This is a genomic window from Mesorhizobium sp. WSM4810, from assembly GCF_055811235.1.
On the sequence record NZ_JBVVQV010000001.1, the window covers coordinates 200259 to 257929 of the forward strand.

Annotated in this window: 43 protein-coding genes and 3 pseudogenes (1 of these 46 only partly in view); 20 read left to right on the forward strand and 26 right to left on the reverse strand. The window is 61.1% G+C overall.

What is annotated here, in order from left to right; all coding sequences use genetic code 11:
• Positions 1 to 155: 155 nt before the first annotated feature.
• The gene (locus tag AC0L3O_RS01010; RefSeq protein WP_287258600.1) at positions 156 to 1361 is read left to right on the forward strand and encodes an FAD-binding protein; all 1206 of its coding nucleotides are present in this window, start codon (positions 156 to 158) and stop codon (positions 1359 to 1361) included.
• A gap of 10 nt (positions 1362 to 1371) precedes the next feature.
• The gene (glcF, locus tag AC0L3O_RS01015; protein WP_287238001.1) at positions 1372 to 2703 is read left to right on the forward strand and encodes a glycolate oxidase subunit GlcF; all 1332 of its coding nucleotides are present in this window, start codon (positions 1372 to 1374) and stop codon (positions 2701 to 2703) included.
• Between the two features lie 18 nt (positions 2704 to 2721).
• On the opposite strand, the gene AC0L3O_RS01020 is transcribed toward glcF, so the two are convergent.
• A complete protein-coding gene (locus AC0L3O_RS01020) occupies positions 2722 to 3642 on the reverse strand; it encodes a bifunctional 5,10-methylenetetrahydrofolate dehydrogenase/5,10-methenyltetrahydrofolate cyclohydrolase (RefSeq protein ID WP_473614497.1) in 921 nt (306 codons plus the stop codon).
• Between the two features lie 265 nt (positions 3643 to 3907).
• Complete coding sequence (locus AC0L3O_RS01025) at positions 3908 to 4654, reverse strand: L,D-transpeptidase (protein WP_473614498.1); 747 nt, start codon at positions 4652 to 4654, stop codon at positions 3908 to 3910.
• A 213-nt stretch (positions 4655 to 4867) separates the two neighbouring features.
• Here AC0L3O_RS01025 and AC0L3O_RS01030 point away from each other — a divergent pair, with 213 nt between their 5' ends.
• Complete coding sequence (locus tag AC0L3O_RS01030) at positions 4868 to 5503, forward strand: DNA-3-methyladenine glycosylase I (RefSeq protein ID WP_128175214.1); 636 nt, start codon at positions 4868 to 4870, stop codon at positions 5501 to 5503.
• A 53-nt stretch (positions 5504 to 5556) separates the two neighbouring features.
• On the opposite strand, the gene AC0L3O_RS01035 is transcribed toward AC0L3O_RS01030, so the two are convergent.
• The gene (locus AC0L3O_RS01035; RefSeq protein ID WP_419694258.1) at positions 5557 to 5808 is read right to left on the reverse strand and encodes a hypothetical protein; all 252 of its coding nucleotides are present in this window, start codon (positions 5806 to 5808) and stop codon (positions 5557 to 5559) included.
• A gap of 203 nt (positions 5809 to 6011) precedes the next feature.
• Here AC0L3O_RS01035 and hisS point away from each other — a divergent pair, with 203 nt between their 5' ends.
• The 4 genes from hisS (at position 6012) to AC0L3O_RS01055 (ending at position 11512) form a co-directional block, all read left to right on the forward strand.
• Entirely contained in the window at positions 6012 to 7544 is a 1533-nt protein-coding gene (gene hisS / locus AC0L3O_RS01040) for a histidine--tRNA ligase (RefSeq protein WP_419694257.1), read from the forward strand.
• Between the two features lie 178 nt (positions 7545 to 7722).
• Positions 7723 to 8844, forward strand: a complete 1122-nt coding sequence (locus AC0L3O_RS01045) for an ATP phosphoribosyltransferase regulatory subunit (protein ID WP_473614501.1) — start codon at positions 7723 to 7725, stop codon at positions 8842 to 8844.
• A complete protein-coding gene (hisG, locus tag AC0L3O_RS01050; protein ID WP_473614502.1) occupies positions 8841 to 9542 on the forward strand; it encodes an ATP phosphoribosyltransferase in 702 nt (233 codons plus the stop codon). The genes AC0L3O_RS01045 and hisG overlap by 4 nt, the downstream gene beginning before the upstream one ends.
• 197 nt (positions 9543 to 9739) lie before the next feature.
• Positions 9740 to 11512 carry an AMP-binding protein gene (locus tag AC0L3O_RS01055; RefSeq protein WP_473614504.1) on the forward strand — a complete coding sequence of 591 codons (1773 nt, stop codon included), beginning with the start codon at positions 9740 to 9742 and terminating at the stop codon, positions 11510 to 11512.
• A 158-nt stretch (positions 11513 to 11670) separates the two neighbouring features.
• Here the strand turns inward: AC0L3O_RS01055 and AC0L3O_RS01060 are convergent, their stop codons facing one another.
• Positions 11671 to 14820 (reverse strand): efflux RND transporter permease subunit, encoded by a 3150-nt coding sequence (locus AC0L3O_RS01060; protein ID WP_473614505.1) that lies wholly within the window; start codon positions 14818 to 14820, stop codon positions 11671 to 11673.
• On the reverse strand, positions 14817 to 15983 hold the full coding sequence (locus tag AC0L3O_RS01065) for an efflux RND transporter periplasmic adaptor subunit (protein WP_473614506.1): 1167 nt from the start codon (positions 15981 to 15983) through the stop codon (positions 14817 to 14819). The genes AC0L3O_RS01060 and AC0L3O_RS01065 overlap by 4 nt, the downstream gene beginning before the upstream one ends.
• A gap of 79 nt (positions 15984 to 16062) precedes the next feature.
• Between AC0L3O_RS01065 and AC0L3O_RS01070 the strand changes: the two genes are divergently transcribed.
• The 3 genes from AC0L3O_RS01070 (at position 16063) to AC0L3O_RS01080 (ending at position 18314) form a co-directional block, all read left to right on the forward strand.
• Complete coding sequence (locus AC0L3O_RS01070; RefSeq protein ID WP_023800361.1) at positions 16063 to 16284, forward strand: hypothetical protein; 222 nt, start codon at positions 16063 to 16065, stop codon at positions 16282 to 16284.
• Between the two features lie 344 nt (positions 16285 to 16628).
• Positions 16629 to 17102 carry a VOC family protein gene (locus AC0L3O_RS01075; protein WP_473614725.1) on the forward strand — a complete coding sequence of 158 codons (474 nt, stop codon included), beginning with the start codon at positions 16629 to 16631 and terminating at the stop codon, positions 17100 to 17102.
• 639 nt (positions 17103 to 17741) lie between these two features.
• Positions 17742 to 18314, forward strand: a complete 573-nt coding sequence (locus AC0L3O_RS01080; RefSeq protein ID WP_245277712.1) for an NAD(P)H-dependent flavin oxidoreductase — start codon at positions 17742 to 17744, stop codon at positions 18312 to 18314.
• Positions 18315 to 18692: 378 nt separating this feature from the next.
• Here the strand turns inward: AC0L3O_RS01080 and AC0L3O_RS01085 are convergent, their stop codons facing one another.
• From AC0L3O_RS01085 to AC0L3O_RS01105, 5 genes are all read right to left on the reverse strand, one after another.
• Positions 18693 to 19217 carry a hypothetical protein gene (locus AC0L3O_RS01085; RefSeq protein WP_027152426.1) on the reverse strand — a complete coding sequence of 175 codons (525 nt, stop codon included), beginning with the start codon at positions 19215 to 19217 and terminating at the stop codon, positions 18693 to 18695.
• 399 nt (positions 19218 to 19616) lie between these two features.
• Positions 19617 to 21038: a TRAP transporter large permease gene (locus tag AC0L3O_RS01090; protein WP_287120509.1), complete on the reverse strand. Its 1422-nt coding sequence runs from the start codon at positions 21036 to 21038 to the stop codon at positions 19617 to 19619.
• Entirely contained in the window at positions 21035 to 21682 is a 648-nt protein-coding gene (locus AC0L3O_RS01095) for a TRAP transporter small permease subunit (RefSeq protein ID WP_023800366.1), read from the reverse strand. The genes AC0L3O_RS01090 and AC0L3O_RS01095 overlap by 4 nt, the downstream gene beginning before the upstream one ends.
• A 70-nt stretch (positions 21683 to 21752) precedes the next feature.
• Complete coding sequence (locus AC0L3O_RS01100; RefSeq protein WP_023800367.1) at positions 21753 to 22883, reverse strand: TRAP transporter substrate-binding protein; 1131 nt, start codon at positions 22881 to 22883, stop codon at positions 21753 to 21755.
• A 246-nt stretch (positions 22884 to 23129) separates the two neighbouring features.
• Positions 23130 to 24038, reverse strand: a complete 909-nt coding sequence (locus tag AC0L3O_RS01105) for a hydrogen peroxide-inducible genes activator (RefSeq protein ID WP_473614508.1) — start codon at positions 24036 to 24038, stop codon at positions 23130 to 23132.
• Between the two features lie 180 nt (positions 24039 to 24218).
• Here AC0L3O_RS01105 and katG point away from each other — a divergent pair, with 180 nt between their 5' ends.
• Positions 24219 to 26414 (forward strand): catalase/peroxidase HPI, encoded by a 2196-nt coding sequence (gene katG, locus AC0L3O_RS01110; RefSeq protein WP_473614509.1) that lies wholly within the window; start codon positions 24219 to 24221, stop codon positions 26412 to 26414.
• Positions 26415 to 26520: 106 nt separating this feature from the next.
• Here katG and AC0L3O_RS01115 read toward each other — a convergent pair whose 3' ends face one another.
• A complete protein-coding gene (locus AC0L3O_RS01115; RefSeq protein WP_473614511.1) occupies positions 26521 to 27198 on the reverse strand; it encodes an aquaporin in 678 nt (225 codons plus the stop codon).
• A 289-nt stretch (positions 27199 to 27487) separates the two neighbouring features.
• Between AC0L3O_RS01115 and AC0L3O_RS01120 the strand changes: the two genes are divergently transcribed.
• The 5 genes from AC0L3O_RS01120 to AC0L3O_RS01140 all read left to right on the forward strand — a co-directional run bounded on the left by AC0L3O_RS01120 (position 27488) and on the right by AC0L3O_RS01140 (position 33215).
• Complete coding sequence (locus AC0L3O_RS01120; protein ID WP_473614512.1) at positions 27488 to 28774, forward strand: RsmB/NOP family class I SAM-dependent RNA methyltransferase; 1287 nt, start codon at positions 27488 to 27490, stop codon at positions 28772 to 28774.
• Positions 28775 to 28870: 96 nt separating this feature from the next.
• Positions 28871 to 29329 carry a PaaI family thioesterase gene (locus tag AC0L3O_RS01125; RefSeq protein ID WP_023800372.1) on the forward strand — a complete coding sequence of 153 codons (459 nt, stop codon included), beginning with the start codon at positions 28871 to 28873 and terminating at the stop codon, positions 29327 to 29329.
• 4 nt (positions 29330 to 29333) lie between these two features.
• Positions 29334 to 29996: a 5'-methylthioadenosine/S-adenosylhomocysteine nucleosidase gene (locus AC0L3O_RS01130; protein WP_128166197.1), complete on the forward strand. Its 663-nt coding sequence runs from the start codon at positions 29334 to 29336 to the stop codon at positions 29994 to 29996.
• Between the two features lie 56 nt (positions 29997 to 30052).
• Positions 30053 to 31645, forward strand: coding sequence for a glutamine-hydrolyzing GMP synthase (gene guaA, locus AC0L3O_RS01135; RefSeq protein WP_023800374.1), 1593 nt, complete (start codon positions 30053 to 30055; stop codon positions 31643 to 31645).
• 316 nt (positions 31646 to 31961) lie between these two features.
• The gene (locus AC0L3O_RS01140) at positions 31962 to 33215 is read left to right on the forward strand and encodes a tyrosine-type recombinase/integrase (RefSeq protein ID WP_473614514.1); all 1254 of its coding nucleotides are present in this window, start codon (positions 31962 to 31964) and stop codon (positions 33213 to 33215) included.
• Here the strand turns inward: AC0L3O_RS01140 and AC0L3O_RS01145 are convergent.
• The 8 genes from AC0L3O_RS01145 to AC0L3O_RS01180 form a co-directional block, all read right to left on the reverse strand.
• Positions 33196 to 33627, reverse strand: coding sequence for a helix-turn-helix transcriptional regulator (locus tag AC0L3O_RS01145; RefSeq protein WP_473614515.1), 432 nt, complete (start codon positions 33625 to 33627; stop codon positions 33196 to 33198). The two genes, AC0L3O_RS01140 and AC0L3O_RS01145, sit on opposite strands and share 20 nt — an antisense overlap.
• Positions 33628 to 34484: 857 nt before the next feature.
• The gene (locus AC0L3O_RS01150) at positions 34485 to 35090 is read right to left on the reverse strand and encodes a BRCT domain-containing protein (RefSeq protein ID WP_473614516.1); all 606 of its coding nucleotides are present in this window, start codon (positions 35088 to 35090) and stop codon (positions 34485 to 34487) included.
• Between the two features lie 37 nt (positions 35091 to 35127).
• Positions 35128 to 35616: a hypothetical protein gene (locus AC0L3O_RS01155; protein WP_473614518.1), complete on the reverse strand. Its 489-nt coding sequence runs from the start codon at positions 35614 to 35616 to the stop codon at positions 35128 to 35130.
• A 57-nt stretch (positions 35617 to 35673) separates the two neighbouring features.
• Positions 35674 to 36504: a thermonuclease family protein gene (locus tag AC0L3O_RS01160; RefSeq protein WP_473614519.1), complete on the reverse strand. Its 831-nt coding sequence runs from the start codon at positions 36502 to 36504 to the stop codon at positions 35674 to 35676.
• A 12-nt stretch (positions 36505 to 36516) separates the two neighbouring features.
• The gene (locus tag AC0L3O_RS01165) at positions 36517 to 36897 is read right to left on the reverse strand and encodes an excalibur calcium-binding domain-containing protein (protein ID WP_473614520.1); all 381 of its coding nucleotides are present in this window, start codon (positions 36895 to 36897) and stop codon (positions 36517 to 36519) included.
• Positions 36898 to 37028: 131 nt separating this feature from the next.
• Entirely contained in the window at positions 37029 to 38252 is a 1224-nt protein-coding gene (locus AC0L3O_RS01170; RefSeq protein WP_473614522.1) for a PAN domain-containing protein, read from the reverse strand.
• 71 nt (positions 38253 to 38323) lie between these two features.
• Positions 38324 to 39889 carry a hypothetical protein gene (locus tag AC0L3O_RS01175; protein WP_473614523.1) on the reverse strand — a complete coding sequence of 522 codons (1566 nt, stop codon included), beginning with the start codon at positions 39887 to 39889 and terminating at the stop codon, positions 38324 to 38326.
• A 1410-nt stretch (positions 39890 to 41299) separates the two neighbouring features.
• A complete protein-coding gene (locus AC0L3O_RS01180) occupies positions 41300 to 41767 on the reverse strand; it encodes a hypothetical protein (protein WP_473614525.1) in 468 nt (155 codons plus the stop codon).
• Between the two features lie 416 nt (positions 41768 to 42183).
• Here AC0L3O_RS01180 and AC0L3O_RS01185 point away from each other — a divergent pair, with 416 nt between their 5' ends.
• From AC0L3O_RS01185 to AC0L3O_RS01195, 3 genes and pseudogenes are all read left to right on the forward strand, one after another.
• Complete coding sequence (locus AC0L3O_RS01185; RefSeq protein WP_473614526.1) at positions 42184 to 47685, forward strand: DUF3320 domain-containing protein; 5502 nt, start codon at positions 42184 to 42186, stop codon at positions 47683 to 47685.
• An 80-nt stretch (positions 47686 to 47765) separates the two neighbouring features.
• Positions 47766 to 48268, forward strand: a pseudogene (locus AC0L3O_RS01190) (metallophosphoesterase family protein); the annotation flags it as partial.
• 583 nt (positions 48269 to 48851) lie between these two features.
• On the forward strand, positions 48852 to 51092 hold the full coding sequence (locus AC0L3O_RS01195; protein WP_473614528.1) for an AAA family ATPase: 2241 nt from the start codon (positions 48852 to 48854) through the stop codon (positions 51090 to 51092).
• 711 nt (positions 51093 to 51803) lie between these two features.
• Here AC0L3O_RS01195 and AC0L3O_RS01200 read toward each other — a convergent pair.
• Positions 51804 to 52973, reverse strand: a complete 1170-nt coding sequence (locus AC0L3O_RS01200) for a recombinase family protein (RefSeq protein ID WP_473614529.1) — start codon at positions 52971 to 52973, stop codon at positions 51804 to 51806.
• Between the two features lie 63 nt (positions 52974 to 53036).
• Here AC0L3O_RS01200 and AC0L3O_RS01205 point away from each other — a divergent pair, with 63 nt between their 5' ends.
• Positions 53037 to 53234, forward strand: a complete 198-nt coding sequence (locus AC0L3O_RS01205) for an nSTAND1 domain-containing NTPase (protein ID WP_473534494.1) — start codon at positions 53037 to 53039, stop codon at positions 53232 to 53234.
• Here AC0L3O_RS01205 and AC0L3O_RS01210 read toward each other — a convergent pair.
• From AC0L3O_RS01210 to rfbC, 6 genes and pseudogenes are all read right to left on the reverse strand, one after another.
• Positions 53153 to 53377 (reverse strand): annotated as a pseudogene (locus AC0L3O_RS01210) (NAD-dependent epimerase/dehydratase family protein); the annotation flags it as partial. The gene AC0L3O_RS01205 and the pseudogene AC0L3O_RS01210 sit on opposite strands and share 82 nt — an antisense overlap.
• A 15-nt stretch (positions 53378 to 53392) precedes the next feature.
• Complete coding sequence (gene gmd, locus AC0L3O_RS01215) at positions 53393 to 54463, reverse strand: GDP-mannose 4,6-dehydratase (protein ID WP_473534396.1); 1071 nt, start codon at positions 54461 to 54463, stop codon at positions 53393 to 53395.
• A gap of 247 nt (positions 54464 to 54710) precedes the next feature.
• Positions 54711 to 54892 (reverse strand): annotated as a pseudogene (locus AC0L3O_RS01220) (ISNCY family transposase); the annotation flags it as partial.
• A gap of 182 nt (positions 54893 to 55074) precedes the next feature.
• Complete coding sequence (locus AC0L3O_RS01225; protein ID WP_473534397.1) at positions 55075 to 55863, reverse strand: hypothetical protein; 789 nt, start codon at positions 55861 to 55863, stop codon at positions 55075 to 55077.
• A gap of 41 nt (positions 55864 to 55904) precedes the next feature.
• Positions 55905 to 57242 (reverse strand): NAD(P)H-dependent oxidoreductase, encoded by a 1338-nt coding sequence (locus AC0L3O_RS01230; RefSeq protein WP_473614530.1) that lies wholly within the window; start codon positions 57240 to 57242, stop codon positions 55905 to 55907.
• Positions 57243 to 57288: 46 nt separating this feature from the next.
• Positions 57289 to 57671 carry the 3' portion of a dTDP-4-dehydrorhamnose 3,5-epimerase gene (gene rfbC / locus AC0L3O_RS01235; RefSeq protein ID WP_473614532.1) on the reverse strand. 151 nt of this gene lie beyond the right edge of the window, so the window shows 383 of its 534 coding nt (coding positions 152–534); the start codon falls outside the window, past its right edge; it ends in the stop codon at positions 57289 to 57291.

Below are 57671 nucleotides of genomic sequence, written 5' to 3' on the forward strand. Positions count from 1 at the left end.
TCTCGGCGGCCCTCGGTTTTTTCGTTTTTTGCGTTGTTTTTTTTGTGCGGGGGGGTTTTGGGGGGGCCCCCCCCCCCCCACGGGGGGGCTGGGGGGGCCCGCCCACCCCCCCCCACGGAGAGGGGGTCTGCGGCCGATGTGCGCCCAGGACAGCCATGACCACCTTCACCGCCGCCACCACCGCCGAAACTCTCGCCACTGTCGCCTGGGCGGCGGCGGAAGAAACGCCGCTCGAAATCCTCGGCCATGGCTCCAAGCGCGGCATCGGCCGTCCGCTGCAGACCGAGCACACGCTCGACCTGTCGAAACTGTCAGGCGTGACGCTCTACGAGCCGGCTGAACTGGTGCTGTCAGCAAAGGCCGGCACGCCGCTCGCCGAGATCGAAAAATTACTTGCCGAAAACGGCCAGCAACTCGCTTTCGAACCACTGGATTATGGCCCGCTGCTCGGCGGCGAAAAGGGAAAAGGCACGATCGGCGGCGTACTGGCCGCGAACCTTTGCGGTCCGCGCCGGCTGAAGGCGGGGGCGGCGCGCGACCATATTCTTGGCATTGCAGCGGTTTCGGGGCGTGGCGAGGCGTTCAAATCGGGCGGCCGCGTGGTCAAGAACGTCACCGGCTATGACCTGTCCAAGCTCATGGCCAACAGCTGGGGCACGCTTGCCGTTCTTACCGACGTCACCTTCAAGGTGCTGCCCGCTGCCGAGACCGAAGTCACGCTGGCTGTGCGCGGCCTGCTCGACGATCATGCCGCGGCCGCTATGGCGCTGGCGCTCGGTTCCAGCGCCGAAGTGTCGAGTGCTGCCCATCTTCCCGAACGCGTTGCCGCACGGGTCGCCGGCGGCGGTCTCGGCAGCACCGCCGCGACATTGCTGCGCGTCGAGGGGTTCGGCCCGTCGGTCGCCTACCGCATCGCAGCGCTGAAAGATCTGCTCGGAAATGCCGGCCCGCTCGAGGAAATCTCGGGCGAGACTTCGCATTCGGTCTGGCGCGATATCCGCGATTGTGCGCCGTTTGCCGACGGCCTAGAAAAGCCGGTGTGGCGCGTGTCGATGGCGCCGGCGCAAGGCCACCAGATGGTGCTGGCGCTGCGCATGCAGGCGGCCGTCGATGCCTTTTATGACTGGCAGGGCGGACTGATCTGGCTGCGCATGGAGCATGGCGATCCCGAAGCCGATCTTCTGCGAGCAGTGGTGAGACAGTATGGCGGCGGCCATGCGACGCTGGTGCGCGCCGCCCCTTCGCATCGCGCCGCTGTGCCGGTGTTCGAGCCGCAGGCGCCGCACCTGGCAGCATTGTCGGCGCGGCTCAAAGCCGAATTCGATCCGAAGGCGATCCTCAACCCCGGCCGCATGGCTTAGGAGGTACGAGATGCAGACCAATTTCTCAGCTGCCCAGCTTGCCGATCCGCATGTCGCGGAATCGGAAAAGATCCTGCGCAAATGCGTGCATTGCGGCTTCTGCACGGCCACCTGCCCGACCTATGTGACGCTTGGCAACGAACTGGATTCGCCGCGCGGGCGGATCTACCTGATCAAAGACATGCTGGAGAACGGCCGACCGGCCGACAAGCAGATCGTCACCCATATCGACCGTTGCCTGTCCTGCCTCGCCTGCATGACAACCTGCCCGTCGGGCGTCAACTACATGCATCTGGTCGACCACGCCCGCGTCCATATCGAGGAAACCTACAAGCGGCCGCTGCCCGATCGGCTGACGCGCGCCATGCTGGCCTTGGTCCTGCCTTATCCCTCGCGGTTTCGCGCTGCGCTCAAGCTGGCAAAGCTCGGCCAGCCATTCGCCGGATTGCTGGAAAAGCTCCCGGCGCTGAAGCCGCTGGGTGCGATGCTCAAGCTCGCCCCGGCGTCGATTCCTGCGGCCTCGCCAATGGCTTCGCCGGGCATTCATGCCGGGCAGGGCACGAGCAAAAATGGCCGCGTCGCCATCCTTACCGGCTGCGCGCAGTCCGTGCTCGATCCCGCCATCAACGACACGACGATCGCGCTGCTGACGCGGCTCGGCGTCGAGGTCGTGGTTCCCGAGGGCGAGGGCTGCTGCGGCGCGCTGGTGCATCACATGGGCCGCGAGGCGGCAGCCCTTGCCTCGGCCAGGCGCAATGTCGACGCCTGGACGCGCGCCATCGACCAAGGCGGGCTGGATGCCATCGTCATCACTGCGTCGGGCTGCGGCACCACCATCAAGGATTATGGTTTCATGCTGCGCCTCGATCCCGCCTATGCCGACAAGGCAGCGCGGGTGTCGGCGCTGGCCAGGGACGTCACCGAATATCTGGCAAGCATCGATCTGCCCGAGCCGGTGCGCAAGCCCGGCACCATCGTTGCCTATCACTCCGCCTGCTCGATGCAGCACGGCCAGAAAATCACCCGCCAGCCGAAGGAGCTTCTGGCCAAAGCCGGCTTCGTCGTGCGCGAGCCGCGCGAGGGGCATTTGTGCTGTGGCTCGGCCGGCACTTACAACATTTTGCAATCGGAGATTTCGGCTCAACTGCGTGACCGCAAGGTGAGAAATATCGAGGCGACCGGTGCTGAAATCGTCGCCACCGGCAACATCGGCTGCATCACCCAGATTGCGTCCGCCGCGAAACTGCCGGTGGTGCACACGATAAAGCTGCTCGACTGGGCCTATGGCGGGCCGCAGCCGGAGGGCGTTCCGGACAGCAGGGCAGCCGTTGCGGCGGAGTGATCCACCGGCGCTGCCGGCTTATTCCGCTGCGAGCTTGTCCACCACGCCATAGGTCGCATGGTAGCGCGCGCGCTGCCGGCTGAGCGCCACCATCGTGTTGCGCAAAAGAATCGCCACGGTGATCGGGCCGACGCCGCCCGGCACCGGCGTGATCCAGGACGCCACATGCTTGACGCTCTCGGCGTCGACGTCACCGACGATGCGGCTCTCCCCGTCCGGTCCGATCTCGGAATTGATGCCGATGTCGATGACGGCCGCACCGGGCTTGACCATGTCGGCCTTGATCAGCCGCGGCTTGCCGACGGCGACGAACAGAGCATCGGCACGCCGCGCATGCGCGGCCACCGAGCGCGTCATGTGGTGGCACACCGTCACCGTCGCGCCCTCGCTCATCAGCAGGAAGGCGATCGGCTTGCCGACGATCTCGGAGTGACCGACGATGACGACCTCGAGGCCCTTGAGATCGAGACCGGTTTCCCTGAGCAGTTCGACCGAAGCGGCGGCCGTGCAGGGTGCGAGGTCGAGCTGGTTATAGACGATGTTGCCGATCGAGGCCGGATGCATGCCCTCGACGTCCTTGAGCGGATGCACCGCCGCTTGCAGCGTCTTGATCGGGATATGCACCGGCACCGGCCGCTGGATGATGATGCCGGTGACGCGCGGATCGGCGTTCAGGCCATGGATCGCCGCTTCGAGTTCGCCGGCGGTGATGTCGGCGGCAAACCGCCTTTCCTCGAAGCCGATACCGGCCAGTGCCGCCTTGGCGCGCTGGTTGCGCACATAGACATCGACTGCAGCCGTGTCGCCGACGGTGATCGATATCAGTTTGGCCGGAAAGCCTTCGGCGGTGGCGATCACTGCATCCTCGCGCACCGAGGCGATGATGCGTTGGGCGACCGGACCGCCCCGGAGATAGCGGCTGTCATCGGACAGGGACATTGTGCTAGGCCTTTGTCTGGAAGCGTTGCAGCCGACATAGCAAAATACCGAGGAGAATGGCAGCGAGAATGCGAACCGCCATGCCGCGGGCGCGACGTACCACCCGACCCTGCCAAACTATCCTATGGCGTCCCGGAAACAGAAAGGGCAGCGCGGATTGCCGCACTGCCCTTTCGTGACCGACCGTATCCCCACACGGCCCGTCCCCCGTATTCTGATGATCCCGAGACTTCTTGACAGACTCGGCAACAAAATCAACCGCAGATTACATCACCACAACCGTCGTGCCAACATCGACCCGCTCATAGAGATCGACGACGTCCTCGTTGCGCATGCGAATGCAGCCCGACGACACCGCGCCGCCGATCGTCCATGGCTGGTTGGTGCCATGGATGCGGTAGAGCGTCGAGCCGAGATAAAGCGCGCGCGCGCCGAGCGGGTTCTCGACGCCGCCGGCGACATAGGTCGGCAGATAACGGCCGTTGGCGGCCTCGCGCGAGATCATCTGCGCCGGCGGTCGCCATTCGGGCCAGACCTTCTTCTGCGAGATCTTGTGCCTGCCGGCCCATTCGAAGCCCGGCTTGCCGGTGCCGACGCCATAGCGCCGCGCCTTGCCGTTGTTCTCGACCAGATAGAGGAAATTCTCCCGCGTATCGATGACGATCGTGCCCGGCTTCTCCGGGCCGTCATAGGCGACTTCCTGCGGCAGATAGATCGGGTTGATCTGCGGGCGCGCGATAATGCGCTTCTTTGACGGCGCCTGCACCGCCGCCGTGTGCAGCTGAGCCGGTTGCGCCTGCCGCTGAGAACGGCGCTGCGGCTTTTGCATCTCTTGCCGGTTCTGGCGGACGATGCCTGGCGCGCGGCCAAGCTGCAGCACCCAGGGCGCCGAAAGGTCGGGGCTCACCATCACCGGCGGCCTGTCGGCATAGCGGTCGTTGGCGCTGGAGGATGTAGCGGCAGTGGCCAGCACAGCTGCGGCGCCGAGCAGCGGGAACAAAAATGTCTTCATCGGAACGCACCCTGATCGTCGAACATGCTGGGGCGCTCAAGCGTCCCCGATGTCGCGAACATTGGGCGCGGAGCAGCAACCGAAATGTGAATCGGAATGCGTAAAATGCTGCATTGTCAGTAAAGCTTTCGGTGTGGTTACCGGCCGGTTCAGGAATCTGGTAAAGCCGCGGTAAAGGCAGCGCTGAGGCGCATTAACCAATGGAATTCCGCCATGGATGAGAAGACAGGCCTGCTCGCTGGACCCGATGGTATCGCGCGCTGCTTCTGGCACGGCAATCTGCCGGACTATTTGCACTACCACGATCACGAATGGGGCCGGCCGGTCGACGACGACCGCAGGCTGTTCGAAAAGATCTGCCTCGAAGGCTTTCAGTCGGGCCTGTCCTGGCTGACCATATTGCGCAAGCGCGAGAATTTTCGCGAGGCGTTCGCCGGCTTCGATATCGACAGGATCGCCGCCTTCACCGAACAGGATGTCGAGCGCCTGCTCGGCAATGCCGGCATCATTCGCCACCGCGGCAAGATCGTCTCGACCATCAACAACGCCAGGCGCGCGCGTGAATTGGCCGACGAGGCCGGCTCGCTGGCGGCCTGGTTCTGGAAGTTCGAACCCGGCCCGGACGAACGGCCCGAAATCGTCGATCTCGCCCATCTGCGCGCCAATCCGACCACGGTAGTCTCGGTGCGGATTTCGAAGGAGCTGAAGAAACGCGGCTGGAGCTTTGTCGGCCCGACCACCGTCTACGCCTTCATGCAGGCCATGGGGCTGGTCAACGACCATCTCGAAGGCTGTGTCTGCCGCGAGCAGGTCGAGGTGGAGCGCAAGGCGTTCAAAAGGCCGAAGTAGCGTCGTTCTTGCCTTCTCCCACAAGGGGAGAAGGCAAGGGGGCGCTCAACAACTCAAGCGCCGGCGCCGGCCAGAAAGAGCCCGGCAACGATAGCCGCTATCGTGGCAAACGCCGGATAGATCACGAGCAGGCTGGTCAGCAGCGCATCGCGCATGGTCGGCCCCGTACGCTTGTCTGCGGCAACCTCGAACGGTCCCGCCATTTGGGCTGCAGGTCCCGGTGCATGATGATCGGCCGGCCTCAGCTGGGCGGGCAGCTCGCGGGTGCGGCTGTCGATGATGTCGAATTTCCGCGCCAAGGTCATGGCCCGAACCCCTTGTTTCGGCGCGCTTTATCGGCTGCGATTGTGTCGGCACGATGCCGCGCTTATGGCGGAATTGTTTCAGCTTCTTGGCTTCTCCCGCACGGGGAGAAGGCAGGGAGCAAACCCTTGCCGCGCCAAGCCCCATCGGTTAGGACACGCCCACTCGAAACAAGTCAGCTTTACCTAGCGAAAAGACCCATGCCATGGCCGACAAATCGGAAAAGATGAAAGCGCGGCTGCCGCGCGGGCTTGTCGATCGCGGCGCTGAGGATATCCGTGCCGTCGAGAAGATGATGGCGACGATCCGCTCGGTCTATGAGCTGTACGGCTTCGAGCCGGTCGACCAGCCGCTGATCGAATACACCGATGCGCTGGGCAAATTCCTGCCCGATCAGGATCGGCCGAACGAGGGTGTGTTCTCCTTCCAGGACGACGACGACCAGTGGCTGTCGCTGCGCTACGATTTGACCGCGCCGATGGCCCGTTTTGTCGCTGAAAACTTTGAGCGCCTGCCGAAACCCTATCGCAGCTACCGCTCCGGCTGGGTGTTCCGCAACGAAAAGCCCGGCCCTGGCCGCTTCCGCCAGTTCATGCAGTTCGACGCCGACACGGTCGGCACGCCAGGTGTCGCGGCCGACGCCGAAATGGCGATGATGATGGCCGACGTGATGGAAGCGCTCGGCATCAAGCGCGGCGACTACGTCATTAGGGTCAACAATCGCAAGGTGCTCGACGGCGTGCTGGAGGCGATCGGCCTTGGCGGCGACGAGAATGCTGGGCGCCGGTTGCAGGTGCTGCGCGCGATCGACAAGCTGGACAAGTTTGGACCGGAAGGCGTCAAGCTTTTGCTGGGCAAAGGTCGCTGGGACGGCGGTAAAGAGGGCGAGGGGGATTTTACAAAGGGGGCTGGGCTAGACGAAGTTCAAGCAGCGTTCATTGTCGCCGTCGTTCTTCACAACCAACACGTCGAGGCTGGGCTCAAAAACGATGTAGGAAAATGGAACAGGGTACTTGAGGCCAACCCCACCGCCGAAGCGGGATTTGCTGAACTCAAAGAGATTGAAGCGCTTGTCCTGGCTGCCGGCTATGGTCCGGACCGCATTCGCATAGACCCCTCCGTCGTCCGCGGCCTCGAATATTACACCGGCCCGGTCTATGAAGCCGAACTGCTGGCCGAAATTCCCAACGAAGAGGGAAAAATCGTCCGCTTCGGCTCGGTCGGCGGTGGCGGGCGCTATGATGGCCTCGTCTCGCGCTTTCGCGGCGAGCCGGTGCCGGCGACCGGCTTTTCCATCGGCGTCTCCAGGCTGATGACGGCGCTGAAGAACCTCGGCAAGCTCGATACATCGGACGTGATCGCGCCGGTCGTCGTGCTCACCATGGACAAGGACACGGACAGTCTCGGCCGCTACCAGAAAATGGTGGCCGAGCTGCGCGCCGCCGGCATCCGCTCGGAAATGTATCTCGGCGGCGCCGGCATGAAGGCGCAGCTCAAATATGCCGACCGCCGCGGCAGCCCGGTCGCCATCATCCAGGGCGGCGACGAGCGGGCGAAAGGCGAGGTGCAGATCAAGGACCTGATCGAGGGCGCCCGGATGTCGGCGGAGATTGTGGACAACGCCGAATGGCGCGCGGCGCGGCCGGCTCAGGTGACCGTGACGGAATGCGAGCTGGTCGCCGAGGTAAGGAAGATACTGGCGGCACAGGCGGCCGACCGTGCGAAGGGTGGCGCGTGAACACCCCCCTCTGGCCTGCCGGCCATCTCCCCCTCAAGGGGGGAGATTGGCAGCCGTACCGCCGGCACTCACCTTTCAACCTTGAAAATAGGGCGAAGGCTGCGACGAGACTAATCTCCCCCCTTGAGGGGGAGATGGCCGGCAGGCCAGAGGGGGGTGCCTCGCACCCAACCGATCAATGACCTCCCGCTACCCCGCCATCGCATCAGACATCACAAAACTCTTCGCCGCGCGCAACACGCATGCGGTGGAAGTCGCGGTGCTGCAGCCGGCCGACCCGTTCCTCGATATGGCCGGCGAGGATTTGCGCCGGCGTATTTTCCTCACCGAAAGCGAGACCGGACAGACGCTTTGCCTGCGGCCGGAGTTCACCATCCCGGTCTGCCTCGACCACATTGCCAGCCAGGCCGGCACGCCGCGCCGCTATTCCTATCTCGGTGAGGTGTTTCGCCAGCGCCGCGAGGGCGCAAATGAGTTCTTCCAGGCCGGCATCGAGGATCTCGGCGACAGCGACATCGCACAGGCCGATGCCCGATCGCTGGCCGATGCGCATGCGCTGCTTTCGCTGGTGCTGCCGGGCCAGGAACTAACGATCACGCTCGGCGACCAGACTGTTTTCGAGGCGGTGCTCGCCGCACTCGGCCTGCCGCGCGGCTGGCGCATGCGGCTGGCCCGCGCCTTCGGTTCGGCGGCGATGCTGGAGGCAGCGCTGGCCGACCTCGCCAATCCGCCGCGCAACGGCCAGCTTGCCGGCGCGGTCGCAGCCCTTGTCCTCGACGGCAATCTGGAAGCGCTTTCCTCGCACATCGCCGGCGGCATGGAACAGGCGGGTCTGTCGGCGTCGGCCGGACGGTCGCCGACCGAGATTGCGCGGCGCTTGATCGAAAAGGCCGAGCTGCGCAGCGTCAGGCTGTCGAACGAGGCATTTTCGGCGCTTAAGGATTTTCTGGCGATCGATGTGACGCTCGACGGCGCGGCAAAAGCGCTCGAAACCTTTGCGACCGGGGCCGGCGTTTCGCTGGGCGCGGCACTGGAGAATTTTTCAGCTCGCGCCAAGGCGATCGAAGCGCTTGGCCTGTCCACGGCAAAAATCCGCTACGACGCCGCCTTTGGCCGTCCGCTTGATTACTACACGGGCCTGGTCTTCGAGATCGCGGTGGAAAACGGTGACCGGCCGCTGGCCGGCGGCGGCCGCTATGACCGGCTGCTGACGTTGCTCGGCGCGAAAACGCCGATCCCCGGCGTCGGCTTTTCCGTCTGGCTCGACCGCATCGAAGCGTTGCGGGAGAAGGCGCAATGATCACCCTGGCGATTCCATCGAAGGGCCGGCTCAAGCAGCAGGCGCTGGAGGTGCTGGCCAAGGCCGGGCTTGCCGTCAGCCTGCCCGGCGACGAGCGCAAATACCGCGCCCGCATCGAAGGCGTGGAAGCGGTCGAGGTGGCGTTCCTGTCGGCCTCGGAAATCGCAGGCGAAATCGGCCAGGGCTCGGTCGACCTCGGCATCACCGGCGAGGATCTGTTGCGCGAAAGCCTCGCCGACTGGGCGGCGCGCGCTGATATCGTCGCCCGCCTCGGTTTCGGCAATGCCGATGTCGTGGTGGCGGTGCCCGACATCTGGCTCGACGTCGATACGATGGCCGACCTCGACGATGTCGCCGCCGATTTCCGCCAGCGCCACGGCAGGCGGCTCAGGATAGCCACAAAATACTGGCGGCTGACGCAGCAGTTTTTTTCCCAAAAGCACGGCATCCAGGTCTATCGCATCGTCGAGAGCCTCGGCGCCACCGAAGGCGCGCCGGCGGCGGGATTGGCCGATGTCGTCGTCGACATCACCACGTCAGGCTCGACGCTGCGCGCCAATCACCTGAAGATTTTGGCGGACGGCGTCATCCTGCGCTCGCAGGCCTGCCTCGTCGCGTCGCGGAAGCCGCGTGCGGCGACCGACGAGGCTGTCATGCGCGACATCGCGGCGAAGATGGGTGCCTTCCCTCCCCCTTGAGGGGAGGGTGGACAGCCGCCGAAGGCGGATGGACGGGTGGGGTCGTTGCGGCAGTGCTCGACGCGAGACGACCCCACCCGCCTCGCTTCGCGAGGCACCCTGCCCTCAAGGGGAGGGATTGCGCTCCAGTACCATCAACGGGATTTCCACCACCCCGGCAGGCTGATAGACTCGGGTCGCCTGCGGAGGAGACGGCGATGCCGATCAATCTCGACGAGTTGAAGAATGCCACCAGCCTGCGCGGCCGTCGCCCGGGCAATGGGGCCATGTTTGTCGCGCCGGTCGACGGCAGGGCGCATGTGTCGGGCGAGCGCACCGTGCCGCTGCTGCAGCAAACGATCCCGGCGCTGCTTTCGGACACAGTCAGCAAATACGGCACACTCGATGCCGCCGTCTTCGTCGACCAGGACAAGCGCTTCACCTGGAGCGAACTTTCAGACACGGTGGACGCGCTGGCCGCAGGCTTCCTGGCGCTTGGCCTTGAAAAAGGCGACCGCGTCGGCATCTGGTCGCCGAACCGCTGGGAGTGGCTGGTGACGCAATTCGCCACCGCCCGCATCGGCCTGATCCTGGTCAACATCAACCCGGCTTATCGGCTGGCCGAACTCGACTATGCACTGAACAAGGTCGCTTGCCGAGCGCTGGTCACGGCCGTCAAATTCAAGAGCTCCGACTATCTCGGCATGATCGAGACGCTGGCGCCGGAGATCGCAACGGCGACACCGGGCGAGCTCGATGCGAAAAAATTGCCGGCGCTAAAAATCGTCATCCGCATGGGCGAGGAGCATTCGCCCGGCATGCTCAATTTCACCGACGTGCTGGCGATGGGCGGGCGCGACGAGCATGATAGCCTCGACCGGATCTCCGAGGGGCTGAAACCCGGCGATGCCATCAACATCCAGTTCACCTCAGGCACGACAGGCGCGCCCAAGGGCGCGACGCTGACCCACAACAACATCGTCAACAACGGCAATTTCGTCACCTCGGCGATCAGGCTCACCGTCGAGGACCGGCTGTGCATCCCGGTGCCGCTCTATCACTGCTTCGGCATGTCGATGGGCACGATCGGCTGCGTCACCAAGGGCGCGACAATGGTTTTCCCGGGCGAGGGTTTTGATGCCGGCGCCACGCTGAGAGCGGTGGCGGGCGAGCACTGCACCGGCCTCTATGGCGTGCCGACCATGTTCGTCGGCCTGCTCGACCATCCGGATTTCGACACCTTCGATCTCACCAGCCTGCGCACCGGCATCATGGCCGGCTCGCCGTGCCCGATCGAGGTGATGAAGAAGGTGGTGTCACTGATGCACATGGCGGAGGTGACAATCGCCTATGGCATGACCGAGACCAGCCCGGTGTCGTTCCAGAGCAGTGTCGACGACCCGCTGGAAAAGCGCGTCTCGACCGTCGGCCGCGTCCACCCCCATGTCGAGGTCAAGGCGATCGATGCCGATGGCGCGACCGTTGCGGTCGGCGCGCCGGGCGAACTCTGCACGCGCGGCTATTCGGTGATGAAGGGCTATTGGGACGACGAGGAAAAAACCCGCGAGGCGATCGATCCCGACGGCTGGATGCACACCGGCGACCTCGCCACCATCGACGCCGAGGGTTATTGCAACATCGTCGGCCGGGTCAAGGATATGGTCATCCGCGGCGGCGAGAACGTCTATCCGCGCGAGGTCGAGGAATTTCTCTACCGCCACCCCAAGGTCAGGGAAGTGCAGGTGTTCGGCATCCCCGATCCGAAATTTGGCGAGGAGCTTTGTGCCTGGATCGTGCTCAAGCCGGGCCAGACCGCCACTGACCAGGAGATCAAGGCCTTCTGCGCCGGCCAGATCGCCCATTACAAGATCCCGCGCCACATCCGCTTTCGCACCGAATTGCCAATGACGGTGACCGGCAAGCCGCAGAAGTTTTTGATGCGCGAGGCGATGGTTGACGAACTGGGGCTGGTGACGCCGAAGACCGCCTGAGCGGGCAACGGGCTCCCGTTCGTACTTACGCGTTTGAAGAACAGAGGCGTTGTCTCAATGTCGGGCACAATGACCCGGTCGAACGCGGCCTCCCCGCTGAGATCTGCGACGACGGACCCGAGCCAGCACCAGTGACAGACCGCGATAAGATCGTACTGCTACCCGGGAAGTGTAGGTGTGTACTCACGCCTCGTCTTTCGCGCGGCGCGCCATTCCTCGAACCGTTGCAGGATGACGAAGAAGGACGGTACGAAGAGAACGGCGAGACAGGTCGAGGCGATCATGCCGGAAAAGACCGTGATGCCGATCGACTTGCGCGCGCTGGCCCCGGCGCCTGTCGCCAACACCAGCGGCGCGACACCAAGGATAAACGCGAAGGACGTCATCAGGATGGGCCGGAAGCGCGCTCGTGCCGCCTCGATCGCCGCTTCGACTATCGGTCTGCCGGCGGCGCGCAATTCGCGCGCGACCTCGACGATCAGGATGGCGTTCTTGGCGGATAGCGCGATCAGCAGGATCAGGCCAATCTGCACGTAGAGATTGTTGTCGATGCCGAGGCCGTTGAGAACCAGGACCGGACCCACCAGCGACAGCGGCGCGGCGAGCAAGATCGAGATCGGGGCCAGCCAGCTCTCATATTGGCCTGCCAGCACCAGATAGACCAAGAGCAGCGCCATGCCGAACACCAAATAGATCTGGCTGCCGACAAGCTTTTCCTGGAAGGACAGCGCCGTCCAGTCGAAGCCGGTGCCGGGCGGCAATGTGTCGGCCGCAACCCCTTCCATCAGTTTGATCGCGTCGCCCGACGAGAAGCCATGTGCCTGCACACCGATGATCGATGCCGAGGGATAGAGGTTATAGAGGCTGATCAGTGATGGGCCGACGCTTGGCGTGACTGTCAGCAATGTCCCGAGCGGGATCATGTCGCCGCTCTGGTTGCGCACGCTCAGGCGGGCGATATTCTCGGGCGTCAGGCGAAATTGCGCATCGCCCTGCACATAGATCTGGAACACCCGCCCGAACTTGTTGAACTGACTGACATAAGTCGAGCCCAGATAACCGGCGAGCGTCTGGAAGACCTGGTCCGTGGTCAGCCCCAGGGTTTGCACCTTCTCGCGGTCGATTTCGACCGTGTATTGCGGGACGTTGGCCCGGAACGGCGCCGATACGCGCTGGATACCTGACTGCGTCTGAGCGGTCCTGGTTATTGCCTCGACTGCTCCTTGCAGCTTGGCGAGGTCGAAACTGCCGTCACGCAGCTCGACCTGCATGGTGAAGCCGGCGGCGTTGCCGATGCCCTGGATCGGCGGTGGAGGCAGCACCAGTACAGTTCCGTCACCCATGTCGGACAGATTCTTGTTGAGCGTTGCGTAGAGCGAGGCAAGATCCTCGCCCTTGCCGCGCAAGCTCCAGTCCTTGAGGATGATGTAGGCAACGCCGGCGTTTGCCAGCGTCGAGTTATTGTCGAGTGCCGAGATGCCCGCGATGGTCACGACCTGATCGACGCCCGGCGTGGCCTTGGCGAGCTTCGAAACCTGTTGCAGCGTCTCCTGTGTACGGCCAAGTGCGGCGCCGTCGGGCAGTTGAACCGAAGCAAGCAGGTAGCCCTGGTCCTCGATCGGGATGAAGCCGGTGGCCACGCGCGATATGCCATAGCCTGCCGCCCCGATGATCAGCAGCGCGATGATGCCCATCACCGTGCTGTGACGCACCATGGCACCGATCAGGCCGGCATAACGGTTCTCCAGGCGCTGGTAGACCGCGTTGAAGCCGCGAAAGAAGACATTGCGCTGGTCCGGCGGCACCGGCCGCCTTAGCCATGTCGCACACTGCGTCGGTTTGAGCGTTGCCGCGTTGATGGCGCTGATTAAGGCAGTTGCCGCAATCACCAGTGCGAATTGCGCATACATTTGCCCCGTGAGGCCGGGCAGGAACGCAGCCGGGAGGAACACCGCCATCAGCACCAAGGTGATGCCGATGATCGGCCCGAAGAGGGCGTTCATGGCGGCAATGGCCGCGTCGTGGCCCGACATGCCGCGCTCCATATTGTGAGTGGCGCCCTCGACCACGACGATGGCGTCGTCGACGACGATGCCGATGGCAAGCACGATGGCGAACAGGGTCGACAGGTTGACCGAAAAGCCGAGCGCGGCCATCGCCGCGAACGCCCCGATGATCGTCACCGGAACGGTCGTTGCCGGCACCAGCATCGCCCGCCAGTCCTGCAGGAAAAGCAGGATGACGATGAGCACCAGGACGGCGGCTTCGATCAGCGTCTTGTAGACCTCGTGGATCGCCTGGCTGACGAAAATCGTGGTGTTGAAGGGGATCGAGTATGCCAGGCCTTGCGGAAACTCGCGTGACAGGTCCTTCATCCTGGCCTCGACCTTGCCGGCCACATCGAGCGCATTGGCGCCCGGCGACAGGAAAACGGCCATGCCCGCAGCCGGCTGGCCGTCGAGATTGAAGAACTGCCCATAGGTCTGGGCGCCGAGCTCGACTCGGCCGACGTCGCGCACGCGCGTCATGTCGCCATTGGCGCCGGTCTTGACGATCACGGTGCCGAACTGGCCGGGATCGTCAAGGCGGCTGGACACTTCGATCGTGTACTGGAAGGACTGGCCGTCGGGCGCCGGCGGCGCGCCGACCTGGCCTGCGGTGACCTGCTCGCTCTGCTGCCCCAGCGCCTGGACGACGTCCTGCGTGGTAAGGCCGCGCGCCTGCATCTTCTCGGGATCAAGCCAGACACGCATGGAATACTGGCCGGCGCCGAACACATTGACATTGCCGACCCCCGGTATTCGGGAGAGCTCATCCTTGAGCCGGATGGTCGCGTAGTTGGCGAGATAAAGGCTGTCATATTCCCCGTTCGGTGAAGTCAGCGTGACGATCTCGAGGATCGAGGTCGACTTCTGCTGAACGGTGACGCCTTGCACCTGCACCGCTTGCGGCAGCGTCGCCAGGGCTGAGGACACACGGTTCTGCACACGCACTTGCGCCTGGTCGAGATCGGTGCCGATCGCGAACGTGACGGTGAGATTGTAGGTGCCATCCGATGCAGCATAGGACTGCATGTAGATCATGCCCTCGACGCCGTTAACCTGCTGCTCGATCGGCAACGCCACCGTGTCGATCACCGCACGCGCGCTCGCTCCCGGATAGCGCGTCGTCACCGAAACGGTAGGCGGCACCACGTCGGGATACTGCGCCACCGGCAGGGCAAAGAGCGAGATGACGCCTATGACGACCATGAGGATGGCGATTACGTTCGCCAGGACCGGCCGCTCGATGAAGAATTTGGAGATCATTGCGCTGCGCCGTCCGTGGCGACTGCTTCCAGTTTCTTTTCTTGCGGTTCGATCTTCTGGCCAGGGACTGCCGTCAACAGGCCGGAGACCAGGACGCGGTCGTCCGCCCCGATACCCTTGATGATCACACGCAACGCCCCGACCAGTTGGCCGATCTCAACCGGACGCTGTTCGACCACGTCGTCCTTTCCGGCGACGAGCACGTAGCGACCCTTCTGGTCGCTACCGATCGCCCGGTCGGGAACGAGCAGCATGTCCGGCTCTACGCCCAACGGCACGCGCACACGCACGAAATAGCCAGGCAGCAGTTCCCGGCCTTCATTGGGGAGCACTGCGCGGACCGCTAGCGTGCCGGTGGCAGCGGTAACCTCTGGCGCGGCGTAGTCCAGCGTTCCCGCGTGGGGATAACCCGTCTCGCTCTGCAAGCCGACCTCGACCGGTATTTTCTTGAGATCCTGCGCGGTCATTCCACGCTTCGCCATGGCGGTGCGAATGCGCAGCACATCCTGCTCCGAGATATTGAAATTGACGTAGATGGGTGCGGTCTGAACGATGGTCGCCAGGGTGGTGGCGCTGCCGGCGCCGACAAGCTGCCCCATCGATACCTGGCGGGAGGTGACGGTGCCCGCGAACGGCGCCTTGACCTCGGTGTAGCTCAGATTGAGTTGAGCCTGCTTGACGTCGACCGCGCTCTGCTTGTGCTTGGCGATGTCGACGTCTGCTGCCGCGGCGGCCTGGTCGGCGGTCGATTGCGAGATGATTTTCTGGGACAGCAGCTCCTGCTGCCGCTTTAGGTCAGCACCGGACTGCTTGGCGGCGGCATCGGATGAACCCTGCCCGGCCTCGGATTGCTCGAGCGCCAGCTGGTAGGAATCGGGCTCGATCAGGAACAGCCGGGCGCCGGCCTTGACCTCGTCGCCGTCCTTGTAATCGATTTCCTGGATGAAGCCCGAGACGCGCGCAACCAGGGGCGTCGTGTTCACCGCCGCGGCACTGCCGGTAGCCTCGAGATATGGGGTCACGCTCTGCTTCAATGGAAGCGCCACGTCGACCTTGGGCGGAGGGGGCGGTACGTATGTGTTTTCCTCGCTACAAGCGGACAATACTAGTGTCGCGGCGAACAAGCCTGCCGCCTGCGCAATTCTACCCGATAGTAAAAGCATTTCCCCCCTCTATATACTTCCCGGTGTATATCGCATTATATAAAAGTGAGCTAATCTACATGTTTGAGGGGAGTTTGTCATGCGGATTGCGTTGAGCGTGCTTTTCTTGGCAACTCAGATGGCAACCACCGTGGCGCTGGCGCAGACGGCGGCCGAGCGTGAGGCCTGCCAGGCAGATTACCAGAAGATCTGCGAGGGCGTGTTGCCGGGCGGCGGCCACATCATCAAATGCCTGGCCGATCACATGAGTGAGCTGACGCCCGAATGCCAAAAGGTCGTCAAGGCGAACACGCCTGGATAGCACCACTGTGCCTTTCCGAGCCGCAGGTGAACATGACGTGTCGGACTGGAGCGCCGGTGGGCGAGGTCTGCGGGTGCCGGATCATGGCCCTGTCGTCTGGTCGGAAAGTTGGTCTGCTTTGTGGATTTTCCAGACATTCGCGACGCATTTCAGGGGCGGGCCTTCGCTTATCGTCCGGAACCCGTGCCAAAGCGACAGCGACATTAGGGTAAGCTGCTCTTTGCGTTCGCGCGGGCGAGACGGACGCTTCCGGGGTGGAGAAAAGCGGTTGGCTACCTATTTCGGAAGAGAGCGGATGGGGAAACAAGGCCGAAATCTTGGCCTCAAGCGAAAGGAACCCGCAAATGGCAAAGAATACGATTTGCCTCTGGTACGATAAGGACGCCGAGGCTGCCGCCCGCTTCTACTCCGAGATCTTTCCCGACAGCGTGGTGAGTGCCGTGCACCGTGCACCCAGTGACTACCCGGCCGGCAAAGAGGGCGACGTGTTGACGGTCGAATTCACAGTCGCGGGCCTTCCTTGTATCGGCCTCAACGGAGGTCCCGAGTTCAAGCACAACGAAGCCTTCTCGTTCCAGATCGCCACCGACGATCAGGAGGAGACCGACCGCTATTGGAATGCCATCGTCGGCAATGGCGGCCAGGAGAGCGTGTGCGGCTGGTGCAAAGACAAATGGGGGATTTCCTGGCAAATCACGCCGCGCGTGCTGACTGACGCGATGGCGGCTGGCGGCGACGAGGCAAAGCGCGCGTTTGATGCCGTGATGACTATGAAGAAAATCGACGTCGCCGCGATCGAGGCGGCGCGACGCGGTTGATGCTCAATCGCGTCTTGCTGCCAAATTGCTGCCAGAGTGTGTCAGCTCGCCACCCAGTGCGGCCGTCCAGCCGCCAGCTTTGCGTTGCGGCGACCATCAGTCACTTGCCACTAAAAACGGTCTGATTTCCCGGTTCGAGTCTCAAGCGGGACCACTATCCTGCTACAGTGCGTCGCGTATGCTGCATCTTCGGTATCCCTTCGATGATTTGGCGAGCGCGAACCGTGCCACTCAAAACCCGACTGACCGAACGTTTTGCGATCAGGCATCCCATCCTCCTCGCTCCTATGGGCGTGATGGCAGGCGGACGGCTTGCAGCAGCGGTGTCGCATGCCGGCGGGCTCGGTTTGATCGGCGGCGGCTACGGCGACGAAGCCTGGCTGGACAAGGAGTTTGCCGCCGCAGTCAACGCCCGTGTCGGATGTGGGTTTATTACATGGTCGCTGGCAACCAGGCCGTATCTGCTCGACCGCGTGCTGGAGCGGCAACCCGCGGCGCTGATGCTTTCATTCGGCTCGCCAGCACCCTTCGCCGCGCATATCAGAGAAGCGCGAGTGCCTTTCATCTGCCAAGTCCAGTCGATGTTGCACGCCCGCGAGGCGCTCGACGTCGGCGCAGATGCAATTGTGGCGCAGGGCAATGAAGCCGGCGGCCCACAGCGGTCCCCGCTCGACCTTCACACTCGTTCCCGAGATTGCCGATCTTCTCGCGAAACAGGCGCCTCAGACGCTTCTCGTGGCGGCGGGTGGCGTTGGCGACGGTCGAGCGCTTGCCGCGGCATTGATGCTCGGCGCCGACGGCGTCCTGGTCGGCACGCGGTTCATGGCGACTGCAGAGTCCGCTGCGCCGCGCGGATTCCAGGAGGCTATCATCGCCGCCGATGGCGATGCGACGATCAAGACCACAACTGTCGACATCGCCCGCAACTATCGTTGGCCGACAGACGAATTCGTCGCGCGCGTGCTGAGGACTCGATTTGTCGCCGCCTGGCATGGCCGCGAAGGTCAGCTGACTGAAGCGCCGACGCTGGCCATCCAGAGCAGCGACTATTGGGACGCCTTTTACGCTGGCGATGCCGAGAACACCGGCGTTTTGATGGGGGAAGTGGCCGGAGTGATCCGAAGCGTGGAGTCGGCTGGACGCGTGATCGACGACATGATCGGACAAGCCGAGCGTCTGCTCACGGACGGCCCGCGACGTATCGTCGATTGACTGCTCAGTTTCTCTTCTACTCTACCTGATTAATTGCACACCACCTCAGCCATTGCGCGGATGATCTTGCCACTTCGACGCATTCGTCGTGCCGCATCTTCTTGCGCCGCCAGACGAGGCAGATGGCGCTGCGGCATCGGTTCCTGGAGTGGGCACGATCTCCAGATCGCGCAATGGCGCTGGCTGGTCCTGCCGCTATTTCCGGGATGAGCGTGACGCCCGAGCCCATGCGCCACCATCTGCAGCAGCGTCGGGTCGCGGGCGATCAAAGCGACCTTCGCACACTCGTGCGAAGCGCACGCCCGATGCCAAGAAGCGCCGGTGATCACCGCTGTCTTTCCGCTTCAATCCGACTGTGCCAGGTCGGTGCTGGCAAGGCTAAACCGCCGGTCCTTCGAGCCCGCTTCTCTCGTGCGACTTCCACAGGTACCAGCCGAGGACGGTACCGAAGAAGAATGTGTGGGCAATGAACTGCACGACCGGGCTTGCTTGCAGGAACCAGGGGAATGCGATCGGCGCGATCACATAGAAATTGACGAGCCACAAGGCGAGTCCAAAGATGCTGCCGAGACCGATGAAGGCTGCTCGCCCTCGCAGCATTGCGGCAATCTCCCCGAACACGATCCCATAGGCGATGGCCAGGATCAAATGCACGACCACGCCGGCGATGCTGGCCGTCAAGAGCGGGTAGCCGGGATCGAGGGCTTCCGGTCCAAGCGCGATGGCGCCGATCATGCGCAGGGGCATGAAGAACGCTTCCGCCCCCATCATGAACGCACTCGCCGCCATTTCGAACGCCGCAAAGACGATGCCTGCGACAATACCCGCGACGGCCCCCTGCTGGAGTCCCCATCGGATGTCACGTGGCGTCACCGGCGTATGGATATAATCACGGTAAGCCATAACACTGCTCCCTGTTCTGGACGCAGATTCCTCCGCAAAATCAATGCCGGGAACGCGTCTGCGGTTCCGGGCGTCCGGTACAATTCACGAGGATTTGATTGAATTGATGTTTCTCAGGCCGAGCGGACGGTTCGGCTCATTGCCCGCATCGAAGCTGCAGCCTTGCAGCTTTCCCGCGACCGCCCAAAGCCCGGCTGTTATCTCGCGCGAGACCTCAACTGGCTCCATAGATCGTAGCCCGCAAGGAGGACGCCAATGCCGACCGCAACGCCTAGATCGGGATGCGGGACGAACCGGATTACGACGCCAAAAAACGCCAGAAAGACAACAAACGCCAAGACGGCCAAGAAGCGGCTCAAATTCATCTATTGTCCTCCATTCGCCGCGGCATCCCCGTCCTCAGCCCCCATAGATCAGGTTGGGCAGCCCGTACACGATCTGCGGGAAGATGTAGATGATGACCATGCACAGGATGACGATCAGCATATAAGGCATCATTCCGCGGAAAATATCCGAAAGCTGAACATGCGGCGGCGAAATGCCCTTGAGGTAGTAGGCCGACATCGCCATGGGCGGCGACAGAAAGGCCGTCTGAAGGTTGACCGCGACGAGCACGCCGAAAAACAGCGGATCGATCTCGAAATGCGCCAACAGCGGCAGGAAGATCGGAACGAAGATCACGATAATCTCCGTCCATTCCAGCGGCCAGCCCAGGATGAAGATGATGATCTGGGCGACGATCAGAAACATCAGCGGCGACATGTCGAGGCCGGTGACGAAATCGCTGATCAGTTGCTGGCCTCCCAGATAGGCAAAGACCGAGGCGAAGGTCGCGGAACCGACGAACAGCCAGCACACCATCGCGGTCGTTCGCGCCGTCAAATAGACGGACTCCTTCAGGCGTTGCCACGTCAGCGCCCGGTAGGCGGCGGCCAGCACGACGCCGCCGAGCGCGCCGATGGCGGCAGCCTCCGAAGGCGTGGCAAGGCCGAACAGGATAGCGCCGAGCACCGCAAGGATCAGGACCGCCAGAGGGACGAAGGAGGTCAGCAGCATCCAGCTGATTTGCAGGACCGAATAGTGGCCTACCTCGTCTCGGGTCGGCTTCGGCGCCAGCTGCGGCTGCAGCACCGCCTTCGCCACCACATAGATCAGATAAAGGCCGGCAAGCAGCAGTCCCGGAAGCAGGGCTGCCGCATACATGCGGACCACCGACACACCCGCCGTCGCGCCATAGACGATGAGCAGAATCGACGGCGGAATGAGGATGCCGAGGGTTCCGCCGGCGCAGATCACTCCCGAGGCATAGCTGACGTCGTAACGCGCCTTCAGCATGGCGGGAAACGCCAGCAGACCCATCAGTGTCACGACCGCGCCGACAATGCCTGTGGCCGTTGCGAAAAGGGTGCAGGTGATGAGGGCGGCGACCGCCATGGAGCCGGGAACGCGCCGGGTGGCGATATAGAGGGTGCCGAAAAGACGCTCGATGATATTGGACCGCTCGACGATGTAGCCCATGAACAGGAAAAGCGGGATGGCGGTCAGCACGTCGTTCGAGATCACAGAATAGGTCTGATTCACGAACAGATCGAAAATGCGGTTGTTGAAGAAGCCGCCGATCCAATGCTCCGTAAGCGTCCAGCCGTCGGCGCCATCCTCAACCGCCCGTTCGTAGGCGCGCCACATCCGTCCCGGATTTAAATAAGCGTAGTAGCCAAAGGCGACCCCGAGCGCCATCAAAGTGAACGCAACCGGGAAGCCAAGGAAGATCGCCAGAAGCAGAATGAGCAGCATCGCGACGGCGACCTGAGGATCGCTCATCTGTCTTCTCCGTCGCGGTCGGGTTGATTGTCGGGATGGAGGAACGGGAGGTCGACTGCCTCCGAACCGTGATGCAGAACATCGAGCGTCTTGGCTTCCATCAGCACCTTCTCGGTCTCTTCCACGTCTTCAGCCGCGCGCGGCCATGTTCCGGTTCGCAGACAGACGACGCAGCGGAACACCTGAGCAATCCCCTGCACGAAGAGCAGGATGCCTGCCGCCACGATGACGGCCTTGAACTGAAAGATCGGAATCCCGGCCGGGCTGTTCGAGCTTACTTCGAGATAGCGAAAGCTGCGTGCGGCATACTTCCAGCCGGCCAGAATCAGCGCCGTGACGCCTGGGAAGAAGAAAATGAAGTAGAGGACAAGTTCGACCGCCGCTTGCACGCGCGGCCGCCACAGCCGGTAGATGAAATCGCCGCGCACATGCCCGTCTCGCGACAAGGTGTAAGCGCCGGCCATCATGAACATGGTGCCGTAGAGCATGTAGCTGAGGTCGAATGCCCACGCAGTCGGCGCGCTGAACAGGTATCGCACGACGACCTCATAGCTCACGCCGAGCGTCATAACGACGACGCTCCAGGCGAACACCTTTCCAAACCATGCCGAAAGTTCATCGGCGAACGCAATGTAACGGAGCATTTACTGGGTTCCGTCAGATACAATCCGGCGGTCCGCAAAACCGCCGGATTTGCCGAAGCGGAGACGCGAATTAGAGCTTCAGCTTGCCGGGGAAGTAATGTTCGTATGCCAGTGTCAGGTCGGCTGAATTCATAAGCTCGTAGTAGACGACGCGTTCGACCCATTGGCGCTGGCTGTCGAGCACCCGCTTCATGAACGCATCCGCCTCCAGCGTCGGGATGATCTTGTCCCAGGCCTGGAGTTGTGCGTCGAGAATCTCCTTGGAGGTGCGGTGCACGGTGACACCGTGCTCGGTCTGCAGTTTCTGCAGGTCGGCCGAATAGTTGTCGAGGGCGACTGCCGTGGTCGCGGTGCTGGCCGCCTCCACGCCATATTCGAGAATGGCCTTCAAATCGTCGTCGAGGTCGTCGAATACGTCCTTGTTGAACAGGAATTCGAATGACTCGCTAGCCTGATGATAGGACGACAAGATATAGTTCTTGGCGACGTCCTGCGAACCGAAGCGAAGGTCGGATGACGGATTGTTGAATTCGAAGGCGTCGATAACCCCGCGCTCCATGGCCGGCACGATTTCACCGCCGGGCAACTGCGCCACGCTGAGGCCGAGGTTCTGCATGAGATCTGCGGCAAGACCCACCGTCCGATACTTGAATCCCTGCAGTTCGGCGGGGGTCGTGACAGGATTCTTGAACCAGCCGAACGGCTGCGCCGGCATCGGGAAGCCATAGAAGCCGACCACGTTGAGGCCCATGATGTCCTGCGTCAGCTCGCGGTAGAGATCCTTGCCGCCGCCCTGGTGGAACCAGGCAAGCATGGTGGTGGCGCTGCCGCCGAACACAGGGCCAGTTCCGAAAAGCGACGCGGCCTTGTGCTTGCCGTACCAATAGACGGGGACGGTGTGCGCAGCGTCGATGACGCCGTCATTGACGCCATCCAGCACCTGGAACGCGCCGACGACCGCACCCGCGGGCAGGAGCTCGAACTTCAGCCGGCCGCCCGACATCTTTTCGACGCGCTCTATGTATAGCCGCGCGAAATCCATCCAGATGTCGGAAGCAGGCCAGGAGGTCTGCATCTTGATGGTCACCGGCGCCTGCGCCAGTACGGCCGGGGCCGAGAGCGTCGTCGCTGCAGCCGCACCGGCGGTGATGGCGGTGGACTTTTCCAGGAACCCGCGACGCGAGATTTTATTGTCGGACATTTACTCCTCCCATTGTTGTAAACGCTTCTGCCACAACCAGAATATGCGAACTCGCCCCTTGCGCAACCAGTTTCGCTGCCGGTGACATCGGGGCATCGGGCGCTCGGTCGGGCACAAGCGCCAATATGTTTCCGCATTCGACGATTTTTTAGTCGGCGCTTATCCTTGTTCTGGCCTCCATAACGAATGTAGCACTGCTGCGCGGCATGCCAAGGCGGTCGGACCCTCTGGCCGACATTCCCACCCTCACGCCGCCAACACCGCCTCGTCCAGGCCGCGGATGATCTTGGCCAGTTCGACGCATTCGTCATGCCGGACCTTGTTGCGTCGCCAGGCGAGGCAGATCGTGCGCTGCGGCATCGGCTCCTGGAACGGCACGATCTTCAAATCGCGCATGGCGCTGGCCGGCCCTGCCGCCATTTCCGGGATAAGCGTGACGCCGAGCCCGTGCGCCACCATCTGCAGCAGCGTCGTCAGGCTGGTCGCGCCATAGCTCGCCATTGCCACCGGCCGCACGCTGCCGCAGACGGCAAGCGCCTGTTCGCGCAGGCAGTGGCCTTCCTCCAGCAGCATCAGCCTTTCCAACGCCGGGCTTTCCGGCGGCACTGGCGGCGAGGCGAATGCGGGATCGCCGGCCGGCACGGCAAGGAAGAATCGGTCGGAGAAAAGCGGCTCGGTGATCAGCCCGGGCTGATCGAGGGGAAGGGCCGCGATGAAGGCGTCGAGCTTTCCCAGGGCGGTGTCCTCGACCAGCGAGGCTGTCACCGCTTCACGCAATTCGAGCTGCAAGGCCGGGAAATGCCGTTTCAGTTCCGGCAGCACATGCGGCAGCAGATAGGGCGCCACCGTCGGGATGATGCCGAGCCGGAAGCGCCCTTCCATGGCGGGGCGGCCGCGCCGGGCCTTGGTCTCGATCTCGCGGATGTCGGCAAGAATGCGCTCGATACGTGGCAGCATGGCCAGTGCCTCGTCGGTCATCCGCACCGATTTGCCGCCGCGCTCGAAGAGCCGGCAATTCAGCCGCAACTCCATTTCTGCAATCTGCGACGACAGCGCCGGCTGGCTGACGCCGGCCAGTTTCGCGGCGCGGCCGAAATGCAGCGTCTGCGCCAGTGCCTCGAAATATTGCATCTGCCTGACGGTGAGACCAATCATAAGAAAATCCTATCGCAACAAACTGGAAAGGCAATTTGTTTTTATCGGCAATGCGGCCTAGTCTGGAACCGTTCCAGAGTGGCGTGGCTCAGGGCCCGTCCGGAAAATCATCAGATCCCCGGAAGATCGACAATCCCGGAAAACGACAAATCCCGGAAAATTCAGAAATTGGAGAGAACGATGGACGCAAAGACCGATGACACCAGCGCCGGAAAATGCCCGGTCGTGCACACAACTATCGCCAGGGCCAACCGTGACTGGTGGCCGAACCAGCTGAATGTGCAGGTACTTCACCAGCAGTCCGCACTGTCCGATCCGATGGGCGAGGCATTCGATTACGCCAAGGAGTTCAAAAGTCTCGACCTGAACGCCGTGATCAAGGACTTGCATGCCTTGATGACGGACTCGCAGGAGTGGTGGCCGGCCGACTTTGGCCATTACGGGCCGCTGTTCATCCGCATGGCCTGGCACAGCGCCGGCACCTACCGCATCGGCGACGGCCGTGGCGGCGCCGGAGCCGGCCAGCAGCGCTTCGCGCCGCTCAACAGCTGGCCGGACAACGTCAATCTCGACAAGGCTCGCCGGCTGCTGTGGCCGATCAAGCAGAAATACGGCCGCAAGATCTCCTGGGCCGACCTGATGATTCTCACCGGCAACGTCGCCCTGGAATCGATGGGCTTCAAGACCTTCGGTTTTGCCGGCGGGCGCGCCGATGTCTGGGAGCCCGAACAGGACATCTACTGGGGCCCTGAAGGCAAGTGGCTGGCCGACGAGCGCTACAGCGGCGAACGCGATCTCCAGAACCCTCTTGCCGCCGTGCAGATGGGTCTGATCTACGTCAACCCGGAAGGGCCGAACGGCAACCCGGACCCGTTGGCCGCGGCGCGCGATATCCGCGAGACCTTTGCGCGCATGGCCATGAACGATGAGGAGACCGTCGCGCTCATCGCCGGCGGCCACACCTTCGGCAAGACCCACGGCGCCGGCGATGCGACGCTGGTTGGCCCCGAGCCGGAAGCAGCCGGCATCGAAGAGCAGGGCCTCGGCTGGGCGAGCACGTTTGGCACCGGCAAAGGCGGTGACGCGATCGGCAGCGGCCTGGAAGTGACGTGGACGACGACGCCGACGAAATGGGGCAACAACTTCTTCGACAATTTGTTCGGCTTCGAATGGGAGTTGATCAAGAGCCCGGCCGGCGCGCACCAGTGGACGCCGAAGGGCGGCGCCGGCGCCGGCACTGTGCCCGATGCCCACAACCCGGCAAAGCGTCACGCGCCTTCGATGCTGACCACCGACCTCGCTCTGCGGTTCGATCCTGCCTACGAAAAGATCTCGCGGCGCTTCCATCAGAATCCGGACCAGTTCGCCGATGCCTTCGCCCGCGCATGGTACAAGCTGACCCACCGCGACATGGGCCCGCTCGTGCGCTATCTTGGCCCGCTCGTGCCCAAGGAAGAGCTGCCGTGGCAGGATCCTATCCCTGCCGTCGATCATGTGCTGGTCGATGAGCTGGACGTGGCCGCCCTGAAGTCAAAAATCCTCGCCTCCGGCCTTTCGGTGCCGCAGCTGGTCTCGACGGCCTGGGCGTCCGCCTCGACCTTCCGTGGTTCCGACAAGCGCGGTGGCGCCAACGGCGCGCGCATTCGCCTGGCGCCGCAGAAGGACTGGGACGTCAACCAGCCGGCTCAGCTGGCGAAGGTGCTGGAGAAGCTCGAAGCGATCCGCAAGGAGTTCAATGCTTCGCAGTCCGGCGACAAGAAAGTCTCGCTTGCCGACCTGATGGTCATTGGCGGCGGCGCCGCAATCGAAAAGGCCGCGAAGGACGCCGGCAACGAGGTGAAGGTTCCGTTCACGCCGGGTCGCATGGATGCCTCCCAGGAGCAGACCGACGTCGACTCCTTCGCCCCGCTCGAACCGACCGCCGACGGTTTCCGCAACTATCTCAGCGGCCCGCAGCGTTTGTCGCCCGAGGAGGCGCTGGTCGACCGGGCGCAATTGCTGACGCTGACGGCGCCGGAGATGGCAGTCCTCGTCGGCGGCCTGCGCGTGCTCGGCGCAAATGCCGAGCAGTCAACGCACGGCGTCTTCACCAAGCGGCCTGAGACGCTGACCAATGACTTCTTCGTCAACCTGCTCGACATGGGAACGGTGTGGAAGTCGACATCGGAGGCCAAGGAATTGTTCGAAGGACGCGATCGGACGACAGGCGAGCTCAAGTGGAGCGGCACCCGCGTTGACCTCATCTTCGGTTCGCATGCCCAGCTGCGCGCGTTGGCGGAAGTCTATGCGACCGCGGACGCGGAGGAGAAATTTGCCAATGACTTCGTGGCGGCGTGGAACAAGGTGATGAACGCCGATCGCTTCGAACTTGCCTGATCGGCCAAGGCCCGGAGCGGGTAGCGTCCCGCCTGGATAAGTTTTTCGAACCTCAAACAAAAAGGCGCGGGCCGGGTCCCGCGCCTTTTTGTCAGACCAAAGCCTGTCAGTCCTTCTCGAAGATACGGGTCTTGGCGACCACGCCGGCGATGGCGCCGCCGATCAGCGGTGCGACCATGAACAGCCAGAGCTGGCCGATCGCCGCACCTCCCGAAAACAGCGCCGGGCCGATCGAGCGGGCCGGATTGAGCGATGTGCCGGTCACCGGAATGATGGCGAAGTGCAGTCCTGCCAGCGTCAGGCCGATGACGAGGCCGGCAAAGGCCGTCGCGTGGCTGCCGCTGGTGACGCCGAGGATGACCGTGACAAAGGTGAAGGTTCCGATCAGTTCCCACAGGAACGCCGAGCTGAGACCCCACTTCGTCGCATCCCAGCCATTGGCGCCGAAGCCGCCGGTATGGCCGCCGACCTGCCCGGAGACGATGATCCACAGCGCCAGCGACGCAATGATGGCGCCGATGACCTGCGCGATCCAGTAGGGGATGACGTTCTTGGCCTCCATTCGGCCGGCGAGGAACACGCCGAGCGTCACCGCCGGGTTGAGATGTGCACCCGAGATCGGGCCGATCGCATAAGCCGCCGCGATCAGGCCGATGCCGAATGCCAGACCGATGCCTTCCTGGCCGAGCGGCAGCGCGCCGCCGAAGCCGCCCGTCACCACCGAAGCCGTGCCGATGAACACCAGTAGAAATGTGCCTAGAACTTCCGCGAGGTAAGTCTTCATTGCCCTCTCCTTGTAATTTCCCGCCGATCCGCTTGCAGTTCTTGGCGAATCACGCAGCGGAAGACTATCGCAACTTCAAAAGTTTGAAAGCATAGCAATGCGAGGGTCGCTGATATCAAGAGAGCTGCGTTTGATCTGGTGTTCTCACGGGGAGAGGGTAAGGGTGAGGGGCAGCGCAAACTTGAAGCGACTGCCCTCTGCCTCCAGGATTCTCCCCGCTTGTGCGCGCCGGTCGCGCGCTTTAGAGCAGGACCCCGGAATTGATTTTGCTGAGTAACGGAATCACAAGATGCGACTGGGCGGACGGCTGGCAGCAGCCATCGAAGTGCTGGAGGATATCGGCCGGCGGCACCGGCCGGTCGCCGATGCACTGAAGGATTGGGGGCTGTCGCACCGCTTCGCCGGCGGCGGCGATCGCGCCGCGATCGGCAACATCGTCTATGACGCGCTGCGGCGAAAGCGCTCGGCCGGCTGGCTGTTGGGCGAAGATACGCCGCGCGCCATCGGTTTTGGCGCGCTGCTGCTTGAATGGAACCAGACGGCGCAGTCGTTGAACGAAGCGCTCGACGGTGACAAGTTTGCGCCGCCGCTGTTGAACGACGATGAACTGAAGGCCATCGCTGACCGCCAGGTAAACGATGCGCCGCCGGCGGTGCGCGCCGATATTCCGGATTGGTGCGAACCGTTGTTCGAGCAGGCCTTCGGTGCCAGCTGGGTCGATGAAGGTGCGGCGCTGGCGACCCGCCCGCCGCTCGACCTCAGGGTCAACACGCTGAAGGCCGATCGCAACAAGGTGCTCGCCGAACTGGCCGAGACCGGCGCCAAGGCTGCACGAATTGCGCCGCACGGCATCCGCATTCCGCCGATCGCGAGCGACGGCAGGCACCCGAACGTGCAGGCCGAACCGGCCTTCCAGAAAGGCTGGTTCGAGGTCCAGGACGAAGGCTCGCAGATTGCCGCCACGCTGGCTGGCGCCGAGGCCGGGATGCAGGTTCTCGACTTCTGTGCCGGAGCCGGCGGCAAGGCGCTGGCCCTGTCGGCGGCGATGGACAATCGCGGCCAGGTTTTTGCCCATGATTCCGAAAAAGCGCGGCTGGCGCCGATTTTCGACCGCATCCGCCGCTCGGAAAACCGCAACGTGCAAATCGTCACCAAGCCGACGGAACTAAGCCCCCTCGCGGGCCACATGGACATCGTCGTGGTCGACGCGCCCTGCACCGGCAGCGGCACCTGGCGGCGCCGGCCCGATGCCAAATGGCGGCTGACGCAGAAGCAGCTCGATGCGCGCAAGGTCGAGCAATCGGCGATCCTCGATGTCGCCAAAACCTTCGTCAAACCGGGCGGGCTGCTGGTCTACATCACCTGCTCGGTGTTCGACGAGGAGAATGGCGAGCAGGTCGCTGCCTTCAGGGATCGTAACAGCGGCTTTGTCCCGGTCGATCACCGCCAGCTCTGGGACAGCCGTTTTCCGGGCCACGAGGCGGCAGCGCGTATCGGCGCAGGCGGCATTTCGCTGTCGCCGGCGTTGAGCGGTACCGATGGGTTTTATGTCTGCGCACTGCGCCAGGATGGCTGAACCTTGCCGGCGGGCTGATTGCTGCAGTGCAGCAATAGCGATTGCCTGCCGCTCATACCTCTGCAATAAGCTTTTCTGACAGGAGCGTGACAGGCTATGGCAGCAGAGATCGTACCCGCCCCCAATTATGAGGATCGTGTCAGGACGTCCTTCGCGCGCCAGAACGCCATGATGACGATCGGCGCCGAGCTGACGTTGGTGACGCCGGGCATCATCGAGATCGAGATGCCCTATTCGGCGGCGCTGACTCAGCAGCATGGCTTCCTCCATGCCGGCGTCATTTCGACGGCCCTGGACTCGGCCTGCGGCTATGCCGCGTTCTCGCTGATGCCGGAAAGCTCCAGTGTGCTGACCATCGAGTTCAAGGTCAATCTGCTGGCGCCGGGCCGGGGCGAGCGTTTTCTGTTCCGCGGCTCGGTGACCAAGCCCGGCCGCACCATCATCGTTGCCGACGGCCAGGCCTATGCCTTCGCCGTCGACGGCGAGGCCAAGCTGATCGCCACCATGACTGGAACGATGATGACGGTGGTCGGTCGCGATGGGATCGAAGGCTGATCCGATGCGCAAGGCCGTCAGAATTGCCGGCAGGGGCGTCCTCTTCGTGATGGCGGCGCAGGCCGAATACGGGCCGCATCTGCAGCGGCTGTTCACCCCTGTCATGACAGGGGTGGGGCCGGTCGAAGCGGGTGTCAGGCTGGGCGCGGAACTGTCATGGCTCAAATCTGAAAAGGCGCTGCCGGATCTCGTCGTGTCGCTCGGTTCGGCCGGCAGCCGGACACTGGAACAAACGGAAATCTACCAGGCCGTTTCGGTCGCCTACCGCGACATCGACGCCTCGCCATTGGGCTTCGAGAAGGGCGCGACGCCGTTTCTCGACCTGCCGGTGACGGTGCCGCTGCCGTTCAGGATTCCAGGCATAGGCGAGGCGACGCTGTCGACGGGCGCGGCGATCATCTCCGGCAGCGCCTATGATGCGATTGGCGAGGACATGGTCGATATGGAGACCTTCGCCTGCCTGCGTGCCTGCCAATTGTTCGGCGTGCCGCTCGTCGGCCTGCGCGGCATTTCCGACGGGGCTGCCGATCTCAGGCATGTCGGGGACTGGAAGGAGTATCTCCATGTCATCGACGAGAAGCTGGCGGATGCGGTGACGCGGCTGGAACAGGCGATCGGCTCCGATGCGCTGCAGTTTGGACCATCGCATGACGCGGAAACGGAGTGAGAGAGACGCCTTCGCAACCCATTGCGCCGACTCGTTTCTTTCTCTAAACGCTCGCCATGAAGATAGCCAATCGTCCCGACACCGTCCTGCCAGACACCGTCCTGCCAGACACCGTCCTGATTGTCGATTTCGGCAGCCAGTTCACGCAGCTCATCGCCAGGCGCATCCGCGAGGCCGGCGTCTTTTCCGAGATCGTGCCGTTCCAGTCGGCCGAAGCGGCGTTCAGGCGCATCAATCCGAAGGCGGTGATCCTCTCCGGCGGCCCGGCCTCGACCGGCGACATCGGCAGCCCGCGCGCGCCGCAGATTGTCTTCGACGCCGGCGTGCCGGTGCTCGGCATCTGCTACGGCCAGATGGCCATGTGCGTGCAGATGGGCGGCGTCGCCGAAAGCTCCGACCATCGCGAATTCGGCCGTGCCTTCGTCGAGATCCAGAAGGACAGCCCGCTGTTCGAGGGCCTGTGGGCGCCCGGTCAGCGCCATCAGGTGTGGATGAGCCATGGCGACCGCGTCATCTCGCTGCCCAAGGGATTCGAGGTGTTCGGCAAATCGGAAGGCTCGCCCTTCGCCATCTTCGGCAATGTCGAGCGCAAGATGTACGGCATCATGTTCCACCCCGAAGTGGTGCACACGCCGGACGGCGCCCGGCTGCTGCAAAACTTCGTCCACAAGATCGCCGGCATCGAAGGCGACTGGACGATGCGCGCCTACCGCGAGCACGCGGTCGAGACGATCCGCAAGCAGGTCGGCAAGGGCAAGGTCATCTGCGCGCTTTCGGGCGGCGTCGATTCCTCGGTCGCAGCACTTCTGATCCACGAGGCGGTCGGCGACCAGCTCACCTGCATCCTTGTCGACCACGGGCTGATGCGCAAGGACGAGGCATCAGGCGTGGTGGAGATGTTTCGCCAGCACTACAATCTGCCGCTCATCCTGGTCGACGCCTCGGACCGCTTTATCGGCGCGCTCGAGGGCGAGTCGGATCCGGAAAAGAAGCGCAAGACCATTGGCCGGCTGTTCATCGAGGTGTTCGAGGAAGAGGCCGAGAAACTCGGCGGCGCCGATTTCCTGGCGCAGGGCACGCTCTATCCCGACGTCATCGAAAGCGTCTCCTTCACCGGCGGCCCGTCGGTGACGATCAAGTCGCACCACAATGTCGGCGGCCTGCCCGAGCGCATGAACATGCAACTGGTCGAGCCGCTGCGCGAACTGTTCAAGGACGAGGTTAGGGTGCTCGGCAAGGAGCTCGGCCTGCCCGACAGCTTCGTCGGCCGGCACCCGTTTCCCGGACCCGGTCTTGCCATCCGCTGCCCGGGCGGCATCACCCGCGAAAAGCTGGAGATCCTGCGCGAGGCCGATGCCATCTATCTCGACGAAATCCGCAAGGCCGGCCTCTATGACGCCATCTGGCAGGCCTTCGCCGTGCTGCTGCCGGTGCAGACCGTCGGCGTCATGGGCGACGGCCGCACCTATGAATTCGTCTGCGCGCTGCGCGCCGTCACCTCGGTCGACGGCATGACGGCGGATTTCTACCACTACGATATGGCGTTCCTCGGCGCCGCCGCCACCCGCATCATCAACGAGGTGCGCGGCATCAACCGCGTCGTCTACGACGTGACGAGCAAGCCGCCGGGCACAATCGAGTGGGAATGAAGCTCGGTCGTTCGCCAGCATTCGGTGGCTATCGGCGGCATACAGTTAGCTCATTGAATTTAAATAGTTTTCCTCTCTTTGCCTATCGCTGACTATCGCCCACAAGCGGAATCATTTGGCGGTAAGCCTGACGGCATCCCTTCTCTCATCATCCTCCCTTGAAGCTAGTACCGTCACGACCTCGCTTCCTAGTACGTTAGCTAATCTCTAGGTAAGCCATTGAACTTTCGACGATATGATTGGGACTTGACGGTAAAATCGATGACGGTAAAATCTGGCGCTGGATATGTGGAAACGCGCTTAGATTGTCCTCGCCATGCTCACTGACATTGCACTTAAGAAGCTAAAACCAAAAGACAAAATATACAAGGTCGCTGATCGTGACGGTATGTACGCCACGGTGTCCCCCGCAGGGCAGATCTCGTTCCGATACGACTACCGAATGAATGGTCGGCGAGAGACAGTCACGCTGGGCCGCTATGGTGAGGGTGGCATCTCGCTAGCAGAGGCGCGCGACCGCTGCATTGCCGCTCGAAAAATGGTGGCAGCCGGACAATCGCCGGCGCATGAAAAGCAGCGTGAAAAGCGGCGCCTGTCTGCAATGGCCATCTTCGGCGATGCCGGCGGGGGCTGGTTTAAGGAGGCCAAGATGGCGGATAGCACGCGCTCAATGCGAAAAGCCATCTTCGATCGAGACATCTTGCCGATTTGGGACAAAAGACTCCTCACAGAAATAACAGCTGACGACTTGCGGGCGCTCTGCGCAAAGGTGCGCGACCGCGGCGCGCCGGCAACAGCCATTCATGTCCGGGATATTGTTAAGCAGATCTATGGTCATGCAATTCTGCACGGCGAGAAGATTCCCAATCCAGCGGACGAGGTAGGACCGGCCTCGATTGCCACGTTCGAGGCAAAAGACCGAGCATTGTCCCCCGCAGAAATCCGAATCATGCTGAACGAGTTGGAAAATGTGCCTACGTTGCCGACGATACGGCTCGGCCTAAAGCTGATCCTGCTCACGATGGTTCGGAAGGGTGAGCTGCTGGACGCGACGTGGGACGAGGTCGATTTTGAGAACGCTGTTTGGAGCATTCCCAAAGAGCGAATGAAACGGAAAAAGCCGCATAACGTCTACCTGTCCCGCCAATCCCTCGATATCCTAATTGCGCTCAAGACTTGCGCAGCGAACTCGCGATACGTGCTGCCATCTCGCTATGACGCCGACGAACCCATGTCGCGCGCCACCTTCAATCGGGTCACCATGGCCATTGTCGACCGCGCAAAAAAACAAGAATTGCCGCTTGCGCCCTTTACAGTGCACGATCTACGGCGGACCAGCTCGACACTCCTAAACGAGATCGGATTCAATCGCGACTGGATCGAAAAATGCCTTGCCCACGAAGACAGCCGTACCTCGCGCGGTGTTTATAACAAGGCTGAATATGAGCCGCAGCGCCGTCATATGCTCCAGGAATGGGCTGACATGGTTGAGGCCTGGGCGGCAGGCAAGAAGCACACGCCCGTACTCCAGCCTGCGGCCGGGGCGGCGATCATTCTCGATCCGATTTGACAGGCCTCGTCTTGCGCGACCGCACGTCTGGACCTGGGGCGATTTCGATAGTACCGGCAGACGATGCGTTTCGCCTTGCCTGTACCCAGGCCTCCACCTCCGCCAGATCCCAAACAACACAGCGAGGGGTCAGATTGAAGCGTCGTGGGAACTCGCCACGTTGCTCCATTTCGTAGATTGTCGTATCCGATAAAGGGACGATTTCTCGCAGCTGCGAGCGGCGAACAGTTCGCATCACCCGACGCGACCCGATATGTGGCAGAACCGGAAACAGGCCAGGCTGCTCAATTTCGAACGTATCCAAATCTGAAAACTGCTGCGGTTTGACCATTTCGTAACGGGAGGATTGCCTTGTTGGGCAACCATCGCGCAACTTACCGAGACCGTGTACCGCCATCAATTGCGACCACATATCCTTGCTTACGAACGAGGGAACCTCGAAGGGGCGCCATTACAGACACTCAGGACCGACTGGGAATTTTTCTCAATGCTTGCCAGACCCGGGAATGGCACATGATTGCAGAAGATTAATAAACTCGTCGCAACGCAACCGGCCTCTACCCCGTTTGGTCGGCGGGCATAGGGTTCCGGCAAGTCGTTCGCCATAGAGAGCCGCCCATATTGCACTTTCCAAGATTCCCGATGGCGACCGCAGCACGCTTAACGCTTCATCTGGATCTTCCTCTTCCGGTCCATCTGGACGCCCACCGGACGGCGGCGGCAATAGTGGAGAAGCGGCCCCATGGAAGCTGCCGCGAGCGTCGCGAAGGCACTGTGACCGCGCTTCAGGCCAGAAAAACCAATAATTGAAACACTTGGCGTAGGTTCGTGTCATAAGCTCGTCGACGGTCCTTAACCAGAAAAGCGCGTTGCTCTTCCTCTCCACTGAAATTCGTGGGCGTCAATAAAAGCAATAGTTTAGCTTGTTTTCCAGCACCCCGCTGGCTGTCTTCCCATACGGTCCCACATGGTCACCAAATCCGACGTGCTTTGCCGGCACATTGGGGATAAGTCAGTTCGGCATTCAAACCGGCGGCTACCCACATGACGAGGGCCATACCCCCGGCAACCGCCATTGGCACTCCGTTTCAATGTTAGGCCTAACCGGCAGATAAAGCCCGGTGCTACACCAAGGGCTTTTGCCGGTGAGATCAAGCCCAGCAAACAAGACAAGTTATCGTGCCAGGACCAAGCCCATCCACGGCACCGAGAAGGCCCACCATAGCCGGGAAAACCCTCGTCTAAGGTCCATGCCGTGAACTTCCGCTCTCAGAGAAAGCTAGCCCAATGGCTCTCGGCCACAATCGAGATTGGCAATCCCTGGTCGCGCCAGTCGGTGGCCTTGACGATCTTGTCGCCAAATGACGAATGTTTCCACGATTCGGTGGCATAGGCCCCTATCACCAAAACCTGTGTCTTCTGGCTAAGACTTCCCGCGAAGCCACCACGATCTGCAATGGCCTGTTCGCAGTGTTTTCGCTGACCGAAATTGAATGTGCCTGTGAAGCAGTATAGCCGACCGGCGAAGGTCAAAGTTGGGGCCGGTATGCAGAGTGGCAGCGTTGTCGGCTTTAGCACCTCCCCAAGTTCGAAATCACGATTCGAAAAGCTGTTTAGCGTGTCCAGAAGTTCGGCGTGTTCATCCGAATCAAGCACGCCGTCTGCGAGAATATCGTTGATGCGCCGATACAAGGTTCGGATGAGTGGCTGATTGCTGATCTCCGCATTCGCCGCCAGCCATTTTTGAAGGAATTCGACCTCGGCCTTGTTGATGGTTCCATCCGCGGCCAGGCCGCGCGCGAGTCCGATGAGTTCGTCGACTTGACGCGATGAGATGCGATCACCGCCAACGCGATTGTAAAATTTGTCTTCCACTAAAACCTCTCCCTTCCTCCCTCAAGAAAACCATTCATCAAGCGTACTTTGCAGGCCAACGCCAATCCGTTTGCGCCTTGCCGTAGCAGTTGCCGTAATCGACGAACTGCCCGCTAGAGATATCGCGGCACGCCCAAACCAATTGGCCGTACTGGTTGTAGAATTCATCCCAATCGGCACCCTGATAATATTTCGGCCTGACATATCCGCCGCCGCCGCAGTTGTTGTTCGAGCATACCGCAATGGCAGCGCCTACCGCGGCGATCGCCACACCGGCGGCGATCGCCTGGTTCTGCTTTCGGATCATGTCGGCGCATTGCTGTGGCGTCACCGACCGCCGAGCAAGCTCCGTATAGAGATCGTCCCGGAAGCCTTGATTACTCGCCGTGGCATATGATCTGCAAAGCGCGGACGTGCTCACTGCCTGGGGGTTCTTGTTCAGCGCCTCTTCGGACGTTGTGCATGATGCGCTTGCAAGGGCAAAAACTACCGCGGCCGAAGCTGCGGCACGCCGGCCGATTTCCATTTACCCTCCCACCCAAATTATTCAGTCAGCCAAAATTCCACGGCCGTTTGTCGTTCTCTAACAGAGCGTTTCGCATGCAACGCCGTCGCCATCACGATCCAACTTGCGGCCCCATGGGCAATTGCTGAGATACCATTGGGCTTCGTCGCAGGAGCCGATTCGCGAGCAAGTCCGCCGCGGCTGACATGAGTAGCTTTGCGCTACCTGCCGGCGGCCGATGATGCCGAGAGGTTGACTGACGGCCGGCTGCTGACCATCCGCATGCTCAGCGCGCCAATTCCATGGCTCCTGAAACGTTCCGACCCACAGGCCGACCTTCGCCTTCTCGGCTTTGGTCTGCTGCGCTGCATACGCGCCATGGCTGTAGCGAAACCAGTCGAGCGCATGGCCATGCTCGACCATCCAGGCGGTAACGCGTGCGCCGTCGGCGCGCCGGCAGTCGCCGACAAAACGGCCGTAGCGGTCCCAAGTGACGAAGCTGCAATGCACCGGCATCGAGGCCCCCAGGAACTTGTCCAGTGCTTCGGCGGCTCGGCGCCCGCAGGCATACTCGAAGCCCTTGGCGTCATTGCAATACTGCTGGCTTTCTGGCGCGTCGATTCCGTTAAAACGAATCCGCTGTCCATGAATTTCGATGGTGTCCCCATCGATCACCGACGCAACACCGGCGATCGGCGCGGGGCTCGGGCTGGTCCAGTTCGCCAGATTGAGCTCAGGCATGCGGTCGCTGTGCTGCACGACGAACTGCGTTGCGTAGGCCGCCATCGCAGCCACGGTTACAATAATCAGCCGCTTTGCAATGCCCGCCAATTTGCGTACACGCCGCAGCTTGGCGCCAGTCCATTTGCGCCACTGGGCAGATCGATTGTCGTAGCGAGAGCTGTCCAACGTCCGCCGCCCCTACTCGCACCCGACGCCGTCGTGATCGCGGTCCAGTTTATTGGGATCACCGTTGGTGATCTTCACCGGGCCAACCACGACGGGATTGTTTCCATTGCCGCCTGCGCAATCCAAATCGCCGCCGTCCGGCCGTGACGATTGCATCGGCGCTGACGACACCCCTCGATACCTATTGACGACTGCTGCAGCGCGCGCGCCATCCCCTTCGATAAGCGTGTTCTGGCTGTTGGGATTGAACGGGTCGACCGTTTGGAGGAACAGATTTGCATGGCCCGCGTCGCCAGCCGCGAGCGTTACCGTATCGTAGTGGTTCAAGTAGTCGGCTGCGCAGCCCGAGAAGAGCACCGCGCACAACAAGCACGAAAATTCGCGCACGCCCATGAATGAATTTCCCCAACCCCAGGCAAGATCATGCGCTATTTGGCTTTTGTTGTCGAATCCAGAAGAGGTTCGACATTCCGTGAAGGCACCATTCCCGTCATTGCCGTCATTGCCGTCGGGCCGGTCCCAATTCAACTGCGGGTGGCTTTAACGCCCGACGTCACGCCTTTGAAGGGAGACGATGATGTCACGTTGTCGAGCATGGCGCACATCTTGTTCGGACCGTCAAAATTGAAGCCTAGACATCTCTGGTCAGCGGCGCAGGCCACTACGCAGTCGGCATAGCTGCTCCGCACATTCGCGTAAGCCGCTCCAATGACTACTGTGTCCTTGGCGAAGACGAGGCTAGAGTACTGGAGATTTGCCTTGATGGCTCCCTTCGCCGCCATCACTGCGTCAGGATTCCTAACCAGAATCGACGCATTATCTTTCATGAAACAAGCGGCGTGCTTCTTGTCGTAGGTGAGTGCTAAGCAGCTGCGATCTGCCTCGCATTGGGCCTGGCACTGTTCAAGCGAGACATTCCAAGCGGGCATACCCGGCAGATCGTTTCCCATCGCGTCCCATCCGTCCTGCACAAAAAGTTGTTCGGCCGCGGTTGCTGCGTCCTTCCGCTCCTGGTCCATGTTGAAATCGCTTGGCGCGAAACTGGCCTCGTCGAGCCAAAGGCAACGGCTGGCGAGTTCTCGCGCCGAATTGTCGTCAAGGCCCACCGATGCGAGTGTCTGGATTGATGACACCGGCGCCTGCGGCATCGATCTAGGCGAGGGTCTGTTGACAAGCCGTACCTGGACCTCGACTCCGGTGTTGGCCAGCCCCCGCGTGTAGCACCAAGCCGTATCCCAAGTTGGGTCTTTCTCACTGTCAAAATGATGACCGGACTCGAGTTGCCAAGTGCTGCCAGCGTAAGTCACTTGGCGATTGGCGAACTTTACGAAATCGAACGTATCTGGATTGGCTGGGTCTGCGGGCGGCAGTGGCGGTTGCTCGATTGACGGCGACTTCGGCTTGTCTGTCTTTCCCTCCTCGGCGATTGTCTCGCCACCCGGAATTCTGTCTTCTGGTTTCTTCGTCTCTTTTGGCTGGTTCTCGTTCGGGTTTGACGGTTCTTTTTGAGCGATCGGCGGCTCCGGTTGGTTCACCGAACGGTCGCGATCAAAGACCAGCCATACACCTACACCGATCCCAACAGCGGCCACGGCGATGGCAGCGCCGGTAGCCATTCGCCGAAATGCATTGGCCCGGGCGATCATATCGTGCGCAGCTGCTTCTGCCTGCAGAGTTGGAATGGCCGACCGTTTGACCTGCAGATCGATCGCTTGTTCGAGAAGCTTGGTGTTATGTCGTACGAGCACGTCTAATACCCCGTTTCGCCCCTTTGTCGGCTCGTCAAAGTCTGATTGCAGTTCGCCTTCTAGAGCCCTCTCTATGCTGTCGTTTTGCCTCTTGCAGAAACCTTTACCAGATCGACTACTTCCGGGGGGAGTTCCCGATCCAACGCCCGGCGTAGCGCTTCCGGGTCGTCAGTAAGGACGGGAACATAGAGAATCTCTTTGACGACCTTCTCGACTTCGACAGGAACCTCGATGCGCCTTTCGACCTCTCTGTCGACCGGCACCTGCACGGTTACTTTCCTGACACGGCGCCACCGCCACCGTAGCAGCATTCGGCGTAGCAAACGCGAGAGTTTGCTTTCGCGCTGAACGTCGGCCCGTGCGCCGATGCGTTGTAAGGCCAGCGCGACCATGGCTGTGATCGGCCCCGCTAGTGCCGCGATGAATGCAAGCGAGGCGAACCAGATCGTCGACACCGTCCCGGCCTGAGCGTCTGTAACGTCCTCTGGCTTCACCCCATACCAGCGAGCTGCCAGCCTACGGATCTGATCGTTGCGAGCGAGCGGGAGGCGCTCTGTTTCCAGACGGCTCAGTTCCGCCGCGATGGCGTCTTGCCGCTGCTGGTTTTTAGCGAGTGTCTCTGACTTGCGAGTTGCGGCTTCCTGAGCGGCTGCTAGCGCAGCACGTGCTTCGTCAAGCTTACGGTCCCAATCGGCAGCGGTGCCGTCGTAGAGTTTCTCCAGATCATTGCGCCTAGCCTCAAGGCGCTGTTTGTCTTGGGGGGTCATCGCAGGACTATCTTTTCGCAGCCTCTCATATTCAGCGCGGGCCGCGGCGACTGCCGGCTCCACTTCGGCCAATTTCGGCGCGAATTCGGCCTCTTTTCTGGGCCGCGGGTTAGTCAACTTGTTCAGCCCGTCTTCGTTGCGTTGCACCGATGCAAGGTCGCCGGTTTCGCGTGCGCTCTTTATGCGATCAACGTAGCTATCCCGCTGTCGCTCGAATTGCTCCACGGCGTCCTTGATCTCTCGATCGCGCCGTTCCACGAGCGCACTCAGCGCTGCTTGTTTCTCCTGGAGATACTCCTTGGCTCGCGCCGCCGCTGGTGAAAGGGTGGTTGCGGCCTGCAGCTCCTGGTCAACGTCTGTTATCCGTGCACGCAATTTGTCGCGCTCGGTGTCAGCCAATCCACTGAGCTGCTCCAGATCGCTTCGGGCCTTTGCCTCGTCGTCAGTGTTTCGCAAGCTTTCGGCTGCCGCCTTGAGATTTTCGCTCTCTTGCTGGAGTGCGTTAGTTTGGTTGGCGAAGTTGGCATACTGCATCTCGCGCATAGTGCTGGCACGCTCCAACCCGAGAAGCACTGTCTCAAAAGTGATGCCGGCCAATACGAGCAGAAACGCCAGGATAACAGGTTTCCAAAACCACGAGGCGCCGAACAGAAGCGTTGCGATCGGGATTTTCGTCAGCTCAGCAATCGCGATCATAAAGAACGGGGCACTTGCAAGGACAAGGTCCATTGAGTCCGCCGCCTCATTGGCAACAAAGCCGCGGTAACTCAGAGCCACGCCGGTTGCTAGACCCATGATCGCCGCGACGATTTCAAGTGCCCACGCACCGCGATACGTCCACTGGCCATAGCTCGCCAGTTTCTGGCTCATTGCCGTGTTCATATGCAAGTCCCCACCCTCAGCAACCCATCTTGACATGCGACGCTGGCGTTTGCAGCAAAATTTACCGGTAGATACAACGTAACTTGGAACAGGGTGAATAATCGGCGAGCCAGCGATAAGACGTTGTTGTGTCCGCTAGACTGATTTGTTTCGGATGGCGCCTTGATGCGCGCACCACTATTAGAGCCCGGTGTCGCCGATGAGGCGCCCACGTCTTCGGTCCTGACCTGCTACGAAGAGAGCAGCCTTCAAATCCTTACTCAGTCGCTTGAAGGGCACCATGTCAGCCGCGTGACGCCATCCCGTCGGTCGGCCCAGTGGCGCAAAAGGACTGGCGCCAAGCTGCGGCGTGTGCGCAAATTGGCGGGCATTTCAAAGCGGCTACTATCGCAAACGTGGCTGCAATGGCGACTTACGCAACGCAGTTCTTGATGCAGCACAGCGACCGCATGAGCTCAATCTGGCGAACTGGACTAGTCCGAGACCAGCGATGATCGCCGGCGTCGCTTCCGTTATCGGCGGGACATGTCGCCAGTCCCCATCTCCGGCCGCAGCGTCGAGCAAGGGGCCGATCCCCGGAACGCCCACACCCGTTGTCAGCTTTCGTTCTGGCGCGCGAGCGTCTGGATTTTGCCGGTCATTGCGTCAATTAGATCGTCCGACCGACGCCAGTCCTGCGCCAATTTCTCGACTAGACGGACCATGCGCAGCGAAAGCACATCGGTGCGCTGAGCCAACACAGACGGCGGCATCTGGCGCAGTCTCGCAGGCCCTTGCGGTGCGATGACCCCGCGCGCGAAGGAAGCCGCGAAGCTGGTCGATGACTGCGGTGCGGTGACCGATGAGCCTGCTGGCGAACCCGCTGCAGGGCTTGAAGATCGATCTGCTCGGCGCTCTTGATCGGCACAAAGGCCGCACATTGCGCTACGATCGGGCGGGTGTTTTTCAATAACTTGGAAGCTAATCTTGCAATGTTTACTGCACATTGCAAGAACCGGGATTTCTCACCGATTTCCGTGGCTTAATGCAGTGTGCGGCGGCTCGGCCAGCAGCTGAGGAGGCTTGGGGCCGGGAGGGGGCGTAGTCAGAGACGGCAGCGAGACACTCGACAGAAAACCCAATTCTCGGGGGGGTGACGCGTGTCCCTTCGGTGACCTCTGGCCGGCAGGCTGCTGAGCTGGTGGATGCTCAACGTAAGAATCTCGTCGACCTGGCCTACGGTGACTCGCGATCGGCGGTCGGCACGGCTGCCTGGGCACTCGTCGTTGCGGCTTCGGCGAGGGCCAGCGTCGGCCGCGGGATGGCGGCCGAGCGCAGGCTTGTCGGCTGGCGCTCCCCGCCGCACTGCGGATGCATAGGCTTCACGGCCTCAATGGAAGCGCCTCCATTACCCTCGAACTAAGAGTTCGCCACCTCCAGGATCAACCGCCGCGCCTTGCTCTTCCACTTCGGCAGCGCACTCGTCGCCTCGACGGTGCGACAACTGCACTCGGCATAGAGCCGCCGGGCCAAGACCCAGAACGGTCCAATAAATTGCAAACGCTGATTGAGATGCACAAGACAGCATACGCGTCCTTCGGCGAAGCTTTGCACGAAACGGGCGGCAGTAGTCGCGACCGCGTCAGTGCCAGCCAGAAAGAGGAGAGGGCGCTGCTCGCCATCTGCGGCTATCCTACGGTTAAGGAAGCGGATCGCCTCGCCAAGGCCCACTATCTTTAGAGATCGAGGCGCGCGGCGAACTCGACCTTCGCAGAGCATATGCATGCTGTTCTTCGATCGACGATGTGGAAGGGATGATACGACCGGCGCGCAGACGGTCAGCTGCTGAATGTCTGGTATGCGCCGCATATCGGTCTTCGAGACCATTTTGGGCCGTTCCCAGAAGCCGACATTCCGAAAATCGTGGGTGAGATTGCGATCGCGATTTTGTCACTAGTGACAAGCTCTGCTGATTTCAGCGGGACGACATCGCCTCAGTGTCAAAAATGACCGACTGCCTTCGTTTGCGCCGGATATCGAATTGCGGTGCGGTCTTCCGGCCACAGGATCTCTCGAAGTTGAGGCACTAGCTCAAATCAAATAACCGACGTATCCCATTTCACAATGCTGCGGACCGCACAGCGCCAACAGTATTATCGAAATGCGGATAACTTTTTTGTTGCGGCTGCCGTTGCGCAGGATCTATGTGTTCGGCTCTGGGAGTGGGGGCATAATTGTCAGAATCCGAAAAGTCAGTCCTCCAAAGCGATCTACCGCTAAAGGAGAAGCTCGAGCGCGCCAGGATGGAGTTGCTCGACCTCTCCGCACGTAATCGCCTTTTGAACGTGCCCCGTTTTTCGAAGAGTGCGAAAACGATCGACATCGTCGATGAAAGGTCGTCCGAGATTTATCGACTCCTTGTGAACGAAGGGAAGGCATTTACCTTCCTCGCAGGCAAGCCTGACAGGCCGAAGGCGGGCCAGGAAAGCAAAGCTGGGGACGACGAGGTTGACTACTCCCCCATCTCCCTTGCTCAGCCGGAGGACAACGAGGTCGAAGATAGGGGGGTGTCTGCGCGACATTCTGACACCAAGCTCCAGACGCGAATGACCCCAACCGGTCTGCAACGTCGGCTCCTTGACCTCTACCACGATGCCAGGACGCTAGAAGAGGAGCAGGGCGTCAACATCCTTTTTCTAGCTCTGGGAATGCTCAGGTGGATCGACCCGAACAACAAAGAAAACATCCGTCAAGCTCCGCTCATTTTGGTGCCGGTCCGACTCGAGCGGGGAGCGGCCGGGGAGAAGTTCCGGTTACGCGCCAGGCCGGAGGATCAGAGCGCGAATCTATCGCTCGAGCTCTATTTGGATCGCTTGCACAAGCTCGCCATGCCGAGCTTCGATGCGGGAGACGACTTCGACGTCTCAAAGTATCTCGATGCAGTGGCCGAAGCGGTATCAACCAAGGAGGGTTGGGAGGTGCTCCGGGACGACATGGTGCTGGGCTTCTTCTCGTTCGCGAAATTCTTGATGTACCGGGATCTTGACCCCGAGATCTGGCCCGAGGGCTCCAAGATCATCGAGCAGCCGAAGATCCGCTCCCTCCTTTCAGATGGCTTTGAAGCACGCGAGCCGTTGATGTCGGATGATATCGCGATTGATCCGCACATCGCGCCTGCGGAGATGTTGCATATCGTCGACAGCGACAGTTCCCAGACGCTCGCGATCCACGACGTAAGAAAGGGACGCGACCTTGTGATCCAAGGTCCCCCCGGCACAGGAAAATCGCAGACTATTGCAAACGTTATCGCGTCGGCCGTGGCCGACGGAAAGACCGTGCTTTTCGTTGCCGAAAAAATGGCCGCGCTGGAGGTCGTGAAGCGCCGCCTCGACAATGCCGGGGTAGGGGACGCGTGTCTGGAACTCCACAGCAACAAGGCGAACAAGCGCATGATGCTGGAGGAGCTGCGTCGTACCTGGCAGCTCGGATCGCCTCGAGGACAATTCCCGTCTGCGCTCACCGATGAGTTGTCGCAGGCGCGCGACAAGCTCAATGCGCATGCCGACCGGATGCATGTTCCGTTCGGCGCGTCCGCCCTGACGCCCTACCAGGTTTTCGGCCAGCTAACCCGACTCAGGCAGAACGGGCAAAAACCCGTAGATATCGAGCTAGAAGGTGCCACCGATTGGACGAGTGAAGGCGTTTCGTCACGCCGGAAGCTGCTCGACGAGGTCTCTCAACGGATCAACGAAATCGGGCTACCCATCCACCATCCTTGGAGAGGGGTAGGCCTGGATGTCGTGCTGCCAACCACGGTCGAGCGGCTCGTCCCGCGCGTCGGGTCGTTGCTCGATCAAGCGAAAGCTGTGCAGGCAAAACTGATCGACATTGCCGCGCGGATCGAGGCCGAGCCTTCGCGAATTCTAAGCGACAGCGGCGACATAGAAGATCGCGCAGAACTGCTCGCGTCCGCACCAGAGCTCCCCGCCCACGCGTTGGTCTCGCCGGTGTGGGATGACCATCCTAAGGAGATCTCATCGCTTCTTTGGACAGGATCGGATTTCGCCCGCAAATTCGAAGACGTTTCGCAGCATTTGGCGGCGACGGCGATCGACACCCCAATTGAAGATCTCGAGGCAGAGCTTGCAAAGCTGCCATCAGAATTCCCGAAAGACGGTTTTGTCCGTGCGCACCAGCTGACCGTTCTGCTCCCGCGCTTGCGGGATGAAGCGGAGCGGTTGAACCAGGAGCTGGGATCAACGGTTGTACCGGACACGCTGGCAGGGCTGGTTAGATTGATCGTGACGGGGGAGAGGGTTGCGGCTGCCCCTGACGCAAGCCCCGAAGCGTTTGCCGCGACCGTTTGGGACTCAGGACTTGAACAAGCGGCGGACCTTGCCGAGAGCGTCGCGACGCTTGAGGCGGTCCAAGCAGAGCTGAAGGGCAAGGTTGTCGATGCTGCCTGGAATACGGATGTAGCACCGACAAGGCAAGCCCTCGCCACTCATACGGGCCTGTTGAAGGCATTGAGCGGCGACTACCGTCGCGCCAAAGCCCTTCTGCGGTCCCTTCTAGCCGATCCTAACGCGCCGTCGACGGAGACAGTGCGTCTCCTAGACGTGTTGATGAAGGGGCAAGCGGCAGCCACCAGGGTTCGTGATGGTGACGCCTTTGGTCGTTGCGCCTTCGGAGCAGATTGGCGCCGGGAGAAATCCTCGTCGGCACCGCTCTTAGCCCTAGTGGAATGGATGCGCACGCTGAGGGGACTTGGCTCGGAACCGCGACTTATCGCTGGTCGGATGGCCGAGCGCTCCGAAGCGGGCGCGCGGGCGCTCCGGGTTCGCAAGGTTATCGATATCGGCCGGCCGATGATCGAGGGTTTCTGGAACGATCTCGGCCACCTCGCGCCGTCCATGCTGGGTGACGTGGCCTCCGCCGAAAGGGCTTCACTGCAGCTGATGGAAGTGAAGGCGCGATCCGTGGCTCAAGCGGACGAAGCGTCTCGAGAGGTTCTAGCCAGCGTGCCTGATCAGTTATCCGGTCGGGTGGAATTCGTGCGACGACTGGGCGCCCTACAGAAGCTTGCTCAACAGATCGATGCCGCTCACGGCCTGGGCCTGACCGCATTTGGCTCGTCTTGGCTCGGGCGAGGATCCGACTGGGCCGCGCTTACGCAGGCCGAGCTCTGGTTGAAAAACAATAGCGCACTCCGACATCTGGTCGCGCGTCTACCCGACAGGGTCGAGATCGCAAAATCGGCTCGTGCAACGCGAGAAGCGGCCCAAGCCGCGGCGCTGCAGTTGAAGGCGCTTGCGGAGGATTTGAAAGCTGATGCTTCGTCTTTGTTCGGAGTAGGCGATTTCTCTGAGGTCGTGATTGCCGAGTTGATTGCCCGATTGGAGGGCTGGGTCGAGCATCAGGAACAGCTCTCGAAATGGGTTGCATACGAAGAACGATCTGAGAGCGCCCAAAAGGCGGGACTAGGACAGTTGATCGGCGGCCTGGCAAACGGCCAGGTTCCAACCGCATCGGCGCGATCGGTCTTCGACATGGCCTTTTACGAGAAAATGCTGACGGCGATGGCGAATAAGGAGCCGGAGCTCGGGAGGTTCGACGGAGAGCTACATTCGAGGGCTGTCCGCGACTTTGCGGATTTGGACCGGCAGAGGATCAAGGCTAGCGCCATCGAGGTAGTGACCGCGCATCATCGCAAGATCCCATCAAGGGATGGCGGAGCTGGGCCTGTCGGTCTGCTTCGATCTGAGATTGCGCGCAAAAGAGGCCATATGCCTATCCGGCAGTTGATGCTGAGGGCAGGGCCCGCTGTCCAGGCTTTGAAGCCGGTATTCATGATGAGCCCACTTTCGGTGGCGCAGTTCTTGTCGCCCGGTCGAATGTCGTTCGACCTCCTGGTTATGGACGAAGCGTCTCAGATCCAGCCGGTGGACGCACTCGGCGCAATCGCCAGGGCGAACCAGGTGGTCGTCGTTGGTGATGAACGCCAGCTGCCGCCGACGACATTCTTTGCGAAGATGACGGGCTCGCAATCAGAAGATGACGACGGCGAGGGTGCGCAGGTCGCTGACATCGAGAGCATTCTCGGGCTCTTCACGGCCCGTGGTTTACCACAGCGCATGCTTCGCTGGCACTACCGCAGTCGACATCAATCGCTCATCGCCGTGTCGAATAGCCAGTTCTACGAGAACCGGCTCTTCATCGTTCCAAGTCCGTATACCCAAGAGGCCGGCATGGGGCTGCGGTTCCATCACGTGCCGGACGGAGTGTTCGATTCAGGCGGGACAGGGACGAACCCGATCGAGGCGCGGGCTGTAGCAGAAGCGATTATCCGTCATGCGAAGTCGAATCCGCAAGAGTCTCTTGGTGTTGCGACTTTTTCGGTCAGCCAGCGTCGTGCGATCCAAGACGAACTTGAGGCGCTGCGGCGGTTGAATCCGGATACGGAGAACTTCTTCCACGCCCATCCGAGTGAGCCGTTTTTCGTCAAGAACCTGGAGAACGTTCAAGGCGACGAGCGGGACGTGATCATGATCTCGGTAGGGTACGCGAAGAATGCCCAAGGCTACATGGCTATGCGCTTCGGCCCCCTCGGTTCGGAAGGTGGCGAGCGTCGCCTCAACGTCCTCATAAGCCGAGCCAAGCGCGCCTGTGAGGTGTATGCGTCGATAACAGATGAGGACATCGACCTTGAGCGTGGGAAGGGGAAGGGGGTCTTCGCCTTCAAGCTCTTTTTGCACTACGCGCGGACTGGACGTATCTCGCTCGCGCAGACGACGACCCGAGAGATGGATTCAATCTTTGAAGAGCAGGTAGCCAACGCGTTGGCTGAACGGGGCTATCAGGTCCATGCACAGGTGGGTATCGCGGGCTTCTTCATCGATCTGGCAATTGCCGATCCGGGGCGGCCAGGACGCTATCTGCTCGGTATCGAATGCGACGGTGCTGAGTATCATTCCTCACGCTCCGCCAGAGATCGGGATCGGCTGCGCCAGGCTGTTCTTGAAGATCATGGCTGGATTATTCATCGCATCTGGAGCGCTGACTGGTTCCAGCGTCCGCGAGAACAGCTCGAGCGGACCGTGGCAGCGATCGAGGCTGCAACAAGAGAGCTCACTGAACGTGCAGAGTTGGGAATCCAGCGAAGCCGTGCTGCGGGCGTACAGGTCGTGACGGTCGACCGAGGTAACGTCACAGAAATTGGCTTGGAAACCACGAACGGGCCCGCGGCACCAGATCGGGCCTACGCGGAAGCCAGCGTACAGAGACCACCCGGGCAGTTTGAACTTCACGAGACGCCCACCGGTCTTCTGGCTGGGCTGGTCGAGCAAGTCGTGGCTGCGGAGACGCCAATCCATCTCGACGAGGTAGTCTCGCGTATCCGGGATGCGTGGGGCCTACAGCGGGCCGGCGGTAGGATTCAGGACGCAATCGAGCGCGGTTTTGTTGTCGCCGAAGCGCGGGGAGCGGTGGCAAGGCGGGGTGACTTCTGCTTCAAGCCCGGCGCCCCCATTCAGCTACGCGACCGCAATGGTGTCATTTCCCCTGGCTTGCGTAAGCCCGAAATGATTTCGTCGGAGGAACTCGCCCAAGGAGCAATCGAGGTGGTGAGATCCAATCTCGGAGCGACGGAGGACGAAATCGCAACGAGCGTTTCGAGAATGCTGGGCTTCAAAGCCACAAGCGCGCAATTAAGGCAATTGATTTTATCCGCGGTCGCCGGCGCTGTCGCGAATGGAGCGTTGCGGTATCAAGACGGACTGCTAATCGACGGCGCAAACGGTCAGTGAGACATCAGCGACAATGCGAGGGTGGACCCTCGCCAGACTATGACGAAGCTGGGACGAGCTCTACCCTGGCTGGAGGCTAAATGGCGTTTCGATTTGTTCACACGGCTGACATTCATCTGCATTCACCGCTTCGTTCGCTAGCGCTGAGAAATCTCGACCTCGCAGAGCTCGTGGGTGACGCCAGCCGTCAGGCTTTCATTTCGATAGTGGATTTGTGCCTGAGGAACGCGTGGATGCGCTGGTCATTGCTGGCGACCTATATGATGGCGGTCAAACCTCGATGAAGACTGCCCGGTTTGTCGCGACACAGATCGGACGGTTGCTTCAGGCTGGTATCAGGGTTTTCAAGAGCCGCGGTAATCACGATGCCCTGTCACGTATCTCGAAACAGCTCGTGTTTCCCGACACCGTGACTATTTTTTGCGGTCGCCCCCAATCGGTCTTGCAAACTGCCGGTGGTCTGGATGTCGTTTTCCATGGCCTGAGTTTTGCGCACCCTAAGGCGCCAGAAAGTCTGCTGCCAAAGTACCCAGCTGCTCGTGAAGGCGCAGTGAACGTTGGTATCCTCGACGACGAAATTTCGATTCACGAGCACCGCAAAAATGAGGTGCTGAGTGCGTTCAGCGTCGACACCTTGGCCGAGGTGGTGCAGCGCGACGAGTTGTTGCGCGAGAGGGATCGTCTTCGCATGACCGTAGCCGAGCTCGAGGATCGCGTAACGGCCGAACTTTCATTGGAGACGTTTGAGCAGGCTCGCTCGGCCTTGGACGACATAGACTTCGAGGGCTTGGCTATCGAGAAGGGGCAAGGCGAGCAGCGGCTCCAGCAACTCGACGCCGCCCTTCAACAACAACTGATCCGACAAACGCGCGCGGCAGATAAGATAGACGAGATTGGAGGCGACAGCACCGTTGCTCGTCTTGACGCTGAACGTCGAACCATCCTGCTTGAAATCGAAGAGAAGGCGACAAGCTATATCGAACTCAAGCTTGGGTTAATGTCGGCTGGGAATGCTTTGCGCGCCTATCCATCAGCGCCCGCCGGAAACTTGCCGCTGCCGCAAGATGGCTGTTCGAAACTTTTCGGGGGAACCCGCCAGGCTGTGAGGCGAGGCGTTTCGGGTGCTGGTTGGCTAGAGCAACGAATCGCATTTTAGGGTGGGCATTATGTTCAGACGTATTTCAAGCATCAAGGATTTCGGTGTCTTCAACAACTTCACCGGAGGTACCTTACCGGAGTTCGCGCCGTTCAATCTGATTTACGGCTGGAATTACTCAGGAAAGACAACGCTGTCGCGTGTGTTTCGCTGCCTGGAAGGTGGCGCACTTCATCCGGATTATCCCAACGCGCGCTTTGATGTAGTGCACGCTGACGGCACACAGTATGGTCATGCCTTTGCGACGGCCTGCAACGTACGTGTGTTCAATGAGGATTTCCGCAAAGCACATCTTCGTTGGGATGATGCCGACGGTTTCAATCCCATCCTCCTGCTCGGTGCCGAAAATATCAAACGACGCGATAACCTCGTACAGAAGCAAACGCAGCGTGCGCAACTCGACGATCAGCGTAAGGGAGCCGTCGCTGAGGCCAAGCGACTTGATGACAGAATCAGTAAGGCTGAAACCGATTGTGCCAGCCAGATCGTGAACGAGCTTCCGGTGGGCCGTTTCAACAGGACTAACCTGCGTCCCATAATCAGCGCTTGGAATGGCACGATGCCCGATGCCCTACCTCCCGAGCAGGTTCAGGCAGCACGCGGCAAAGTGAGTGCCGAGCAGAAGGATGTTCTGCCCGATCTTTCGATTGTCACGCAGTCCATCAACCAACTCTGGCGCGATGGCATTGCTCTCCTGAGCGATCAGATCGACTCATCTGCCACGATCGCGCGTCTTGTGGAACACCCGGATATTGCAACATGGGTTGAACATGGCCGACACCTGCATGACGGCAAGTCGCACTGTGAATTCTGCGAAGGAGAACTGACTACCGCGCGCAAGGCGGCACTCAACGCCCACTTTTCCGACGCGTTTGATGATCTCAAGAAGCGGATCACCACAGCCATTGATGAACTTACTGGGCAACGGATGGAGTTTTCCGGTGCCGCCTATCCCCGATCAGGCTTTTATGCCGATCTGCACGACGAACATACACAGGCTGGTCGCGAGCTGGCACTCGCTAGAGACGGCTTCAACGGTGCCATACAGGCGCTCATCGATGCCCTGAAGAAAAAGCAGAGAAATCCGTTCGATATTGTGCAGGCACCGGACGGCGAACCACAATCCGATCCACTCGCTGCGGCAGCGAGGCGTTTTCAGGCTCTGATAGACGAGAACAATGATCGCACCCGTCGGTTCAACTCCGCGCGCAACGAAGCTGTTGCCATGCTAAAGGATCATTACGCAGCCGACGCGATGCGCCGGATCGATCGGTTTGCACTTGAGGCCCGAATTGGTGCTCAGAAGAAAGCTGAAACGGACTCTGAAGCGGCCCTTGTTGCCCTTGATCTGGAGATCGCCAAACTTCAGGCGGAACTCTCAAACGCGATCAAAGGTGCGGAAGCCATTAACGAGACCCTTCGGCGATTTTTCGGGAAAGCCGATATCCAGGTTAAAGTCACTGACAGCGACCGTTTTCAGCTGATGCGCGGCGAAGCACCTGCCCGAAACTTGAGCGAAGGCGAGCGTACGGCGATCGCTTTCTGTTACTTCATCACCAAGCTGCTCGAAAACGGAAACAATCTCTCGCAGACCATCGTCTATATCGACGATCCGATATCGAGCCTTGATGCGCACCATCTTCTGCACGTTTGCGCATTCATCAGAACCACATTTTACCGGTTCAACGAAGGGGCGCCCAAACCCGCCAGGCATGAATGTCTGGCCAGACAACTGTTCATCTCGACCCACAGCCATGAGTTTTTCAATCTCATGCTGGACTGGATGAGGAAGATGACTGATCAGATGTATCGGACATATCTCGTTGAGCGGACGGACGCGAATGGCCTTGTCGCTTCGAAGATTATTCCATGCCCTGACAGCATTCAGAAATATCGCTCCGAGTACCTCTACATCTTTCACCAGATTGCCGGCTACGCCGAGAACCCCCAGAACGATCATCAGATCATCTTCAATCTGGGCAACATGACGAGGAGATTCATCGAAGGGTACGCTTCGTTTAAGTTCCTCGAGCACGTTAACATAGATAGCAGTATTGATCGTCTCATCACCGATCCGGTTGATGCTGAGCGCGCCCGCAAATTTATGCATTTTTATTCTCACACGCTTTCGAGAAGTGCCGGAATGCGTTTACCAGACATGAGTGAGGCGCAAGCAATCGTTACATTAATCCTGGATGCCGTGCGGAACCACGACCCCGTTCATTACGGCTCGCTTGAAGCAACACGCTGACACTCTTCATCGAGCCTGGGGACTGGCGTTGCCGACCGACCAGTCGCCGAACTGACGTCAAAGTGTGTGCGAGCAGCCGGTCGATCAGGACCTCATTGTGTATCCGATTGTGTACCTGAAAAATCAAGAGCATAGACTGGCCGTGGCGCCTATGATGGATTGGGCGGATTGAGGCAGCAGCTTACGGCCGCCCTAATTGTCATCTGCGCCTCGCTGGAAACACTGAGTTCAACTGTTTGGCTTCGGCAGAACGATACGGAACGATACGGGAAGACTTCTGATTTTGGCCCACGAAAAATGCAATGAAATCAACCGACTTGGTACGTCCTCCGGGCCCACCATTCAGTCCACCGGATTTCCGGGTTTTTCGCCCGTCTCAGAATAGCTACGACATGTCCGTGGGTTAGCGCCGAGTAGTGGGCAACACTTGGCTGAGGCTCCGCAGTGAGCGTCCAAAACACCTGACTTTTGGCCGTCCGTCTCTGTCGGGCGAATTCCGTAGCCAAGTGTTTGGCAAAGCGATGGTTGGCTGATCAGCCAGATGCACGCCGGATTGGTGTCAGAAGCCGAGGAGAGCAGTCTGGCTGGTCCAGGCGTGTGGCAGGTCAGAGACCCGCGAGAGTCTGTGCGCCGTCAGTTGGACAGGCTGATCACCGGCAACGATGCTGGCCGTTATTTTCGGAGCGAGGAACGCGAAGGGAAGAAGTCGACTCACCTCAGACGTGTCGGTGCCATTGAGCATGGCAACGTCGGTGACGCTGCGGTTGCTCCGTCCGTAAGTTGCTCCAGGTAGAGGCGGGCTCGACGCACAAGGTCGATTAAGGCGCCGTCGGGTTCTCGGCTGATGTTGGACCCGTCTGTAAGCACGATCCGCGTCTCGACACCGCGCCGCTTCATACCGCTTGGACATTCGATCGAAGTTACTTGGGCGCTATCGTTGGGAGGCAGAGTACGGTCGAGAAGCAATTCCGATAGCGAGCGGCAATCGAGTTCGATCGTCAACGATCCGGGCTTGAGGGTGATCCTCCGAACGATCTTTTGAAGCATAAATCGCTTCGCTTCCGCAGTGTCTGATGCCCAGCACGACCGCATCACTTCTGCCCGCCGCATCGCCGACTGAATTTCGCCAGCGTCGGCCCATTGCTGAATCCAACCAGACAGTTGGGCCTGATCACTGAGAATTCGATTCAGGCGATGCTCAACAACTGATTCAAGTGCGGGCGCTGGAAGACGCCAACCCGATGACCCTTTCCGGCGCTCATCGACGAATTGCTTTGAGACATAGTATCGGTAGCGGACACCTTGCTTGTTGGCATGAACCGATCGCAATTTCTCGCCGGCTTCGTCGACGATCAAACCGGTGAGCAGATGAGGCTGCGTGACATTGGACTGGCTTCGCCGCCGTGGCGCTTGCGAGGCGAGAAGTGCCTGGGCCTCCTCGAATGTGGCAGACGTGACGATCGGCTCGTGCTCTCCATCGTAGACCTGATCCTTGTGCCTGATCTTGCCGATGTAGATCGGGTTCGAAAGCAGGTGGTAGAGATTGCCGCGACCAAACGGCATTGTGACGGCAACAGATCCGTCTTTGCGTTGTCGCGTCCTTGCCGAGAGCCCGTCACTCGACTCATCGACAAGATCCCGGACCGACTTCAGGGCGAGATAGCGATCGAATAGGTGTCTAACTGTTTGCGCTTCGGTTTCGTCAATCGCCAGCTTGCGGTTGTCGACGCGATAGCCCAGGGGCACCACGCCGCCCATCCACATGCCTTTCTTCTTCGATGCGGCGATCTTGTCGCGGATACGCTCTGCTGTGACCTCTCGCTCGAACTGAGCGAAGGACAAAAGCACGTTGAGCGTGAGCCTGCCGAGATTGACGAGCAAGCTGAAGGTTTTATCCAGGCCACCGGCGCGCGCATCGAGAGCGGCGGCAGCCGTGCATGTTATGTGCGCGATGCCGGCGCCGAGCGGGCGCTCGTGGTTCTCGGCGCTTCAGGAGCTGGCAAGTCGTCGTTCCTGCGAGCGGGGTTGTGGCCGCGCCTGCGCCGGATGACATTCGCTTCGAGAATCCCGCCGACCTTTGCGGCTGCAAGGACCACGGCGTGGGGGCTGGTTTCTGTCATCCAGCGATACACGGCGTCCTGATTTCGAAGGTCGAGAACGTCGCGCGGAGCCATTAGGACCTCGCAGTTTTCCTCCTCCAATCGCCGCGCCACAGCCGAGCCGACCATGCCGCGGTGGCCAGCCACGAATACGCGTTTTGCGTCGAGCCGATAAGTGTAGTCCATGACCGGTGGCCCACTCTAGACGCTACTGTCCATGTGCCAGCTCTCTCGCTCCAGACGTTTCAGATCGGCGGCCACCATTTCCGCCACGAGGTCGCTGAACGTCGTCTTAGGCGACCAGCCGAGCTTTGAGCGGGCTTTCGCCGGATTTCCCATCAGGAGATCGACGTCCGTCGGACGGAAATGGCGTGGGTCGACTCGGACGAGGATCTCTCCTGTCTTGCCATCCCGGCCGATCTCGTCCACCCCCTTACCTTCCCAGACGATGACGCGGCCGACTGCCCGAAAGGCACGTTCCACGAACTCGCGCACCGAATGGATTTCGCCCGTGGCGAGGACGAAGTCGTCAGGCTCGGCGTGCAGAAGAATCCGCCACATGCCCTCCACATAGTCGCGAGCATGCCCCCAGTCGCGTTTCGCGTCTAGATTTCCAAGATAGAGGGTGGACTGAAAGCCCCGCTCGATACCTGCAACCGCACGTGTGATCTTGCGGGTCACAAACGTCTCGCCGCGCGTGGGACCTTCATGATTAAACAGTATGCCATTGGAAGCGAACATTCCGTACGCTTCACGGTAAGTGATCGTGATCCAATAGGCATAGAGTTTGGCCGCCGCATAGGGAGAGCGCGGGTAGAACGGCGTCTTCTCCGTCTGGGGCACCTCCTGGACTTTGCCGAACAGCTCGGAGGTTGACGCTTGATAAAAGCGCACCCGCTCTTCCATCTTCAGGATGCGTATGGCTTCAAGCAGCCTGAGTGTGCCAAGGGCATCGGCGTTGCCGGTATATTCCGGCGTCTCGAAGCTTACCTGGACATGGCTTTGGGCCGCAAGATTGTAGATTTCGGTAGGGCACGTCTGCTGAATGATACGAATGAGATTGGTCGCATCGGTCAGGTCGGCGTAGTGGAGAAAGAAGCGTGCGTCCGGTTCGTGCGGATCGACGTAGATGTCGTCGATGCGTTCGGTATTGAAGGAGGAGGATCTGCGTTTCAGTCCGTGGACAGTATAGCCTTTCTCCAGCAGCAGTCTTGCAAGGTAGGCACCGTCCTGACCGGTCACACCAGTTATGAGCGCAATGCGATCTGTCATCGTGTCCCATCCAATCGTTGAGGGCTGTGGTGGCGCCGTCGAGCTACGGTCCGCCCCCGCACTCCTCAAATGAAAGGCGAAAGCGCTGTGTTCGACCAGAGTGTCATTGTGGGAGGCACGCCACCAAACGGAGGTAATCCCACCGCTCAATGCCCGTCACAGCTACTTCCCGTGCGTCCCCTTTCTGCTTGGCTAGCCTCGTCGGACGTAGCCGCCCGCCGCGAGCCGTCAGTTCACAAGCGCTTGCGCCCATGCTGCCGTCGGCAATGCCGAACATGTGGGTCGTTTGACCAGTGCGGCGCGGGCCATGCCGGCTGAGAAACGTTCGCGTCCAGCCTGTATCTCGGGTCACCTGGCAAGCGTGGCGTCGGGGCGCTTGTTGCCGACGATCCCCGCCACCGACGGCGGCTTGTCGAAGTTCTCGTAAGGCTTGTTATCGCGTCAGCAAAAATGACAATTCGTGCCCGCAGGAGAAACCGTGGAGGGGCCTTATCCAGCTGCCGGATTTTTGACCTGTTGCGTTGAGGTAATTCGCCGCTGTTGCGAACCCTTCAGCATGATTGTTGTTGCTTGGCCAAGATGACGTTTCCTGGCCGGCTTCACACCAGTTCCTACTGGAGAAGGCCTTTGGCAAGTTCGCGCAAGTCCTGAAACGCAATAACAAGGTATGAGACCAGAAAGCTGCACAGATAGAAGCTTGGTGCGGCGCCGCGCTCCCACCGGAGAAACAAGGCGCCGAGTTCAAGGCTCGGGCGCGTTTGTGCTAGCCATGCCAGGGTCGCGGCCAAGGCGAGGCTACCCAGAGCATTGGTCGGATAATGCAGCCCCAAGTAGACTCGCGCAAGCTCTATTACCAAGGTGCAGGCCAGGGCGAGGAGTCCAAGTTCGAAGCGAACGAGAAGAATGGCGATCGCTAAACCCGCGAACAGAACCGCTCGCTCACTGGGGAACCCGGGGCTGCCGGCGAACGGCGCTGAGCGCAGGACGGCAGCGTCGCCCAGAACCTCCGGGATATGAAGCCCAAGTGCGGCGTCAAAAATCGGCTTTGGCGTCGTCGGCAGAGTGCCCTGCAGGAAATGCGCGACGAGCGCCGCGAGGACAGCTGCGCAGACGCCGCTCACCAGCCTTGCCCTCGATTCCGGCCTGTCATGGGCGAACCAGCAGTACCAAAGCAAGGACACAACTATAGCGCCCTCGGTTGTTGGGTAGACGGCACCGAAAGCGAGCCGGCTGGCGAAGGGCTGATTGCTCGCTACGGTGTTAATGGCCTTTACGAGGGGCCTGTCGATCCAATCCGGGTTAAGGGCCAGGAAAGTCGTACCCACAAAGAGGAGGCAAAGCGCGGCGGCATGCTTCAGGTAATGGAAGTCGGATAGCATTCGCGCCATCGGTTCGGCCATCTCGAACCTCCTCGGGCTCGGTCTGCGGAACATCCCGCTAACTAAGCGGTTGTAAGAACCTCGCGCTGCGGTGACGCGGCAGAGCTGCCGAAGAAGACAAGATCCTGCGCCCGGCGCAGCGCGTCGCACAGCCGCCCTATCGGAAGCTCGATGTCGTCATAGCCGAGCACCTCGTCGCGCTTGACGTCGCGCAGCAGTCGGCAGCCCTCGGCGAGCCCGATCGGCACAAGCCGCTCGGCGTGCACCGTCCGCGCGTTCTCGCAGAGGCCATAGGTCATGTAATGTCCGAGGCCATCGAGGATCTCTCCGGCACTAAGGTCCCGCTTGGCGGCGGCCACCACGTCAACGGTCGGCGCGCCCAGGGGCGCAATCGCAGCATCGCGGAAGATCGCGGCCCTCGCCACTGTGAAGGGCACCTCGAAATGACACAGATGATAAGGCCAATAGAAACAGTAGAGCGGCCCGGGGCCCATCTTGTAGAGTGACAGATAGTGTTTCTCGACGGCATTCTCAGTGGTGCCAAGAACGAAGACGCCGGGGTTGGGCATGGCGCCGACACAATAATCAACTATCCCCGGCCCCTCGAGGAGCTGATTGAGCGGATACCAGCCGACCGCCTCCTGGATCGGGGTCCCGGGCTCGACCACAGGCCCGTACATGCCGCGCTTGGCCACCAGCATGCCTGTGGCGTTGGCGACGATGGCGTTCTCGAATGAGATCTTCGTGCCGTCCGCGAAGGAGGTGACCATCGGGGCCTTCATCCCCCATTTCTTGGCAAATCCCTCCTGGGTCGTCGGATTTCGGTAGGGATCGTGCAGGCCCTTGATGTTCCCGCAAAGCACGGGACGTATGCCCAGGCCCCTGACCCAACGGTAGAGGTTCATGATGACGCCGGGCTGATCCCCCTCCACATTGGTGAGGACCACGCCTGCCTGGTCGGCATACACTTTCAGGATTGGGCCGATCGTGCCGTCGAGTTCGGCATTCATCAGGGCGACATGCTTGCCGTGCCCGATCGCGCGCATTGTGACGTGGGCAGCGAACTCGATCGCGCCTGTCGCCTCGACGACGATGTCGATGCCTTCGGCCTCGCAAATGTGCATCGGGTCCGCCGTGATCGCGCGGCGGCCGCGGGCCACGAGATCCTCAAGCGCTTTGGTGCTGGTCGCCTCCGTCACATCGTCCGCGCCTGCAGCGGCATAGGCCTCTCGCGCCTTTTCCACGTGTCTGTTGGAAATGGCTACGAGTTCCATGCCCGGAACATATCGCAGCATCTGCATCGCGATGCCTCGGGCCATGAAACCGGCCCCCACCATACCCACGCGAATTGGACGCCCCTCAGCCTGGAGCAACTCCAACTCCCTGTCGACGATGAACATTTGCGTCTCCTCTGTAGCGCTCCCGCAAGTTCGTCGCCGAGAAAGGTCAGTCGGCGTAGTCCGGCCAAGTCCGGTCCTTATCTGAGATCACCGCCGGCTCATCCACTGGCCACTTCACGGCGAAAGCAGAATCGTTCCAACGAACACCGCGTTCGGCTGCCGGTGCATAGAATTCGGAGACGAGATACGTGGCCTCGGTTTGGTCCTCAATGGTGAGAAAAGCATTCGCGCAGCCCTTCGGTATCACCAGCATCCGTTGGTTCGCCGCGGAAAGTTCCACAGTGAGGTGCTGCTTATAGGTGGGCGACTCGGGCCGCAGGTCGATCAACACGTCGTACAGGCTGCCCCGGATGCAGCGAAGCATCTTGTCCTCGCCATGGGGAGCCAGCTGGTAGTGGAAGCCGCGCAGTGTATGCTTGTGCCTGTTGA

Coding starts and splice junctions, on each gene's coding strand:
- guaA (WP_023800374.1), top strand. CDS start 30,053: ATGAAGATAGCCAATCGTCCCGACACCGTCCTGCCAGACACCGTCCTG.
- glcF (WP_287238001.1), top strand. CDS start 1,372: ATGCAGACCAATTTCTCAGCTGCCCAGCTTGCCGATCCGCATGTCGCG.
- AC0L3O_RS01130 (WP_128166197.1), top strand. CDS start 29,334: ATGCGCAAGGCCGTCAGAATTGCCGGCAGGGGCGTCCTCTTCGTGATG.
- AC0L3O_RS01120 (WP_473614512.1), top strand. CDS start 27,488: ATGCGACTGGGCGGACGGCTGGCAGCAGCCATCGAAGTGCTGGAGGAT.
- AC0L3O_RS01095 (WP_023800366.1), bottom strand. CDS start 21,682: ATGCTCCGTTACATTGCGTTCGCCGATGAACTTTCGGCATGGTTTGGA.
- AC0L3O_RS01025 (WP_473614498.1), bottom strand. CDS start 4,654: ATGAAGACATTTTTGTTCCCGCTGCTCGGCGCCGCAGCTGTGCTGGCC.
- AC0L3O_RS01085 (WP_027152426.1), bottom strand. CDS start 19,217: ATGGCTTACCGTGATTATATCCATACGCCGGTGACGCCACGTGACATC.
- AC0L3O_RS01065 (WP_473614506.1), bottom strand. CDS start 15,983: ATGCTTTTACTATCGGGTAGAATTGCGCAGGCGGCAGGCTTGTTCGCC.
- AC0L3O_RS01010 (WP_287258600.1), top strand. CDS start 156: ATGACCACCTTCACCGCCGCCACCACCGCCGAAACTCTCGCCACTGTC.
- AC0L3O_RS01020 (WP_473614497.1), bottom strand. CDS start 3,642: ATGTCCCTGTCCGATGACAGCCGCTATCTCCGGGGCGGTCCGGTCGCC.
- AC0L3O_RS01140 (WP_473614514.1), top strand. CDS start 31,962: ATGCTCACTGACATTGCACTTAAGAAGCTAAAACCAAAAGACAAAATA.
- AC0L3O_RS01225 (WP_473534397.1), bottom strand. CDS start 55,863: ATGGCCGAACCGATGGCGCGAATGCTATCCGACTTCCATTACCTGAAG.
- AC0L3O_RS01100 (WP_023800367.1), bottom strand. CDS start 22,883: ATGTCCGACAATAAAATCTCGCGTCGCGGGTTCCTGGAAAAGTCCACC.
- AC0L3O_RS01090 (WP_287120509.1), bottom strand. CDS start 21,038: ATGAGCGATCCTCAGGTCGCCGTCGCGATGCTGCTCATTCTGCTTCTG.
- AC0L3O_RS01030 (WP_128175214.1), top strand. CDS start 4,868: ATGGATGAGAAGACAGGCCTGCTCGCTGGACCCGATGGTATCGCGCGC.
- gmd (WP_473534396.1), bottom strand. CDS start 54,463: ATGACAGATCGCATTGCGCTCATAACTGGTGTGACCGGTCAGGACGGT.
- hisG (WP_473614502.1), top strand. CDS start 8,841: ATGATCACCCTGGCGATTCCATCGAAGGGCCGGCTCAAGCAGCAGGCG.
- hisS (WP_419694257.1), top strand. CDS start 6,012: ATGGCCGACAAATCGGAAAAGATGAAAGCGCGGCTGCCGCGCGGGCTT.
- AC0L3O_RS01145 (WP_473614515.1), bottom strand. CDS start 33,627: ATGTGGTCGCAATTGATGGCGGTACACGGTCTCGGTAAGTTGCGCGAT.
- AC0L3O_RS01045 (WP_473614501.1), top strand. CDS start 7,723: ATGACCTCCCGCTACCCCGCCATCGCATCAGACATCACAAAACTCTTC.
- AC0L3O_RS01105 (WP_473614508.1), bottom strand. CDS start 24,038: ATGATTGGTCTCACCGTCAGGCAGATGCAATATTTCGAGGCACTGGCG.
- AC0L3O_RS01155 (WP_473614518.1), bottom strand. CDS start 35,616: ATGGAAATCGGCCGGCGTGCCGCAGCTTCGGCCGCGGTAGTTTTTGCC.
- AC0L3O_RS01080 (WP_245277712.1), top strand. CDS start 17,742: ATGAAGCCGGCGGCCCACAGCGGTCCCCGCTCGACCTTCACACTCGTT.
- AC0L3O_RS01055 (WP_473614504.1), top strand. CDS start 9,740: ATGCCGATCAATCTCGACGAGTTGAAGAATGCCACCAGCCTGCGCGGC.
- AC0L3O_RS01230 (WP_473614530.1), bottom strand. CDS start 57,242: ATGTTCATCGTCGACAGGGAGTTGGAGTTGCTCCAGGCTGAGGGGCGT.
- AC0L3O_RS01075 (WP_473614725.1), top strand. CDS start 16,629: ATGGCAAAGAATACGATTTGCCTCTGGTACGATAAGGACGCCGAGGCT.
- AC0L3O_RS01195 (WP_473614528.1), top strand. CDS start 48,852: ATGTTCAGACGTATTTCAAGCATCAAGGATTTCGGTGTCTTCAACAAC.
- AC0L3O_RS01185 (WP_473614526.1), top strand. CDS start 42,184: ATGGAGTTGCTCGACCTCTCCGCACGTAATCGCCTTTTGAACGTGCCC.
- AC0L3O_RS01060 (WP_473614505.1), bottom strand. CDS start 14,820: ATGATCTCCAAATTCTTCATCGAGCGGCCGGTCCTGGCGAACGTAATC.
- AC0L3O_RS01035 (WP_419694258.1), bottom strand. CDS start 5,808: ATGACCTTGGCGCGGAAATTCGACATCATCGACAGCCGCACCCGCGAG.
- katG (WP_473614509.1), top strand. CDS start 24,219: ATGGACGCAAAGACCGATGACACCAGCGCCGGAAAATGCCCGGTCGTG.
- AC0L3O_RS01180 (WP_473614525.1), bottom strand. CDS start 41,767: ATGGTCTCGAAGACCGATATGCGGCGCATACCAGACATTCAGCAGCTG.
- AC0L3O_RS01070 (WP_023800361.1), top strand. CDS start 16,063: ATGCGGATTGCGTTGAGCGTGCTTTTCTTGGCAACTCAGATGGCAACC.
- AC0L3O_RS01165 (WP_473614520.1), bottom strand. CDS start 36,897: ATGGGCGTGCGCGAATTTTCGTGCTTGTTGTGCGCGGTGCTCTTCTCG.
- AC0L3O_RS01175 (WP_473614523.1), bottom strand. CDS start 39,889: ATGAGCCAGAAACTGGCGAGCTATGGCCAGTGGACGTATCGCGGTGCG.
- AC0L3O_RS01115 (WP_473614511.1), bottom strand. CDS start 27,198: ATGAAGACTTACCTCGCGGAAGTTCTAGGCACATTTCTACTGGTGTTC.
- AC0L3O_RS01125 (WP_023800372.1), top strand. CDS start 28,871: ATGGCAGCAGAGATCGTACCCGCCCCCAATTATGAGGATCGTGTCAGG.